This window comes from Allobosea sp. Root483D1 (assembly GCF_001429505.1).
Taxonomy (GTDB): Bacteria; Pseudomonadota; Alphaproteobacteria; order Rhizobiales; family Beijerinckiaceae; genus Allobosea.
In genome coordinates, this window is record NZ_LMJW01000020.1 from 315,575 (window position 1) to 370,600 (window position 55,026).

General features: G+C 67.6%; 55 protein-coding genes and 1 tRNA gene (2 of these 56 only partly in view). 35 read left to right on the plus strand and 21 right to left on the minus strand.

Annotated elements, in window-relative coordinates:
• Together ASE66_RS20080 and ASE66_RS20085 are read right to left on the minus strand one after the other, a co-directional pair.
• Positions 1–592 carry the 5' portion of a hypothetical protein gene (locus ASE66_RS20080; protein WP_057191477.1) on the minus strand. It extends 290 nt beyond the left edge of the window, so the window shows 592 of its 882 coding nt (coding positions 1–592); the start codon lies at positions 590–592; the stop codon falls past the left edge of the window.
• 32 nt (positions 593–624) lie between these two features.
• On the minus strand, positions 625–948 hold the full coding sequence (locus ASE66_RS20085) for an NIPSNAP family protein (RefSeq protein ID WP_057191478.1): 324 nt from the start codon (positions 946–948) through the stop codon (positions 625–627).
• Positions 949–1,210: 262 nt separating this feature from the next.
• Between ASE66_RS20085 and ASE66_RS20090 the strand changes: the two genes are divergently transcribed.
• The 3 genes from ASE66_RS20090 to ASE66_RS20100 are packed head-to-tail and all read left to right on the plus strand — an operon-like array spanning position 1,211 to position 4,455.
• The gene (locus ASE66_RS20090; protein WP_057191479.1) at positions 1,211–2,197 is read left to right on the plus strand and encodes a thiamine pyrophosphate-dependent dehydrogenase E1 component subunit alpha; all 987 of its coding nucleotides are present in this window, start codon (positions 1,211–1,213) and stop codon (positions 2,195–2,197) included.
• A 2-nt stretch (positions 2,198–2,199) separates the two neighbouring features.
• On the plus strand, positions 2,200–3,174 hold the full coding sequence (locus tag ASE66_RS20095) for an alpha-ketoacid dehydrogenase subunit beta (protein ID WP_057191480.1): 975 nt from the start codon (positions 2,200–2,202) through the stop codon (positions 3,172–3,174).
• 12 nt (positions 3,175–3,186) lie between these two features.
• Positions 3,187–4,455: an acetoin dehydrogenase dihydrolipoyllysine-residue acetyltransferase subunit gene (locus ASE66_RS20100; RefSeq protein ID WP_057191481.1), complete on the plus strand. Its 1,269-nt coding sequence runs from the start codon at positions 3,187–3,189 to the stop codon at positions 4,453–4,455.
• Between the two features lie 10 nt (positions 4,456–4,465).
• Here the strand turns inward: ASE66_RS20100 and ASE66_RS20105 are convergent, their stop codons facing one another.
• Complete coding sequence (locus ASE66_RS20105) at positions 4,466–5,071, minus strand: helix-turn-helix transcriptional regulator (protein ID WP_057191482.1); 606 nt, start codon at positions 5,069–5,071, stop codon at positions 4,466–4,468.
• Positions 5,072–5,534: 463 nt separating this feature from the next.
• On the opposite strand from ASE66_RS20105, the gene ASE66_RS20110 reads away from it, so the two are divergent.
• From ASE66_RS20110 to ASE66_RS20125, 4 genes are read left to right on the plus strand one after another with little or no spacing between them, the layout of a single operon-like run.
• Positions 5,535–6,851, plus strand: coding sequence for a DUF3137 domain-containing protein (locus tag ASE66_RS20110; RefSeq protein WP_057191483.1), 1,317 nt, complete (start codon positions 5,535–5,537; stop codon positions 6,849–6,851).
• 14 nt (positions 6,852–6,865) lie between these two features.
• Entirely contained in the window at positions 6,866–7,435 is a 570-nt protein-coding gene (locus tag ASE66_RS20115; protein ID WP_057191484.1) for a LemA family protein, read from the plus strand.
• A gap of 9 nt (positions 7,436–7,444) precedes the next feature.
• On the plus strand, positions 7,445–7,786 hold the full coding sequence (locus tag ASE66_RS20120) for a hypothetical protein (RefSeq protein WP_057191485.1): 342 nt from the start codon (positions 7,445–7,447) through the stop codon (positions 7,784–7,786).
• Positions 7,787–7,798: 12 nt separating this feature from the next.
• On the plus strand, positions 7,799–10,273 hold the full coding sequence (locus ASE66_RS20125; RefSeq protein ID WP_057191486.1) for a serine/threonine-protein kinase: 2,475 nt from the start codon (positions 7,799–7,801) through the stop codon (positions 10,271–10,273).
• Here the strand turns inward: ASE66_RS20125 and ASE66_RS20130 are convergent.
• Complete coding sequence (locus tag ASE66_RS20130; RefSeq protein ID WP_057191923.1) at positions 10,264–10,785, minus strand: ECF-type sigma factor; 522 nt, start codon at positions 10,783–10,785, stop codon at positions 10,264–10,266. The two genes, ASE66_RS20125 and ASE66_RS20130, sit on opposite strands and share 10 nt — an antisense overlap.
• A gap of 55 nt (positions 10,786–10,840) precedes the next feature.
• Positions 10,841–11,458, minus strand: coding sequence for a TetR/AcrR family transcriptional regulator (locus tag ASE66_RS20135; RefSeq protein ID WP_057191487.1), 618 nt, complete (start codon positions 11,456–11,458; stop codon positions 10,841–10,843).
• Between the two features lie 106 nt (positions 11,459–11,564).
• On the opposite strand from ASE66_RS20135, the gene ASE66_RS20140 reads away from it, so the two are divergent.
• The 9 genes from ASE66_RS20140 (at position 11,565) to ASE66_RS20180 (ending at position 22,239) form a co-directional block, all read left to right on the plus strand.
• Positions 11,565–12,257, plus strand: coding sequence for a PspA/IM30 family protein (locus ASE66_RS20140; RefSeq protein WP_057191488.1), 693 nt, complete (start codon positions 11,565–11,567; stop codon positions 12,255–12,257).
• 40 nt (positions 12,258–12,297) lie between these two features.
• Positions 12,298–12,576 carry a YiaA/YiaB family inner membrane protein gene (locus ASE66_RS20145; protein WP_057191489.1) on the plus strand — a complete coding sequence of 93 codons (279 nt, stop codon included), beginning with the start codon at positions 12,298–12,300 and terminating at the stop codon, positions 12,574–12,576.
• 115 nt (positions 12,577–12,691) lie between these two features.
• Positions 12,692–16,099 (plus strand): acyl-[ACP]--phospholipid O-acyltransferase, encoded by a 3,408-nt coding sequence (locus tag ASE66_RS20150; RefSeq protein WP_057191490.1) that lies wholly within the window; start codon positions 12,692–12,694, stop codon positions 16,097–16,099.
• Complete coding sequence (locus ASE66_RS20155; protein ID WP_057191491.1) at positions 16,099–17,061, plus strand: hypothetical protein; 963 nt, start codon at positions 16,099–16,101, stop codon at positions 17,059–17,061. The genes ASE66_RS20150 and ASE66_RS20155 overlap by 1 nt, the downstream gene beginning before the upstream one ends.
• Positions 17,058–17,939, plus strand: coding sequence for a ThiF family adenylyltransferase (locus tag ASE66_RS20160; protein ID WP_057191492.1), 882 nt, complete (start codon positions 17,058–17,060; stop codon positions 17,937–17,939). The genes ASE66_RS20155 and ASE66_RS20160 overlap by 4 nt, the downstream gene beginning before the upstream one ends.
• Positions 17,936–19,156 (plus strand): hypothetical protein, encoded by a 1,221-nt coding sequence (locus tag ASE66_RS20165; RefSeq protein ID WP_057191493.1) that lies wholly within the window; start codon positions 17,936–17,938, stop codon positions 19,154–19,156. The genes ASE66_RS20160 and ASE66_RS20165 overlap by 4 nt, the downstream gene beginning before the upstream one ends.
• Complete coding sequence (locus tag ASE66_RS20170) at positions 19,153–20,268, plus strand: hypothetical protein (protein ID WP_057191494.1); 1,116 nt, start codon at positions 19,153–19,155, stop codon at positions 20,266–20,268. Before ASE66_RS20165 ends, ASE66_RS20170 begins: the two co-directional genes overlap by 4 nt.
• 5 nt (positions 20,269–20,273) lie before the next feature.
• Positions 20,274–21,266, plus strand: coding sequence for a hypothetical protein (locus ASE66_RS20175; RefSeq protein WP_057191495.1), 993 nt, complete (start codon positions 20,274–20,276; stop codon positions 21,264–21,266).
• 76 nt (positions 21,267–21,342) lie between these two features.
• Positions 21,343–22,239, plus strand: a complete 897-nt coding sequence (locus tag ASE66_RS20180; RefSeq protein WP_244494996.1) for a polyphosphate kinase 2 family protein — start codon at positions 21,343–21,345, stop codon at positions 22,237–22,239.
• A 62-nt stretch (positions 22,240–22,301) separates the two neighbouring features.
• Here ASE66_RS20180 and ASE66_RS20185 read toward each other — a convergent pair whose 3' ends face one another.
• From ASE66_RS20185 to ASE66_RS20230, 10 genes are read right to left on the minus strand one after another with little or no spacing between them, the layout of a single operon-like run.
• Complete coding sequence (locus tag ASE66_RS20185; RefSeq protein WP_057191497.1) at positions 22,302–22,847, minus strand: TIGR02444 family protein; 546 nt, start codon at positions 22,845–22,847, stop codon at positions 22,302–22,304.
• A gap of 1 nt (position 22,848) precedes the next feature.
• On the minus strand, positions 22,849–24,264 hold the full coding sequence (locus ASE66_RS20190; RefSeq protein ID WP_057191498.1) for an NAD(P)/FAD-dependent oxidoreductase: 1,416 nt from the start codon (positions 24,262–24,264) through the stop codon (positions 22,849–22,851).
• Positions 24,261–24,557 carry a (2Fe-2S)-binding protein gene (locus tag ASE66_RS20195; protein WP_057191499.1) on the minus strand — a complete coding sequence of 99 codons (297 nt, stop codon included), beginning with the start codon at positions 24,555–24,557 and terminating at the stop codon, positions 24,261–24,263. Before ASE66_RS20195 ends, ASE66_RS20190 begins: the two co-directional genes overlap by 4 nt.
• Positions 24,541–25,653, minus strand: coding sequence for an NAD(P)/FAD-dependent oxidoreductase (locus tag ASE66_RS20200; RefSeq protein ID WP_057191500.1), 1,113 nt, complete (start codon positions 25,651–25,653; stop codon positions 24,541–24,543). Before ASE66_RS20200 ends, ASE66_RS20195 begins: the two co-directional genes overlap by 17 nt.
• Positions 25,650–26,399 carry an aspartate/glutamate racemase family protein gene (locus ASE66_RS20205; protein WP_057191501.1) on the minus strand — a complete coding sequence of 250 codons (750 nt, stop codon included), beginning with the start codon at positions 26,397–26,399 and terminating at the stop codon, positions 25,650–25,652. The genes ASE66_RS20200 and ASE66_RS20205 overlap by 4 nt, the downstream gene beginning before the upstream one ends.
• 16 nt (positions 26,400–26,415) lie before the next feature.
• Positions 26,416–27,027, minus strand: a complete 612-nt coding sequence (locus tag ASE66_RS20210; protein ID WP_057191502.1) for a UbiX family flavin prenyltransferase — start codon at positions 27,025–27,027, stop codon at positions 26,416–26,418.
• 12 nt (positions 27,028–27,039) lie between these two features.
• The gene (locus tag ASE66_RS20215; protein ID WP_057191503.1) at positions 27,040–28,362 is read right to left on the minus strand and encodes a UbiD family decarboxylase; all 1,323 of its coding nucleotides are present in this window, start codon (positions 28,360–28,362) and stop codon (positions 27,040–27,042) included.
• 37 nt (positions 28,363–28,399) lie between these two features.
• Complete coding sequence (locus tag ASE66_RS20220; RefSeq protein WP_057191504.1) at positions 28,400–29,167, minus strand: ABC transporter permease; 768 nt, start codon at positions 29,165–29,167, stop codon at positions 28,400–28,402.
• A 2-nt stretch (positions 29,168–29,169) separates the two neighbouring features.
• Positions 29,170–29,928 carry an ABC transporter ATP-binding protein gene (locus tag ASE66_RS20225; protein WP_057191505.1) on the minus strand — a complete coding sequence of 253 codons (759 nt, stop codon included), beginning with the start codon at positions 29,926–29,928 and terminating at the stop codon, positions 29,170–29,172.
• A gap of 50 nt (positions 29,929–29,978) precedes the next feature.
• Positions 29,979–30,980 (minus strand): ABC transporter substrate-binding protein, encoded by a 1,002-nt coding sequence (locus tag ASE66_RS20230; RefSeq protein WP_057191506.1) that lies wholly within the window; start codon positions 30,978–30,980, stop codon positions 29,979–29,981.
• Positions 30,981–31,230: 250 nt separating this feature from the next.
• Here ASE66_RS20230 and ASE66_RS20235 point away from each other — a divergent pair, with 250 nt between their 5' ends.
• Positions 31,231–32,013, plus strand: a complete 783-nt coding sequence (locus ASE66_RS20235; RefSeq protein WP_162262513.1) for an IclR family transcriptional regulator — start codon at positions 31,231–31,233, stop codon at positions 32,011–32,013.
• Positions 32,014–32,040: 27 nt separating this feature from the next.
• Here the strand turns inward: ASE66_RS20235 and hutC are convergent, their stop codons facing one another.
• Positions 32,041–32,823: a histidine utilization repressor gene (gene hutC / locus ASE66_RS20240; protein WP_057191508.1), complete on the minus strand. Its 783-nt coding sequence runs from the start codon at positions 32,821–32,823 to the stop codon at positions 32,041–32,043.
• A gap of 235 nt (positions 32,824–33,058) precedes the next feature.
• On the opposite strand from hutC, the gene ASE66_RS20245 reads away from it, so the two are divergent.
• The 6 genes from ASE66_RS20245 to ASE66_RS20270 all read left to right on the plus strand — a co-directional run bounded on the left by ASE66_RS20245 (position 33,059) and on the right by ASE66_RS20270 (position 40,317).
• Complete coding sequence (locus ASE66_RS20245; protein ID WP_057191509.1) at positions 33,059–34,555, plus strand: aldehyde dehydrogenase; 1,497 nt, start codon at positions 33,059–33,061, stop codon at positions 34,553–34,555.
• A 51-nt stretch (positions 34,556–34,606) separates the two neighbouring features.
• Positions 34,607–36,298 carry a thiamine pyrophosphate-binding protein gene (locus tag ASE66_RS20250; RefSeq protein WP_244494997.1) on the plus strand — a complete coding sequence of 564 codons (1,692 nt, stop codon included), beginning with the start codon at positions 34,607–34,609 and terminating at the stop codon, positions 36,296–36,298.
• 122 nt (positions 36,299–36,420) lie between these two features.
• A complete protein-coding gene (locus tag ASE66_RS20255; protein WP_057191510.1) occupies positions 36,421–37,446 on the plus strand; it encodes an extracellular solute-binding protein in 1,026 nt (341 codons plus the stop codon).
• Between the two features lie 122 nt (positions 37,447–37,568).
• On the plus strand, positions 37,569–38,666 hold the full coding sequence (locus ASE66_RS20260; RefSeq protein WP_057191511.1) for an ABC transporter ATP-binding protein: 1,098 nt from the start codon (positions 37,569–37,571) through the stop codon (positions 38,664–38,666).
• An 8-nt stretch (positions 38,667–38,674) separates the two neighbouring features.
• The gene (locus ASE66_RS20265; protein WP_057191512.1) at positions 38,675–39,529 is read left to right on the plus strand and encodes an ABC transporter permease; all 855 of its coding nucleotides are present in this window, start codon (positions 38,675–38,677) and stop codon (positions 39,527–39,529) included.
• Positions 39,526–40,317 carry an ABC transporter permease gene (locus tag ASE66_RS20270; protein ID WP_057191513.1) on the plus strand — a complete coding sequence of 264 codons (792 nt, stop codon included), beginning with the start codon at positions 39,526–39,528 and terminating at the stop codon, positions 40,315–40,317. The genes ASE66_RS20265 and ASE66_RS20270 overlap by 4 nt, the downstream gene beginning before the upstream one ends.
• Positions 40,318–40,583: 266 nt before the next feature.
• Here the strand turns inward: ASE66_RS20270 and ASE66_RS20275 are convergent.
• Positions 40,584–40,658: transfer RNA gene (locus tag ASE66_RS20275), tRNA-Gly, on the minus strand.
• 350 nt (positions 40,659–41,008) lie between these two features.
• Between ASE66_RS20275 and ASE66_RS20280 the strand changes: the two genes are divergently transcribed.
• The 5 genes from ASE66_RS20280 (at position 41,009) to ASE66_RS20300 (ending at position 45,173) form a co-directional block, all read left to right on the plus strand.
• A complete protein-coding gene (locus ASE66_RS20280) occupies positions 41,009–41,536 on the plus strand; it encodes a prolyl-tRNA synthetase associated domain-containing protein (RefSeq protein WP_057191925.1) in 528 nt (175 codons plus the stop codon).
• Positions 41,537–41,615: 79 nt separating this feature from the next.
• On the plus strand, positions 41,616–42,515 hold the full coding sequence (gene trxA, locus ASE66_RS20285; protein ID WP_057191514.1) for a thioredoxin: 900 nt from the start codon (positions 41,616–41,618) through the stop codon (positions 42,513–42,515).
• A gap of 20 nt (positions 42,516–42,535) precedes the next feature.
• The gene (locus tag ASE66_RS20290; protein ID WP_057191515.1) at positions 42,536–43,207 is read left to right on the plus strand and encodes an LON peptidase substrate-binding domain-containing protein; all 672 of its coding nucleotides are present in this window, start codon (positions 42,536–42,538) and stop codon (positions 43,205–43,207) included.
• Entirely contained in the window at positions 43,204–44,601 is a 1,398-nt protein-coding gene (locus ASE66_RS20295; RefSeq protein ID WP_057191516.1) for an MFS transporter, read from the plus strand. The genes ASE66_RS20290 and ASE66_RS20295 overlap by 4 nt, the downstream gene beginning before the upstream one ends.
• Before the next feature lie 110 nt (positions 44,602–44,711).
• The gene (locus tag ASE66_RS20300) at positions 44,712–45,173 is read left to right on the plus strand and encodes a hypothetical protein (protein WP_057191517.1); all 462 of its coding nucleotides are present in this window, start codon (positions 44,712–44,714) and stop codon (positions 45,171–45,173) included.
• 46 nt (positions 45,174–45,219) lie between these two features.
• On the opposite strand, the gene ASE66_RS20305 is transcribed toward ASE66_RS20300, so the two are convergent.
• Positions 45,220–47,613, minus strand: coding sequence for a transketolase-like TK C-terminal-containing protein (locus tag ASE66_RS20305; protein ID WP_057191518.1), 2,394 nt, complete (start codon positions 47,611–47,613; stop codon positions 45,220–45,222).
• Between the two features lie 121 nt (positions 47,614–47,734).
• Between ASE66_RS20305 and ASE66_RS20310 the strand changes: the two genes are divergently transcribed.
• Together ASE66_RS20310 and ASE66_RS20315 are read left to right on the plus strand one after the other, a co-directional pair.
• Positions 47,735–48,217, plus strand: a complete 483-nt coding sequence (locus tag ASE66_RS20310; RefSeq protein ID WP_057191519.1) for an Lrp/AsnC family transcriptional regulator — start codon at positions 47,735–47,737, stop codon at positions 48,215–48,217.
• An 89-nt stretch (positions 48,218–48,306) separates the two neighbouring features.
• Positions 48,307–48,618: a DUF1272 domain-containing protein gene (locus ASE66_RS20315; protein ID WP_057191520.1), complete on the plus strand. Its 312-nt coding sequence runs from the start codon at positions 48,307–48,309 to the stop codon at positions 48,616–48,618.
• Between the two features lie 3 nt (positions 48,619–48,621).
• On the opposite strand, the gene ASE66_RS20320 is transcribed toward ASE66_RS20315, so the two are convergent.
• Positions 48,622–49,785, minus strand: a complete 1,164-nt coding sequence (locus ASE66_RS20320) for a patatin-like phospholipase family protein (RefSeq protein ID WP_057191521.1) — start codon at positions 49,783–49,785, stop codon at positions 48,622–48,624.
• 221 nt (positions 49,786–50,006) lie between these two features.
• On the opposite strand from ASE66_RS20320, the gene ASE66_RS20325 reads away from it, so the two are divergent.
• The 5 genes from ASE66_RS20325 (at position 50,007) to ASE66_RS20345 (ending at position 53,334) form a co-directional block, all read left to right on the plus strand.
• A complete protein-coding gene (locus ASE66_RS20325) occupies positions 50,007–50,789 on the plus strand; it encodes a 3-hydroxybutyrate dehydrogenase (protein WP_057191522.1) in 783 nt (260 codons plus the stop codon).
• Between the two features lie 10 nt (positions 50,790–50,799).
• Positions 50,800–51,546 (plus strand): acetoacetate decarboxylase, encoded by a 747-nt coding sequence (locus tag ASE66_RS20330; RefSeq protein WP_057191926.1) that lies wholly within the window; start codon positions 50,800–50,802, stop codon positions 51,544–51,546.
• A 72-nt stretch (positions 51,547–51,618) separates the two neighbouring features.
• Positions 51,619–52,215, plus strand: a complete 597-nt coding sequence (locus ASE66_RS20335) for a hypothetical protein (RefSeq protein ID WP_057191523.1) — start codon at positions 51,619–51,621, stop codon at positions 52,213–52,215.
• Positions 52,212–52,778, plus strand: a complete 567-nt coding sequence (locus tag ASE66_RS20340; protein WP_057191524.1) for a hypothetical protein — start codon at positions 52,212–52,214, stop codon at positions 52,776–52,778. Before ASE66_RS20335 ends, ASE66_RS20340 begins: the two co-directional genes overlap by 4 nt.
• Before the next feature lie 28 nt (positions 52,779–52,806).
• Positions 52,807–53,334, plus strand: a complete 528-nt coding sequence (locus ASE66_RS20345; RefSeq protein WP_057191525.1) for a hypothetical protein — start codon at positions 52,807–52,809, stop codon at positions 53,332–53,334.
• Here ASE66_RS20345 and ASE66_RS20350 read toward each other — a convergent pair.
• Both ASE66_RS20350 and ASE66_RS20355 read right to left on the minus strand, forming a co-directional pair.
• A complete protein-coding gene (locus ASE66_RS20350; RefSeq protein WP_057191526.1) occupies positions 53,282–54,583 on the minus strand; it encodes a hypothetical protein in 1,302 nt (433 codons plus the stop codon). The genes ASE66_RS20345 and ASE66_RS20350 overlap by 53 nt on opposite strands.
• Before the next feature lie 51 nt (positions 54,584–54,634).
• Positions 54,635–55,026 carry the 3' portion of an amino acid ABC transporter permease gene (locus ASE66_RS20355; protein WP_082613599.1) on the minus strand. It continues 649 nt past the right edge of the window, so the window shows 392 of its 1,041 coding nt (coding positions 650–1,041); its start codon lies off the right edge, out of view; its stop codon occupies positions 54,635–54,637.

Consider the following 55,026-nt stretch of genomic DNA (forward strand, 5'->3'; position numbering starts at 1 on the left):
CGCGCACCCACCAGAGCAGCTCATGCAGGATGCGCGCCTCCGATTCCGCCAGGAAGAGCGGCCCGATCGGGTGCATGGTCGCACGCGAGGCCAGCAGGGCCTCGATATCGGCAGGCGAGGCGTTCCAGAGCCTTTGCCTGATAGCGGCGAGTTCGGCCGGGACCTGCGATGGCGCCGGCTCCGGTGCCTGCACGCCTTCGACCGGCAGCAAATTGCCGGCGAAGAGCCTGCGCCCGTGCTGCTCGCGCAGGTGGGCACCCAGCGCCTGGAGTTCCGGTAGCCCGCCCTCGATATGGCCGAGCAGCGTGACCTCGGCCGTTTCGGCCTGGAGCGGCGCGAAGATCAGCTCGAGGAATTGCCGCGCCGGCCAGTACAGGAACGCGCCGGGGCGCGCCTCCATGACGTCGACGCCGCCCTCCGCATCCTCGACGAAGGGCGCATGCCAATAGATGTGCTGGCCGGCGATCTTCGGGGTGTGGAGCTGGAGTGCGGCGGGCAGCGTCGCGGCGAGCGTGGCAAGCGTGCGGGGCGCCCGCGTCGTGTCGCAGGCGATCCGCCATCTGTCACTGCCGACGATCAGGTCGAGTTTCATGGGCTGGGTGTCCGGCGCGGTGCTTATCCGTCTCAGGCTTTGGGCTTGAAGAAGGAAACGGGCTTGAGGATCTGGTTGCGCATGTCGAGCAGCGGGTCGGCTTCGACGACCTGCCGGCGATAGCCCTGCCAGGCCGGATCGGCCTCCATCGCGTCGCGGCGTTCCTCGCGGTCGGCGAGGCTGTCATACTGCCAGAGATGCACGACGCGGCTGAGCTCGCCGATATGGGTCTGGAAGAAGCCGAAGGGCTCGCCGAGATACTGCCGCTGCATCGGCAAACCGACATCCTCGTACAACTTCAGGAAGTCGTTCAGGCGGTTCGGCCGGGCCGTGTAGACGCGGTGGTCGAAGATCATCGTGCTTCTCCTCTGGTTCCGGCGCAATGCCGTCCGTCCCTCCGGTGACACCTTCGATCGCGGTCGTGCTTCGAGGGTGCGTTCGCCGTCGTGCGGCCGGTCCTGTCGCTTCACTGCAAGACTGCATTATCTTGTGTAGACACTTATAGCGCCACGTCGCGGACTGCGCTAGGGTCGATCGCAGCGAAAGGCGCTGATGTCTCGATCCCTTGTTCAAAACCAGGGAATCCGAGGCGCCCAGCGCAGGGAGAAAGCGGCGGCGATGAGGAATTCACCGACGGTGGACGAGCAGCTCGGCATGCTCGGGCGGATGGTGGCGGTGCGCCATCTCGAGGAGCGGCTCGGCGAACTGCACAAGGCTGGCAAGACGCGCGGGCCGATCCATCGCTGCGACGGCCAGGAAGCGATCGGCATCGGCGCGACCGCGATGCTGGATGACGAGGATCTGCTGACCAGCACCCATCGCGGCCATGCGCACTATGTCGGCAAGGGCGTGGCCTTGCACCCGATCGTCGCCGAGATCCTCGGCCGCGCCACCGGCGCCTGCGGCGGGCGGGCCGGGCACATGCTGATCGCCGATGTGAAGAAGGGCTTGCTTGGCGGCAACGCCATCGTCGGCGGCGGCATTCCGGCGGCGACGGGATTCGCGGTTTCGCTGCAGATGAAGAACCGCGCCGATGGCGGCCAGCGCGTCGCCATGTGCATCTTCGGCGACGGCGCGGCGCAGACCGGCATCTGCCACGAATCGATGAACATCGCGGCGCTGTGGACGCTGCCCGTCGTCTTCGTGCTCGAGCACAACCAGTATGGGCTGACCGCGCATCATTCGACGCAGTCCTCGGTGCCGGACCTGTCGGTCCGGGCCGCGGGCTACGGCATGCCGAGCGAGATCGTCGACGGCAACGACATCATCGCCGTCCACCGCGCCGTCGGCGCCGCGGTCGAGCGGGCTCGGCGCGGCGAGGGCCCGTCCCTGGTCGAGGCCAAGACCTATCGCATGGTCGGCTTCTCGACGAGCGATGTCGGCGGCTACCAGAAGGACGAGGACCTCGCCCTCTGGCGCGAGCGCGACCCGATCGTGCTCGCCCGCGCCCTGCTGGCCGACAGCGTCTCCGCCGAGCGGCTCGACGCCGTCATGGCAGCGGCGCGTGCCGAGGTCGACGCGGCCGTCGAGCAGGCGCTCAGCGATCCGCTGCCGAGCTTCGCCGACCATGCGCCGAGCGCGCCCTATACCGTTGCGGGAGCCTGACCATGGCGATGATGCGTTATGCCGAGGCGCTGCGGTCAGCGCTGCGCGAGGAGATGCAGCGCGACCCATCGGTCTGGCTGATGGGCGAGGACATCGCCGTCTATGGCGGCGTGTTCAAGGTTTCCAAGGACCTGATGGCGGAGTTCGGACCGGAGCGGGTGCGCGATACGCCGATCTCGGAGCAGACCCTGACCGCGATGGCGGTGACCGCGGCGATGGCCGGCACCCGTCCGGTGCTCGAGATCATGTATGCCGACTTCCTGCCGCTCAGCGTCGATGCGCTGATGAACCAGGCCTCGATCTACAACTATATCTGGAACGGGCAGGTCTCGATGCCGTTCGTGCTGCGCACGCAAGGTGGTGGCGGGGCGGGCGCCGGCGCGCAGCATTCCAAGAGCCTCGATGCCCTCGTCGCCCATATCCCCGGCCTCAAGGTGGTCGCTCCGGCGACGGCGGCGGACGCCAAGGGCCTGCTCAAGGCGGCGATCCGCGACGACCATCCGGTGATCTTCCTGGAGCACAAGCTGCTCTACAACACGCGCGACGAGGTCCCGGACGGCGATCATCTCGTCGAGATCGGCAAGGCGCGCATCGCGCGTGAGGGACGCGACATCTCGATCATCGCTTCCTCGAAGATGGTGGTCGATGCGCTGAAGGCGGCCGACGAGCTGGCCAAGGAAGGCATCTCGGCGGAGGTCGTCGACCTGCGCACGCTGCGCCCGCTCGACCGCGAGACGATCCGGGCCTCGATCGCCCGAACGCACCACGCCGTGGTGGTCAACGAGGGCTGGCGCTTCTGCGGGTATGCGGCCGAACTCAGCGCGACGATCATGGAGACCTGTTTCGACGAGCTCGACGCGCCGGTCGAGCGCGTCGCGACCCACGACATCCCGATCCCCTACAGCGAGCCGCTGGAAAGCACCGTCCTGCCCGACGCCGCCAAGATCGCGGCGGCGGCGCGCCGGGCCCTGGCCTGAAGGGAGCGCGGCATGAGCTATGAAATCACGCTCGCCGGCGGCGCCGGCGAATACATGGAGAGCGCGACCGTCGTCTCCTGGTCGGCCAAGGTCGGCGACCGGGTCAAGGCTGATGATGTCGTCGTCGTGGTCGAGACCGCCAAGGCCGCGACCGAAATCGAGGCCGGACGCGACGGCGTCCTCGCCGCGATCCTCGCGCCTGAGGGTGCGGAGGTCGGCATCGGCGCCGTGCTCGGGCGCATCGCCGATAGCCTTGCCGCGGAAGAGCCAGCTGTTGCCGCAGCGGAGCCGGCTGTAGCGGCGCTGGAGATCGCAGCTCCGAAAGCAGCGATGCAAGTAATCGACGCCAGCTGCCGCATCAGCATCTCGCCCCTGGCGAGGCGGTTGGCGCGTCAGGCCGGTCTGGATCCCTCCGGCATCGCCGGCACAGGTCCGGGCGGGCGGATCAAGAGCCGCGATATCGAGCGAGCCTTGCGGGAGCGGACCGACGCCGTACTGCCGGCGGCTCCGGCTGCGGCGATGCCATCGCCTGCCGTGGCGAGAACCGGTTCAGCCGTTCCATTGGTGCTGCTCCACGGCTTTGGCGCCAATGCCGCCGCCTGGAACATGGTGCGGCCGCATCTCGACGGACGCCCGGTGCTGGCGCCGGAGCTGCCGGGCCATGGCCGGGAAGCTGCGTTGGATATGCCCTCGCTGGAAGCGCTCGCCGAAGCCGTGCTCGGGCAGATCGAGGCGAGCGGCTCCAGCGACTGCGATCTCGTCGGGCATTCGCTCGGCGGGGCCGTCGCGGCGGTGCTGACGGCGAACCAGTCGGTGCGGGTGCGCTCGCTGACGCTGATCGCGCCGGCAGGCCTGGGGCCGGAGATCGACGGTGCCTTCCTCAGCGGCTTCCTCTCGGCGCGGACGGCGGAGAGTCTGACGCCATGGCTGGAGCGGCTCGCTGCCGCTCCTAGCCGGTTGCCACGCGGCTATGCGCAGGCGGTGCTGCGCGAGCGTGAGCGTTTCGGCGTCGGTGCGGCGCAGGCCGCGATCGCGCAAAGGCTCTTTCCGGACGGGACGCAGGCGATCGGGATCGCCGCGGACCTCGAACGCTTCGCGGGCCCGCTAAAGGTGATCTGGGGCAGGGGCGATCGTATCATCCCGCCATCGCATCAAGGCGAGCTGCCCGGCCATGTCGCTTGCCACCGGCTCGGCGGCACCGGGCACATGCCCCATATCGAAGCTCCGGCCCTCGTGGCGCAACTGATCTTGCAGAACGTGCGAAGCGCCGAGGCGAGCTGATGCGCGAAGCTCAGTTGCCGTAGCGCGCGACGAGGCAAGCGAACTCGCTCTGCCGGTGCGTATCGGTCTTGGCGAGGATGCGCTGCAGATGCGTGCGCACCGTCGTCGGCGCGACCCCGAGCTTGTGCGCCGCCTGGATCGTGTTCTCTCCCAGGAGAAGGCGCTCGGCCACGCGCGTTTCGGCGGTGGTCAGGCCGTGGTCGCGGGCGACATGGGCGAGCTTGCGGTCGATCGCGCCGGCCTGCTCCTGCATCACGACGACGAAGCGGGCGGGTTCGGCCGCATCGTTGCAATCCTCCGCCAGCGAGATGGCGAGCGTGAAGCTGCTGCCGGCGTCGCGATAGGACAGGCGCAACTCGGCCTCCGGCGTCGCGAGCCGGGCCCAGCGCTGCAGGCGGCCGTTCAGCTCGCGGTCACGGGTCGCAAAGCGCAGCGCTGAGATCACGCCGGCCCGGGTCAGGGCCAGCGCCGCCGCGTTCATCCGCTCGACGCGCAGTTCGGCATCGAGCGTGAAGACGCAGATCGCATCGGCAGCCGGTGCGGCCCGCTCCTGCCTCTGCGGCATCCGGTAGGCGGGGTGGGGCGTGCTGCTGCTGCAAGTCTCGGCGATCGACATGGAAATCTGCTCCGGCGCTGATGGTCTCAGCGACGGAGACGGAAGCGCGCGGCGAAACCGGACATGCGGCGCCGCGATATTTTTCGCGCTCCCACGCGGGCTCCTCGATTTGAAGGACGCGGCGGCCTTCTCGCCCCGGTAATCAATGGGGCGAGGCCGAATCCCGGTCCCTCCAGGCGCGCGCGCCGTTAACGCCGCCAGCCGGCGACACGCGCCGGGCATCCGGCCTCCTTCATACGAAGGACGCCGGATGCCTGCGGGCGGTTTTTCCTGGGCGATGGAACGGATTTCGCCGTGGTGAGAGGCGACGGAGCGAGTTTCCGGCGGTTGACGCTACAGGGCCGAACGGGACCTTGCCGATTGAGGGAGCTGACGACCATGCCTGGCATGCCCGCCGCGATCCATCCGCCTGTCCGCGGCGGCCCGGCTTTGCCGGCGCGCGGTGAACTCGGTTGAGCCCGCCATGAGTGACCCCGCCTCAGCGACCAAGCAGAAGGCCGAGCCGCGGCGCTATACGGCCGTCGAAATGCGGCAGGCGCAGCGAAAGGTCGGTCGCTATGGCGGCTGCCTGATGATGGCGCTGTTCGGCATTCCGCTCATGGTCGTCGCGATCGTGGTGTTGTCGGCTTTCCTCGGCCCGGTCGCGGCGGCGCTGCTGTTCATGGTCGCCGTGGTTTTCGGCTTCCTCTACAACCTGCTCCAGGGCGCGCTGGTGCTGCTGATCCCGAGCGCCATCCTCGCCGCGCTGACCTACGCCATCTACCGGCATTATCATCTGCCGGTGATCACGGCATCGCCCGGCGCCGGCGCGCGCTTCGCCACCGAGATCGCGCGGCTGAACGCGCTGCGGCTGGATGCCGCCAGGGATACCCGCCGCAGGGTGATGCTCTATGTGCCGATGGGCCTTGCGCTGGCCATCAGCGTCCTGGTCATGCCCGGCCGGGGCAGCGGCAAGTCCGGCATGCTCGCGCAATGGCTGTTCGCCCCGTTCCTGCTCGGCTTCGCCGCCGCCGTGCCCTGGCTGATCGCGCTCAGCATTCCCGCGGGCCGCTATGCGAAGACGTTCAAGCGCGAACTGATGCCGTTGCTGCTCAGGCGCCATGGCGAGCTGCGCTATGTCGAGGGTGCTGCCCCGGCGGTCGGCGATCTCGCCGCCAAGGGCCTGCTGCCGCGGCACGACCAGGCGGCGATCGACGACGCCATCGTCGGCCGCTATGCCGGCTATGAACTGCGCCTCAGCGAGATCGAGCTCGAGCGCAAGGCCGGGAAGAACAACAGCACGGTGTTCAACGGCCTCCTGCTCGTGCTCGCGGTCGACACGCCCTTCCTCGGCACGACCATGGTGCTCGACCAGAGCCGCCCGGCCCCTTCTGGGCTGATGCCGGTCAGGCTGGAAGACCCGCGCTTCGCCTCGATCTACGACGTCTACGGTAATGACCAGGTCGAGGCACGCGCCGTGCTGACGCCGGCGGTGATGGAGCGGCTGCTGTCGATGGCCGATGGCGGCGACTTCTTCCCGCCCTCCTGCCTGGTCGAGCACGACAGCATCACCTTCGCCGTCGCCCAGACCGGCACGCGCCAGCTCTTCGAACCGCCGAGCCTGCAGGCACATGACGCGGCTGCGCAATTGCAGCATCTCGAAGACGAGCTCGCCCTCGTGTTCCGACTGGTCGACGCGATGATCGCCATGCATGTCGCGGTCAAGCCGGGCGGCGTCATGCCTCCCGGCACATCCTTCTCCGAGCGGCCGGCTGTGCCGCCGGAGGATGCCTCGCACTGAAAGGGCCCGAAGCAGTGACCGCTTTCCTGATCCTCCTGCTCGGCCTCGGCGCCGTGCTGTACTTTTGGTACGCGGCGATCGTGAGACGCCGGAACGCGGTGGGCGAGGCGCTCGGCTCGATCGACGCACAGCTCCAGCAGCGCCACGACCTGATCCCCAACGTGCTCGCGATCGCCCGCCGCTTCCTGGAGCATGAGCGCGGCCTGCTCGACGAGATCACGCAATTGCGCAGCCGCGCCATGCCGCAGCTCGGCGCCCGCGACGTCTCCGGCGTCGCCGAGAAGTTCCGGACGGAAGAGGCGATCTCCGCCGACATGACGCGGCTTTTTGCCGTCGCGGAGAATTATCCGGAGCTGACCTCCTCGGCGCCGATGATCGAAGCCCAGCGCAGCTATGACGAGGTCGAGGCCAACATCGCGGCCGCCCGCCGCTTCTACAACAGCGCCGTCGGCGATCTGCGCAATGCGGTGCAGGTCTTTCCCGGCTCGCTGGTCGCGGGACTTGCCGGCGTGCGCGATTTGCCGCCTTTCTTCGAAACGACCGAGGCCGCGCGCCAGCCGGTCAAGGCGAGCGATCATCTCTAGGGGGATGCCATGCCGATATCCGGGATCATCGCCGCGGTCCTCGTCGCCGCCCTGTCGGCTGCGAGCGCCGCCGGGGCGGTCGAAGCGCTGCCGAAGCTCGCCGGCCAGGATTACGGCAAGGCGCGCGCGGCCTTGCTGCGGCAGGATTGGCCGCCGGTCGCGCTGCCCGATGCCGACAGCTGCATGGCTGGCGACAAGCGCTGTGCCGGGCGGCCGGAAATGTATGTCTGCGCCGGCACGGGCCTCGGCCAATGCGTCTTCGTCTGGCGCCGCAAGGCGACGGTGATCGACGTGATGACCGAGGGCGAAGAGCGCCCGGTCGTGCGCTTCATCCGCCTGCGGAAGGATTGAACGGACGGTCCCGTGAACCAGCGTGTCGATCTCGACCGGGAGCAATGGGCCGCGATCCGCGGCCTGTTCGATGCGCTCGCCGAGGCCTCGCCGGCCGAGCGCGAGCGCATCCTGGCGCAGAGCCGGCAGCCGGCCTCCGTGATCGCCGAAGCGAAAGCCCTGCTCGCGGCCGCCGACGGGGCCGGCGCGTTCATGGAGATCGATGCGGGCCGGCTCGCGGGCGCGCCGGATGCGGAGGTATCATATCAGTCGCTGGCGACGGGGACGCGGATCGGCGTCTTCTCGATCGTGGCGCTGATCGGCCGGGGCGGCCAGGGCGAGGTCTACCAGGCCGAGCGCTGGAGCGGCGGCTTCGAGCAGAGCGTTGCGCTGAAGTTGCTGCGCCCTGAGGCGGCCGAGCAGTTCGCCCGCTTCGAATATGAGCGCCAAGTTCTCGCCGGCTTCGAGCATCCCGGCATTGCCCGCCTGGTCGATGGCGGCAAGGCGCCGGACGGGCGGCCCTATCTCGCCATGGAGTTCGTCGCCGGTACCGCGATCACGCGTCATTGCGCCGAGGCCGGCCTGCCGCTCGCGGCGCGGCTCGACCTGTTCGAGCAGGTCTGCGAGGCCGTCGCCTACGCCCATCGCAACCTGGTCGTCCATCGCGACCTCAAGCCGTCGAACGTGCTGGTCACGCCGGAGGGGCAGGTGAAGCTGCTCGATTTCGGCGTCGCCCATGCGCTGGAAGCGCCTGGCCAGACGCTGATGACGCAGATCGTGTTCACGCCCGACTATGCCGCGCCGGAACAATTCGAGGGGCGCAATCCCACGACCGCGACCGATGTCTATGCGCTCGGCGCGATCCTGTTCGAACTGCTCACCGGCCGGCCGCCCTGGCAGCTGGCGAACTCGGCCTTCGCCGGGGCGATGCGCGTGATGCAGGACCAGCCGCCGCTGCCGAGCCCTGCTGCGGCTGAGCGCGCGGACGCACCGGTTCCGCCGGAGCGGCTGCGCGGCGATCTCGACGTCATCGTGCAGAAGGCGATGCGCTACGAGGCGGGCGAGCGCTATCAGGGTGTCGCGGAGCTGGCCGAGGATCTCCGGCGCTTTCGCCGGCTGGAGCCGATCGCGGCGCGACGCGGTGAGCGGCTCTATCGCATCCGCCGCTTCCTGCGTCGCAACCGGATTCCGCTGATCGCGGCCGGGCTGCTGCTGGCGGCGCTCGGCGCCGGCGCGGCCGGCGTCCTCGTGCAGATGCGCCGGACCGAGATCGCCAGGCTCAACGGTGCCGCCGAGAACGAGCGCGTCACGGCATTGCGCGACGGCTTCATGCTGATGCTGCGCGCGGCCTCCCAGAGCGGCGGGCCGGGGTTTGCCTCGGCGCGCCAGGTGCTCGACGCCGCCGCGGTGCAATTGCAGCGCGAGGGCGACGCCAATGTGCCGCTGCTGCTGCGGACCCTGGCCGAGCTCTATGGCGAGATCGGCGATCCGCGCACGGCCATCAGGCTGATGGAGCGCTATGCCGAGCAGGCGCGAGGCAGCGGCAGCGCCGGCCGGCTGGCCGAAGCCGAGCTGGCGCTCGCCGGCTACCGCTTCCAGCTTGGCGAGCGCGACAAGGCGCAGGCCGCATTGTCGGAAGCGAAGCGCTTCTTCCAAAGCGAGCCGGCGCGCCATCCCAAGCAATTGGCGGAACTCGCCGGGGTCGAAGCCGGGCTGCTACGCGAATCCGGCCGGCGGCCGGAGGCGATGGCGCGACTGCGTACCGCGATCGCCGAGCTCACCGCCCTGTTCGGCCGCGACAATGGCGAGATCGCGACGCTGCAGCACAATCTCGCGCTGCACGCGCTGGAGGCCGGGCAGATCGAGGCGGCGGCGCAGGCGCTCGACGAGACCGAGCGCGTGCTGGCGGCATCGGGACGCGGCCGCTCGGTAATCGCGATCGGCACGCTCAACCTGCGCGCCGCGCTGGCGCTGCGCCAGGGCGACGCGGCCGGCGCCGAGCGGCTATGGCGCCAGGCGGTCGAGCGGCAGCGGCGCGACTATGGGCCCTCGCTTGCTTTGGCGGCGATCGAGCTCAATCTCGGCCGGCTGATCATGGCCGGCAGCCGTTTCGCCGAGGCGATGCCGATCCTCGAAGGAGCGCTCGGCATTGCCGCTCCGCTCGCCGGCGAGAGCAGTGCGGTCACCATCATGCTGCGCCAGAGCCGCGCCACCGGGCTGATGGTGCAGAGCCGGCTCTCCGATGCGCAAGGCGAGATCGACCAGGCCTTGCGCGCCGCGCGGGCCGCCTTCGGCGAGCGTCATCCTTATGTCGGGCTCGGGCTCGGGGTCCGCTCGCAGATCCTGCTGGCGCAGGGTGGTGCTGGTGCGGCCCTGCAGGCGCTCGAACAGGCGGAAGCCATCCTGCGCGCAGCTGGCGCCGTCGGCGCGCCTCATCTCGCCGAGCTCGGCCCGACGCGCGCGCTGATCGAGGAGGCGCTAGCTGGGAAGGCCCCGCGTCAGCCCTGAAGCTCGCGATAGAGCCAGGCCCGGGCCTGGAGCCAGTCGCGCCTGACGGTCCGGTCGCTGATGCCAAGGACGCGCCCGGTCTCCTCCTCGCTGTAACCGGCGAAGAAGCGGCATTCGACGACCTTGACGAGGCGTGGGTCGATCGCTTCGAGCGCGGCGAGCGCGTCGCTGATCCGGACGACCTCGTCGTCGCCCGCGGCGGGGAGATCATGCCGGTCGTCGAGGGGCAGGGGGCGCTGGCCTTCGCCGCGCTTCTGGCTGAGCCGGGCACGGGCGGCATCGACGAGGGCATGCCGCATGGCGGTCGCGGCGCTTGCCAGGAAATGCGCCTCGCTGGTCCAGCCCGCGCTCTGGCGCAGCTTGAGATAGCTCTCGCTGACCAGCGCCGTGGTCTGCAGCGTCAAGGGCCGGCCGGCGCGGAGACGCTCGCGATGCGCGATCTTGCGGAGCTCCTGATAGAGCGCATCGGTCAAGGCATCGAGCGAGAGGCTGGAGTCGGCGGCCGTCATCATGGCGACGATAGCGATCGGGGCCGGGTGCCGCAACGCGATGGTGGCGATAGGCGGATCAGGCTGGAACAGCCAGTCCCCTGCAGACGAGACGAACCAGGCCCTCGATCTGGCGGTCGAGATCACGGCGCGGCACGGCGATCAGCTTCTCCTCCAGGCCGATCGCGACGACGCCGTGGACGGCGGAGAACAAGGTCCGGCTCATCAGCATGCGCTCAGGCTCAGCTCGATCCGGCACCAGCACGCTGAGCGGCTCCAGGATGTGGCGGAACATCGTCATCTGCTCGCTCACCGCCCAGTCTGGCACGATCGCACCTTCCGTCATGCGGTGCTCGAACAGGACGCGCCAGAGCTGGAGGTTGTCGCGGGCGAAGGCGCAATAAGCGAGGGCGACCGCGACCAGCCTGTCGGCGGCCTCGCCGGCGGAGGCCGGCGCGTCCTTGCCCTCGGCCGCGCTCAGCGCCGCGTCGAGCCGCGTCAGCGTGCGCGAGCCGACGCGCAGGACGAGCTCGTCCATGTCCGCGACGAGATTGTAGATCGCGCCGAGCGCGCAGCCGATCTCCTGCGCCAGCTCACGCGCCTTCAGGCCGGCCAGGCCCCTCTCGGCGATGGCTCGCTCGGCCGCATCGATCAGCTGGATGCGCTGCCGCTCGCGGCGCGCCGCGGTCGTGGTCATGCGGTCGCTTTCATTTTTATGAACGTTGTTCAAAATTATCCTTGAACGTCGTTCAAAGCTGGGGTATATCCGTTTCGTGAACATCGTTCATAGCAGGGAAAAGCCAATGCTCAAGATGTTTCTCACCTTCGTCCGCGGCGGCGCCGCCCTCGCCGAAGAGCGCTTCGCCGACCGCAACGCGCTCGTCATCCTCGACCAGCAGATGCGCGACGCCACCGGGGCTTTCGAGCGCGCCAAGAAGGCGCTCGCTGTCGCGATCGCGCAGGATCGGCAGGAAAGCGAGCGGCTCGCCGTCGGCAAGGCCCGCATCGCCGATCTGGAGAACCGGGTCTCGGCTGCACTCGCCGCCGGAGACGACAGCCTCGCCCGCGAGGGCGCCGAAGCGATTGCCGTCTTGGAGGCCGATCGCGACGCGGCGGCGGGTGCGCAGGCGCTGTTCGCCGCCGAGATCGTCCGCCTGCGCCGCCATGTCGGCCAGGCCCAGGCGCGCATTGCCGAATTGGGTCGCGGGCGGCGTCTCGCCCGCGCCGCCGAGGCGGTGCGCCAGATGCGGCAGGGCCGGATCGAGGCCGGTCCGGCGCATGAATCGAGCCTGACCGAGGCCGAGCAGACGCTGAAGCGCCTGCGCGAGCGTCAGGTCGAGGCCGAAGCGGCGGAAACCGCGCTCGACGAGCTCGACGGCGCGGCCGCCGCCTCGGTCACCGAGAAGCTTGCCGCCAAGGGCTTCGGCCCAAGGCTGCGGACGACGGCCGACGACGTGCTGGACCGGCTGCGCAGCCGGCAGCTGCAGGCGAATTGACCTCTCTACTCTCCAAACGCACCCGACGGGAGACAAGACAATGAACCAGAATGTACAACCTCATAGCGGCGCCTGGGTCAGCTTCACCTACGCCTCTTTCTTCGCCGCCGCGGCCATGGTCGGCGCCGGCGTCCTGTTCCTGCCGCTCGACTGGTGGGCGAAGGGCTATCTCGCCATGGGCTGCGTGATGCTCGTCCAGTCCTGCATCACCATGACCAAGACGGTGCGCGACATGCACGAGGCTTCCAAGCTGGTGAACCGGATCGAGGACGCCCGCACCGAGCGCCTGCTGATGGATGTCGGGAAGCCGGCTCTGTGAGCTTTGACGCGCCGCCGGCAAGTCCAGCTTAACCGCAAACCGAGATCGGCCGGCGCAGGCAAGAGTTGCTTAGCCCGGCCGATGCAACCTCATTGTCCCTTCCCGTGAGATCACCATGATCGACACATTGATGCTGAAGCGGCGCCTCGCCCCGCTGTTCTGGGCGCAGTTCTTTTCCGCCTTCAACGACAATTTCCTCAAGAACGCGCTGGTCTTCATCATCCTCTACAAGCTCGCCGGTTCGCATGGCGAAGCGCTGGTGACGCTGGCGGGCGGGCTCTTCATCGCGCCCTTCTTCCTGCTCTCGGGGATCGGCGGCCAGATGGCCGACCGGTTCGACAAGGCGATGATGGCGCAGCGGCTGAAGCTCGCCGAGATCGGCGCGGCGGCGGTCGCGGTCCTCGGCTTCACCTTGCATTCCGTGCCGGTGCTGTTCGCCGCGCTTTTCCTGTTCGGCGTGATCGCGGCGCTGTTCGGGCCGATCAAATACGGCATCCTGCCCGACCATCTGAAGCGCGAGGAATTGCCGGCCGGCAACGCCCTGATCGAGGGCGCGACCTTCATCGCCATCCTGCTCGGCACCATCGCCGGCGGCCTGACCGCGCGTGAAGGCGGCGATGCCGCCCAGCTCAGCCTGCTGATCATGGTCTTCGCCTTTGCCTGCTGGGCCGCGACCCTGTTCATCCCGAAGACCGGGCCGGCCGCGCCGGACCTTGCCATCGACCGCAACATCCTGCGCTCGACCCGCGACCTGCTGATCGATCTGTGGGGCGACGCCCGGCTGTGGCGCACCGGCGTCATGGTCTCGATCTTCTGGCTGATCGGCGCCGTGGTGATGTCGCTGCTGCCCTCGCTGGTAAAGAACGGCATGGGCGGCACGGAGATGGTCGTCTCGGCCTATCTCGCCGTCTTCGCCATCGCCATCGCGGTCGGCTCCGGCATCGGTTCCTTCCTGTCGAGCGGGCGCATCGTGCTGCTGCCGGTGCCGGTCGCCGGCGTGGTGATGGGCCTGTTCGCGCTCGATCTCGGCTGGGCGGTCTCGGGCATCGTCGCGCATCAGCCGGCGCAGGATATCGGCGCCTTCTTCGCCAGCCCGTCCGCCTGGCGCGTCGGCATCGACCTTGCCGGCCTCGCCATCGCCGGCGGCGTCTTCGTGGTGCCGTCCTTCGCAGCGACACAGGCCTGGGCACCGGCTGACAAGCGCGCCCGCATCGTCGCGGCGGTCAATGTGCTCTCGGCCGCCTTCATGGTCGCCGGCGCGGTCGTGGTCGCGCTGCTGCAGGCAGCCGGCCTGACGCTCAGCCATCTCTTCCTGCTGATCGGGGTCCTCACCATCGCCGCCTCGGTCTGGGTCCTGCGGACGCTGCCGACCAATCCGCTGAGCGACTTCCTCTCAATCCTGTTCCGCGCCTTCTACCGGGTCGAGGTCAGCGGCCGCGAGAACATCGCCAAGGCCGGCGACAACGCCATCATCGCGCTGAACCACGTCTCCTTCCTCGATGCGGCGCTGGCGCTCTCGATCCTCGACAAGGAGCCGGTCTTCGCCATCGACCACGGCATCGCCCAGCGCTGGTGGGTGAAGCCCTTCCTGAAGCTGACACGCGCCATGCCGCTCGATCCGTCGCGGCCGCTGGCGACGCGCTCGCTGATCAACGCCGTGAAGAACGGCGAGAGCCTGGTGATCTTCCCGGAAGGGCGCCTGACCGTCACCGGCAGCCTGATGAAGGTCTATGACGGCGTCGGCATGATCGCCGAGAAGTCCGGAGCGAAGGTCGTGCCGGTGCGGATCGAGGGGCTGGAGGCGACGATCTTCTCGCGATTGACCCGCGAGCAGGTGCGCCGGCGCTGGTTCCCCAAGGTGCGCGTCACCGTGCTGGAGCCGGTCACGCTGACGGTAGCCGAGGAGCTGAAGGGCAAGCCGCGGCGCCAGGCGGCGGGGGCGGCGCTCTACCAGATCATGTCCGACCTGATCTTCAAGACCACGGATATCGACCGCAGCGTCTTCGAGGCGGTCGCCGAGGCGGCGAAGCTCAATGGCAAGGGCCGCGTCGCGGTCGAGGATCCGATCACGGGCACGCTGAGCTACAAGCGCCTGCTGATCGGCGCCGAGGTGCTCGGCCGCAAGCTGATGCCGCTCGCCGGCAAGGGCGAGGCGATCGGCGTGATGCTGCCCAACGCCAATGGCGCGGCGGTGACCTTGCTCGGCCTGATGTCGGCAGCGCGCGTGCCGGCGATGATCAACTTCACCGCCGGCGCGAGCAATATCGCCGCCGCCTGCAAGGCGGCACAGGTGAAGACGATCGTCACCTCCCGCGCCTTCGTCGAGAAGGGCCGGATGGGGCCGCTGATCGAGGCGCTCTCCGGCGAGGTCGCGATCGTCTATCTCGAGGACGTCCGTGCCACCGTCTCGACCGGCGACAAGCTCAAGGCACTCTGGCACCACGGCAGGCCGATCGAGCAGGCCAAAGGCTCGGACCGCGCCGCGATCCTGTTCACCTCGGGTTCGGAGGGGGCGCCCAAGGGCGTGGTGCTCTCGCATCGGAACATGCTGGCGAATGCGGCGCAGGCCGCGGCGCGGATCGATTTCGGCCGGCGCGACAAGGTCTTCAACGTGCTGCCGGTGTTCCACTCCTTCGGCCTGACGGCGGGTCTCGTCCTGCCGCTGGTCTCGGGTGTGCCGGTCTATCTCTACCCGTCCCCGCTGCACTACCGGATGGTGCCAGAGCTGGTCTATGGCTGCAACGCCACCATCCTGTTCGGCACCGACACCTTCCTCACCGGCTATGCCCGCGCCGCGCACCCCTACGACCTGCGCTCGCTGCGCTACATCGTGGCCGGCGCCGAGCCGGTGAAGGATACGACGAGGCGGATCTATGCCGAGAAGTTCGGCCTGCGCATCCTTGAAGGCTATGGCGTGACCGAGACCGCGCCGGTGCTGGCGCTGAACACGCCGATGTTCAACCGCTTCGGTACGGTCGGCCGGATCATGCCCGGCATGGAAGCCAGGCTCGAGCCGATGCCGGGCGTCGAGGAGGGCGGACGGCTGCATGTGAGCGGCCCCAACATCATGCTGGGCTACCTCAAGTCCGAGAAGCCCGGCGTGCTCGAGCCGCCGCCCGAGGGCTGGCACGACACCGGCGACATCGTCGTGATCGACAAGGACGGCTTCGTCACCATCAAGGGTCGGGCCAAGCGCTTCGCCAAGATCGCCGGCGAGATGGTCTCGCTCGCCGCGGTCGAGGCGCTCGCCGCCGAATGCTGGCCGGGCGTGCTCTCCGGCGTCGCCAGCCTGCCCGATGCCCGCAAGGGTGAGCGGCTGGTGTTGGTTACGCAGCAGAAGGACGCGACGCGCGCCGCCTTCCAAACCTTTGCCAAGGGCAAGGGCGCGGCGGACCTGATGATCCCGGCCGAGGTGATGGTGGTCCAGGCCGTGCCGGTGCTCGGCTCCGGCAAGCTCGACTTCGCCGGCATTGCGAGGCTGGTGAAGGAGCGCAGCCAGGCTCCTGCCGCGGTGGTGGCCTGATGCTCGGCTTCTGGCTGAAGGCGCTGCGGCGGCCGACGCTCGATCTTTCGCTCGCGACCGCGCCTGGTCTGACGACGCGGATCATCGAGCGGCCGGGCGCGGTGCTTGACGATGCCGAGCTCGCGGCGTTGGTCGAGCAGCTGCGGACCGTGGCGGGGCGGACGCTGGCGCAGGGCGCGCTGACCTATGGTGTCTTCTCCGGCGAGCGCGAGCGCCTGAGCCAAAGCATCGTCACCCTGATCAGCGAGACGGCGACCGGGCGGCCAGTTGCCTTCAACGCCCTGGCGCAGATGCAGCTCTCGCTGAATGGCGAGCCGGAGCAGGTCACGCATCTCGGCCTCGTCATGGTCGATCCCGAGGTGCGCGGGCGCGGGCTGTCCTGGGTGCTCTACGGGCTGACCGTGCTGGTGCTGTTCGTACGCGGGGGCCTGCGGCCACGCTGGATCTCGAATGTGACGCAGGTTCCGAGCGTGGTCGGCATGGTCTGCGAGACCTTCTCCGACGTCTATCCTTCGCCAGATGCGGGCAGCCGCCAGAGCTTCGCGCATCTTACGCTCGCCCGGCAGATCATGCGCGGGCAGCGCCATGTCTTCGGCGTCGGGCCCGAGGCCGGTCTCGAGGAGGCGGGCTCGGTCATCACCGACGCCTATACCGGCGGCTCGGACGACCTGAAAAAGGGCTTCGACCAGGCGGCGCAGCATCGCGAAGCCCGCTACAACGAGTTCTGCCGGGAGACGCTGGACTATCAGCGAGGCGACGACGTGCTCCAGCTCGGCCGCATGGATCTGGCGGCGGCGCGGCGCTATCTGCTCGGCCAGGTGCCGCGCGCGTCTTTGCCTGGCCTCATCGGTGCCTCGGCTTTTCTGCTGCTGCAAAGGCTGGTGCTGCCCTTGGCTCACTGGCTCGACGACACCCGGCGTTTCGGCACATTGCGTCCGCGCGCCGCGAGGACGAAGCCATGATTCCCGGATTCAGCTACGAGCTCTTCACCACCCGCAATATCGGCTTTGTCACGGAAGCCGAGCAGGCACGGCTGCGGCAGGCGATGGTCTTCGTCTGCGGTGTCGGCGGCATGGGCGGGGCTGCGTTCATGGCGCTGGCCCGGGCCGGGATCGGCCGTTTCGTCATCGCCGATATCGACGTCTTCGAGGTCTCGAACCTGAACCGGCAGGTCTTCGCCAATGCCGGCACGGTCGGCCAGCCCAAGGCGGAGGCCGCCGCCGAGGCGGCGCGCGCGATCAATCCGGAGATCGAGATCGAGGTGCTCGGCGCCGAATGGGTCGAGCGGTTGCCGGAGATCGCAGGGCGCTGCAAGGTGATCGTCAACGGCATGGACGACATTGCGGCCGGCCTGCACCTCTACCGCACGGCGAAAGCGGCCGGCGCCAGCGTGATCGACGCCTATATGTCGCCGCTGCCTTCGGTGATCGTGGTCCGGCCGGAGGACCCGCGCCCGGAAGAGCGGCTCGGCTTCCCGACCCTCGGCAAGGACTGGCGGGCGCTCAGCGAGGACGACAAGCGCGCGGCGATGCTCTGCGAAGTGACGCATGTCATGCTGCATTCGCGCTCGCGCCATCATGTCGACCTTGCGATCGCCGGCGAGGTCGCGGCCGGCCGGCGCAGCCGCATGTCCTTCGCGCCGATGGTGATCACCACGGGCATGATGATGGCCTATGAGGCGATCGCGCTGACGCTCGGCAAGCGCACCGGCACCGATTGCCGTGGCTGGTTCTTCAACCCCTACCGGCCGGCCGTCGAGCGGCCCCTGCCGGCGCCGGTTGCGGCGCTGCTCAAACCGTTCGTGGCGCGGGCGCTCGCCAAGATGGTGGCCGGGCCATGAATGGCGGCTTCGCCAATCCGGCACTGGTCGCCGACTCGATCGTCGACATCTGTGGCGCGCTCGGGCTCGGCGTCGCCATGCTGACCTTGCGCCGGCGTGATCCGCGCGGGGCGCTCACGACGCGTTTCCTCGTGGCGATGGGGCTGGTGGCCGCGCTCTTCCTGCTGCGTGGCCTGGGCTGGTGGAGCGGGAGCGTCCTGCTCGAGCGGCTGGCCCTGTCCTGCGCCGCGCTGTTTCCGCTGGGTGCACTGATCGTCACCGAGGGCATGCTGCGCCGGCATGCGCCGCGCGCTGGGAAGATCGCTGTGCTCACCGGCTCGGCACTGCTCGTGCTCGGCGGCCTCGTCGGCCTTGCCGATCATCCATGGGCCTATGATCTGGCATTGGCCGGCTTCCAATTAGTCACGATAGCCTTCTGCGGGCTGCTGCTGTTCCGGCGCGATCCGGCTTCGCTGACCGAAGCCGAAAATACCGGCGTCTGGCGGCTCGGGCTCTGCGCCTTCCTGATCCTGCCTTTCGCGCTCAGCGATTTCCGCGGGCTGATGCCCGACATGCCGGTCCGGCTCGGCGGCGTCGGCGCGCTATTGTTGGTTTCGATCGTGCTGGTGACCGGCGGAGCGGCGCCGACGCGGCGGCAAGGCTTCGTCCTGCTCGGCCTGCGCGTCGCCGCGGCATTGCTGCTCGGCGCTGCCGCGGCGCATGTCACGCCTGGCGCCGATCTCGCCCATGGTGTCAGGCTCTGCGCCGTGGCGCTCGCCGGCGTGCTCGCGATCGCTCTTTCGGTCGATGCGCTGTCGAGCTCGTTCGATGCGGCAGCGCCGGGTGTCCTCGGTTCGCTCGCCCGCTCGCGCGCCGAGACACGCGAGGCGCTGATCGCCCAGCTCGCGGGACATCCGCTGTTCAGCAATGCCCGTCGGCTCGGCGAAGCGGAGCTCGGCGACTACGATCCGGCCATCCTGAAGCCGGCACTGCGCGAGGTCGGCGTGCTCCATGCCTCCGGGCGAAGCTGGCCCTGGCCGCCGGCCGACCCGGTGGCGGAGCGGCTCGCAGCGTTGATGGCGGCCCATTCGGCCAGCCATCTGCTCGTGCTCGGCGAGGAGCCGCTGGACCTGCTGCTGGTCACCGTGCCGGTGGTCTCGGCCGATCCCGCCACCGAAACGGCATTGGTGCTGGTGCGCCGATTGCTGGCGACCGCACCGAGCAAGGCCCCGGCATGATCGAGATTACCAGCAACAACCGCAAGGCCGCCTTCGCCGTCACGGCGCAGGTCTATCCGGCCGGCAGCCCCTATGTGCCGCCGATGTGGTCCGATTTCGACCGCATGCTCGATCCCGCGCGCAATCCGCTGGCCAAGGACGGTCATGGTCGGCTCGAATTGTTCACCGCGCTGCGAGACGGGCGGCCGCTCGGACGCATCGTCGCCGCGATCCACGACGCCTCGAATGCGCGCCATGGCACGGCCCGCGCCCAGTTCGGCTATTTCGACTGCGCCGATGATGCCGAGGTGGCATCAGCCCTGCTCGGCGCTGCCGAGAACTGGGCGCGCGAGCGCGGCATGGCGGAGCTCGTCGGCAACTTCAACCTGACGGCGATGCAGCAGGCCGGCGTCGTCACGGGCGGCTTCGAGAACGCGCCCTTCACCGACATGATCTTCAGCCCGCCGCATATTGCGCGGCTGCTCGAAGCGAACGGCTATACCCCGACCTTCCCGATGACGACCTTCCGGATCGCGCTGGCGCAGGTCGATCCCTCAGGGCTGCTCGGCGACAAGCAGCGGGCGATCCTCGCCGATCCCGATTATCGCTGGATGCCGATCGACCGCCGGCATTTCACCGAGCGGCTAGAGGAATCGCGGCTCATCCTCAATGATGGCTTCGACGCCAATCCGATGTTCGTGCCACCCACGGCTGAGGAATACCGCTTCCAGGCCGGCGACATGATGTGGGTGATCGACAAGCGCATCTCGACCGTGGTGCATCACAAGGGCGAGCCGGTCGGTGCGATCATCTCGATTCCCGATCTCAACCCGCTGGTGAAGGCGACCGGCGGGCGGATCGGCCCGAGCTTCCCCTTGCGCTTCCTCTGGCATCGCTGGACCAATCGGCGCGCCGTCATCGTCTACCAGTCGGTCAGCCGCGCCTTCCATAATCGCGGGCTCAACGGCGCCATGCTCTACAAGGTGACGAGCGCGCTGAAGGCGGCGGGCTATGACGAGCTCGGCGGCACCTGGATCGCCGACGTCAACGGGCCGAGCTTGCGCCAGGCCGAGAAGGCGGGAGCGAAGCCGCTGCACCGGCTGCACCTCTTCGCCAAGAGCCTGCGGGGCTGACGACCATGCTCGACCGCGCCCTGCTCGAAGCGCTGCTCGCCGAGGTTCGCCTCGCGCCGAGCGTCCACAATATCCAGCCGACGCGCTGGCGGCTCATCGGCAATGACACGCTGCTCCTCCTGGAGGACGTCACCCGGCGCCTGCCGGCGGCCGATCCATCGGGGCATGATGTCCGGCTCTCGCATGGCGCGGCGATCGAGGGATTGTCGCTGGCGCTCGGCCGGCGTGGGCTGGGGATCGCGGACATCCAGCCCATGGCCGAGCCAACGGTTTCCGGAAGCCTGCAGCCGGTCGCGCACATCGCGGTCGCGGCGGGCGGCGCGCTCGATGGGTTGGCCGATTTCGTCTCCGCCCGGACGAGCTGGCGCGGCGGCTTCCGGCCATTCGATGCCGCAGGCGAGGCGGCGCTCGACATGGTTTCCGCCATGACCAGCGATGCGCAGCTGCTTCGCGGCGTGCAAACCATCGACGAGATCGCGCGGCTCGCCGATGAGGCCGGCTTCCATTTCCTCTGCGATGACGCGCATCGCTCCGAATTGCTGCGCTGGATGCGGTTGTCGCGCACCGATCCCACCTATCAACGCGACGGGCTCAGCGCCGAGGCTATGGCGATGCCGGGCCTCGTCGCGTTCGGGACAGGGCTGGTGCTCGGGCCGCTGTTTCCACTTCTGCGCCGCCTCGGGCTTGCCGCGACGTTGGCGAGCGAGCGGGGCAAGTTCGCCAACAGTGCCGTCGCGCTCTTTCACCGGCCGGACGGCGAGGACCCGCTCGCGAGCGGGCGCGCCTTCTACCGTACCTGGCTGATGCTGGCCGCGCAGGGGCTTGCGGCCTGCCCGGTCTCGGTGCTGGCCGACTGGCCGGCGAGCAGCAGGCAACTCGCCGAGCACTATGGCGTTCCGGCCGGCCGGCGCCTGGTCAACGTCTTCAGGCTCGGCCTGCCGGATGGTTCGCCGCCTGGAAGCCGGGCACGGTTACCAGTGACGGAGCTGATCGTCTGACTTCTGCCGGAAAGCTGGACAATCCGCGGCAGGGCGACACAGTGGAGCACAGTCTTTCTGCGAAGGGATGCCAGGCATGCTGCCGGACGAGATGGTCAAGCGCTTCAGGGTCACCGATGGCGACGACTTCAAGCTGAAGCGTTTCGACCCCAGCGAGACCTACGGCCTCGAGATCGACAAGGACGAGGCGCATGAACTGTTGCAGACCGGCGTCAAGCGGCTGCGCGACCTGCAGGAGCGGCTCTTCGCCGAACGACGCTGGTCCGTCTTGATCGTGCTGCAGGCGATCGACACGGCCGGCAAGGACGGGACGATCGAGCACGTCATGTCCGGGATCAATCCGCAAGGCTGCGAGGTCACCTCCTTCAAGGCGCCGAGCTCGCTGGAGCTGCGCCATGACTTCCTCTGGCGCACCACCTGCGCGCTGCCCGAGCGGGGCGAGATCGGCATCTTCAATCGCTCCTATTACGAGGAGGTGCTGGTCGTCCGCGTCCATGAAGACTTGCTGCGCAAGCAGGGCCTGCCGCCCAAGCTCATCGGCAAGAATGTCTGGCACAATCGCTTCGAAAGCATCCGCGATTTCGAGAAGCACCTGGCGCGTAACGGCACCGTGGTCCTGAAGTTCTTCCTGAACCTGTCGAAGGACGAGCAGCGCCGGCGCCTCCTGGCGCGGATCGACGAGCCCGACAAGCACTGGAAGTTCGATCCGGGCGACCTGGCCGAACGCAGGCACTGGGACGATTATCAGGCGGCCTATCAGGACGCGATCGCCGAGACGGCCACCAAGCAGGCCCCCTGGCACGTCGTGCCGGCCGACAACAAATGGTTCACCCGGCTGATCGTTGCGGCCACGATCGTCGACCGGCTCGAACGGCTCGATCCGCAGTTCCCCACGGTCGACGACGCGGCCCGCAAGGTCATGGCGAAGGCACGAAAGGAGCTGCTGGCCGAGGATGGCGGACGCAAGCGCTGAAGCGAAGCCCGGAGGATTGTCGCGCGACGCGAATATCGGTTCGTGTTCGCGTGCCGGGACGATCACAGGTCGTCGCGGTTTCCTGTATTGCCGCGGCGAATGACGGTTTCCATTGCGGTTTCCAATGTCGAGAGCGCGATGCCGAGTGCCCGCTCGTTCCTCGGCTGCCCGGCGGCGTCATCCTTCAGGAGCAGGCCGAGCACCTCCCGCGCCGGAAGCCCTGGCTTCGGCTCGCGCCGATCCAGCCATTGCTCGACCATTGCGAGCTGGATCTGCTCGGCGAGCAGCTCGGCAGCCTTGACCTTCTCCCGCAACAGGTGCCGCTCTTCGGGAAAGCCATCCCGCGGTGGCTTGAGGAAGCGGCGAATCTCGCGCAGCGGCAGAACCGTCGCGACCCGCCATTCGGCCGTTAGCCGGCCGAGGTCCGCGACATCATCCGACGACAGCGGCTGCTGCAAAATCAGGTCGGCATAGATTGCGGCCAGCAGCTGGATCACATCGAGCTGGGCTTCGTCCTGCAAGGTCAGGCAGGCTTCGGCGACGCTGGGCAGCGCGTAGAATGTCAGCGCGAAACGCCAGAGGGGGCCATCGAGATCGAGCCTGTTCATCTCAGTCTCCGCGATGCGAGGCGCTTGGTTGCGAGGCTCTTGCCAATTCTCCGACGGTGACGGGCTTGATCGGGTCGCGGATGCGATAGTAGCCCGTTTCGGCCTCGCTCCGGTCCGTCTCCCGCGCGATCAGGCCGGTCACGCTCGGTCCGCAGAGCCGGCCCTGGCACGGGCCCATGCCGACGCGCAGGAAAGCCTTCGCCTGGCTGGGGCCGAGCGCCCCGCGCGCGACCGCCCGGCGCAATGAGCCGGCGCCGACCGCCTCGCAGCGGCAGATCGTGACGTGATCCGGCGGGGCGATGAGGCCGGGGCCCGGCCGGTACAGACGGTCGAGAAACGGCCGTGCCGTAAGATGGGCGTCGCGCGCCTGTCGGACACGGCGCAGCCGGGCGTCGCGTGCGGCCGGGGTGATGCGGCCCAACTCGGCCAGAATCGCGAGCGCGGCCGCCTCGCCTTCGTGGAGACTGGCCTGCGCACCGACGATGCCGCCGGCGTCGCCGGCGATGAAGACGCCGGGCAGCGTGCTGGCGCCCCATGGATCGCGCCGCGGCTGGAAGCAGGACTGGCCCTCGTTCCAGTCGAAGATGCAGCCAAGCGCGCGCGGGAGCTGCTGCTGGGGGATCACGCCCTCGTGCAGGCCGATAAGATCGCAACCCAGCCTGTGCGAGGCTCGGCCGGTACGGAACCGAATCGCGGTGGCGCGCTCCTCGCCCTCGATCGCGATCTCGCTGACGCCGCGCAGGAGTTTGACCCGCCCGAGCGACAGGGCCGCGAGCAGGCCGGCGCCCTTGGCGAGATAGCGCCAGCCCTGGCCGGTGAAAGCGCGCGGCAGATGCGGCAGTGCTGCAGGAATGTTCCCGGATTGGGCGGTGTCGAGCAAGGTCAGGTGCTCGACACCGGCATCGAGGCATTGCCGCGCGAAGAGATAGAAGAGCGGTCCGGTGCCGGCGAGGACGAGCCTCCCGCTCGGCACGAGGCCGCCCGTCTTAAGCAGGATCTGCAGGGCGCCGACCGTCATCACGCCCGGCAGGGTCCAGCCGGCCAGCGGCACGGGGCGCTCCATCGCGCCCGTCGCGATCACCAAGGCCCTGGCCCGGTCGAGCGTAGCCATACCGTTCGTGCGCGACCAGACCGCGGCCCCCGGTTCGACACGCCAGACGCTGCTGGAGAAACGCAGGCAAGCTCCAGAGGCGCGCAAGCGTTCGACCAGCGCCGCCCCGCGCCGATAATCGGGCCCGAGGATCGCCGAAAGCCGGGCATTGCTCCGGTTCCGCTCGATGGCGCGGTAGATCTGGCCGCCGGGCTCGGCCTGTTCGTCCAGCAGCAAGGCTCGCGCGCCGCCTTCGGCCAAGGTCGCCGCCGCAGCCATGCCGGCGGGGCCTGCGCCGATCACGATCGCATCCCAGCCCTGGCTCATGGCAATTGCCTCGCGCCGATCTGGCGGCGCACCACCATGCCGTCATGCGCCGGCGTCAGGCAGGCCTGCTGGTTCTGGCGGCCGTCGATCTCGACGAGGCATTCAAAGCAGACGCCCATCATGCAGTAGGGCGCGCGCGGCGAGGCGTCGACCGGGCTCTGGCGAAGCGCCCCGATGCCGGCAGCCAGCAAGGCTGCAGCCAGGCTGTCGCCGGGATAAAAGACGATCTCGCGCCCTTCGAAGGTGAGTGCCGGGCCGCCCTCGGGAGCGCTCGGCTCAATCCGCCTGAACATCGAACCGTCCGCTTCCGAAACTGGCGACCGCCGCGGGGAGGGTGCCGGCGGCCACGGCCGGGCCGATGTCGAAGGCATGCACGCTGGCGAGCGTCACCCCGCTATGGCAGGTCGCGGCGAAGGCGCCGGGATAGCGGCTGGATTCCTCGTAGATCGGCAGACCGTCCGGCGTCATCACCCGCAGCGAGCCCCAGAAGCGCACTACCCCGGCCGAGTCGAGGCCGGGCAGGACGCGCAGCGCCGTGGCGCAGAGATCGGCGGCCGTCGCCACCTGCGTACCCTCGTCGAAGCCGACCTCCTCATGGCTGCTGCCGAACAGGAAGGAGCCCTCGGCTGTCTGGCGCAGGCAGTTGGCGGCGTAGGGGAAGCAGGGGCGGACGCGCTCCGTCACCACGATCTGGCCGCGCTCGGGCTCCACCGGCATCGACAGGCCGAGCTGCGGCGCAAGCCGGGCGGAGCCGAGCCCCGCGGCGAGGACGATGCGGCGGCCACGGACCGGTCCGGCCGGCGTCGCGACGGCAAAGCCACTGGCTTCGGGGCGGATGTCGGTGACGGTGGTGCCCGGCCGATAGCTGCCGCCGCCATCCTGCAAGGCCCGTTGCAGAGCGCGCAGCAGATAAAGCGGGCTGACATGCGAATCCTCCGGCGAGAAGGAGGCTCCCGCGACATCGGGGCCGATCCCGGGCACGAGGTCGCGCAGCGCCGTGCGGTCGAGGAACTGCATCGAGATCTCGCCGCCATCTGCATGGGTGCGGGCGAGGATGTCGCGGCGCTTTTCGAGCTCGGCTTCGGAAAAGCAGAAGTGCAGCCCGCCCGCCGGCCGCCAGCCGATATCGAGGCCGGTGGCGGCACCGAGCTCCTCGGCCAGGTTCTTCCAGAGGCGGCCGGCTCGCAACGACCAATGCATGTAGGCCGGCTTGCCGACGCCTTTGCCCTGCAGCCAGATCAAGCCGAAATTGCCGCGCGAAGCCCGGTGCGCGACATCGCCTTCGTCGAGCAGCGCGACGCTCGCGCCAGCCCGGCTCGCGCCCCAGGCGATCGCGGCGCCGATCAGCCCGCCGCCGACCACGACGAGGTCGTAACCGCTGCCGGTCATCTGTGGAGTCTCGGGCCGTCGCCGTAAGCCCGCGGCCGGATCGCTGAATGGAGCCAGTCTACCAAAGTGACGATATCGAAGACCGGCAGACCGAATGCGCGCTGGATCGCCGCCGAATGCGGCGGCAGGTTGGCGCATTCGCTGACGATGGCGCCGATCGCGGGAGTCGCCGCGAGCATGCGCTCGACGACCGCGAGCACCTCGTGCTCCTGGGCGGCATGATCGGCGAGCGGCCGGTTCTCGCGCATATGCGAGCGGATGACGCCGTCCTCCGGCAATTCGCCGAGCGGCAGGCCGGTGGGGGCGCCGACATTGCGGAAATGCCGGTCCTGCAGCGCCTTGCGGTCCGAGACGATCACCCCGACGGTCCGGTCCTCGGGCAGCAGGCTGAGCGCGAGGGGAATCTGCATCAGGCTGGAGGTCGCGATCGGAACCGGGGAGTAGCGGCGCAGCTCCGGGTGGACCGCCGCGAGGAAGCCGCAACTCGTGGTGATGCCGGCGGCGCCGATCGCCACCAGATCGTCGATCGCCTCGCGGAACGGCCCGAGCGCCTGCTCTGGATCGCCCTCGATCACGTCCTTCGGCCTGACGCCGCGCACGACGCGGAACTGCACCGGGAAATCCCAGGTCTCGGCGTTGGCGACGTCGCCGGGCAAACGGTCGAAGCCGGTGTCGAGCACGATGACGCCGATCATCGCGCCGTGCACCGGGCGGCGTCTGGGTTGGCTATGCGGTGACGGCATCATGATCAGGCTCGTGCGATCAGCGAGGTTCGGGAGCCGCCTTGCGGGCCGCCGGCATGCCGGCCCAGCGCCGGACCGCGCCGCAATCGACCCCGAACAGGTCGAGCGCGCGGCCGACGCTGTGGTCGACCATGTCGGCGATCGTCTCCGGCAAAGCGTAGAAGGCCGGCACGGGCGGCATGATGATCGCGCCCATCTCGGCGAGGCTGGTCATCGTCCGCAGATGGCCGAGATGCAGCGGCGTCTCCCGCACCATCAACACCAGCTTGCGGCGCTCCTTGAGCACGACGTCGGCCGCCCGGCTGATCAGGGTCGAGGTCACGCCGGTCGCGATCTCCGACATGGTGCGCACCGAGCAGGGGGCGATCAGCATGCCGAGCGTGCGGAACGAGCCGCTGGAGATCGTCGCGCCGATATCCTGGATGTTGTGCACGACGCTCGCCTTCTCGGCGAGCGCCGCCGGGCTCATGCCGAGCTCCTGCGACAGAGTCAGATGCGCCGAGCGGGTGACGACGAGATGAGTCTCGACGCCGACCGCCGCCAGCAATTCGAGCGCCCGCACGCCGTAGACGGCGCCGGAGGCGCCGCTGATGCCGATGATGATGCGTGCGGGCGTGTCGTGATCGGTCATGGGAACCTGCCGTCAGGCGTTGTCGAACCAGTCGGAGAGGTCGATCTGGTCGGCGAGGCGGATCTTCTTGCGCTCGAATTCCGGCTTGCGGTGGAACGGCTTGGTCGCGTCGATCAGCAGGCGGCCCCAATGGTCCTTCTGCTCGTCGCGATAGAAGGACGGCGTCTCCGGAATGATCAGCATGTCCTTGTCGGGCCGACAGCGCGTCAGCGTCGCCCACATCACGTCGTCCATGTCGTAGATGTTCACGTCTTCATCGACGACGGTGATGATCTTGGCCCAGATCGGCTCGGCTCCGATCGTGGCGAGCATCACCTGGCGCGCATGGCCCTCGAACTGCGTGTCCATCTTGACGATGGCGTGGTTGACGAAGGGCTGGCAGGTGACGTCGAGGATGCCGGGCAGGGCGGCGCTGAGGCGCTGGTAGATATTGGCCGAGACTGAGAGCTCCAGCGTCAGCACCTCTTCGGCCGAGCCGCACAGGATCGAATGGAAGACGGCGTCCTTGCGGACGGTGACGCCCAGCACCTCGAACACCGCGTTCGGGCCTTCGGGGACGTAGTAGCCCATGAACTCGCCGAACGGCCCCTCGGGCCGACGCTCGTTCGGCAGGAAGCGGCCCTCGATGACGATCTCGGTGTCGGCGGGCACTTCGAGGTCGATGTGCTTGCATTTGCGCATCGCGATCGGGCTGCCCTTGAGGCGGGCGGCGACCTCGAGCTCGTCGACATCGTAGGGCAGGGGGGCGGCCGCGGTCAGGAACGAGGTCGAGGGCGCGCCGATCAGCATCGCCGCCTCGAGCGGCTTGCCCATCTTCTCGGCCTTCTCGTGATAGATCGTCAGATGGTGGCGCGGCGCCAGCCGGCAGCGCAGCTCCTGGTCGCTGACGAACATCGAGCGGTGATAGGACAGGTTGCCGACGCCGGTCTCCGGATCCTTGGCGATGAACATCGCCGAGGTGAAATAGGGGGCGGCGTCGCGGTCGGAATAGGTGATCAGCGGCAGCTCGGAGAGCTTGCACTCGATCAGGTCGTCATCCTCGGACTGCACGAACGGCGTGCCACCGGCGCCGCTGCCGAGGTTGGCGAGGTTGCTCCATTGCCGGCAGAAATCGGCGGCGTCGATGCCGATGATCTCGGCCAGCCGCTCGCGCGAGCCGTAGACATTGGTGACGACCGGGAAGCGGGTGCCCTTGACCTTGTTGAACAGGATCGGCTTGCCCCAGCGCTTTTGCGCCAGATGGGTCACGGCGGCGAGTTCGTGGAAGGGATCGACCTCCCTGTCGACGAACAGCAGATCGCCTCTCTCCTTCAGGCGCGCGATATAGTTTCTCATCGGATTGTCCTTGCGGATGTGATGTCGGGCGGGCGCGTCAGCGCCGGCGTTGCGATGGGCGCCAGGTCAGGGCCATGCGCTCGAACAGCGAGACGGCCCCGATGCCGAGCGTGGTGAAGGCGGTGATCGAGACCAGCGCCGCGAAGACGAGCGGGGTATCCATGTTGAACTGGCCGAACAGGATGAGATGGCCGATGCCGTCATTGCCGCCGATGAACTCGCCGACGATCGAGCCGACCAGCGCCAGCGGGAAGGCGACCTTGAGCGCGTCGGTGATGTAGGGGACGGCGTTCATCAGGCGCACCTTGGTGAAGATGCGCCAGCGCGTGCCGCCGGCCAGCGTCGACAGGTCGATGACATCGGCCTCGATCTCGCCGAGGCCGGTCAGCGAATTCACGAAGATCGGGAACAGCGCCAGCAGGAAGGCGAGGATGATCTTGGATTCGACGCCGAGGCCGAACCAGATCACGAACAGCGGTGCCACCGCGATCTTCGGGATCGAGTTGAAGGCGGCGAGCAGCGGCATGACGATCGAGCGCAGCATCGGCACATAGATGACGACCAGCGCCAGCAGGACGCCGAAGACGAGCGCCAAGACGAGGCCGACCAACGTGGTCATCCCGGTCATCGCCAGCCCGTGCAGCTGGATCGAGGCGGTCTCGGCGAAGCGGGCGGCGATCGCCGAGGGCAGCGGCAGGACGTAGCCAGGGATGCCCATCAGCGGCGCGCCGATCTCCCAGGCCAGCAGCAGGACGGCCAGGAAGAGGAGCGGGCGCAGGCGCGCGACGAGGGAGGTCTCGGCCATCGTCAGTACTCCGTCTCGCCGGCCTCGATGCCCTCGCGCACCCGCGCGGCGAAGGCGACGAATCTGGGATCGCGCAAGGTTGCGCTCGTGCGGGAACGCGGCAGATCGATCTCCACGATGTCGTGAATCCGTCCCGGCCGCGGCGACATCACCACGACGATGTCGGAGAGCAGGACGGCTTCGGTGATGCTGTGGGTGACGAAGAGCACGGTGTTGCGGCTCTCCTCCCAGAGCGTCTGGAGGGCAAAACCCATGCGCTCGCGGGTGATAACGTCGAGCGCGCCGAAGGGTTCGTCCATCAGGATCAGCGAGGGCTTGAGCAGCATCGCGCGGCAGATCGCTGCGCGCTGCTGCATGCCGCCCGACAATTCGAACGGGCGGCTCTCCTCGAAGCCGGAGAGGCCGGCGAGCGCCATCAGCTCGCGGGCGCGTCCCTCATAGTCGGAACGGCGCAGCCCGCCCATCTCGGCGACGAACAGGATGTTGTCGAGCGTCGTGCGCCAGGGCAGTAGGACCGGCGACTGGAACACCATGCCGACATCGCGGATCGGGCCGGTGACCTCCTGCCCGCGCAGCTTGATGCGGCCACCGCTGGCGCGCACCAGCCCGGCGGCGATGCGCAGCAAGGTGGACTTGCCGCAGCCGCTGGGGCCGACGATCGAGACGAAGCTGTTCTCGGGGACCGAGAAGGAGGCCTGGTCGATCGCCAGGGTCGAGCCGAACGTCTTCGACAGGTTCTCGACGATGAGGGAGGTAGACATGCAGGATTCCGGACTGGGGTCGTCAGGCTGAGAAGGGCGGCCGGAGCGGCCTATTTGCCCTTGATCGCGAACAGGTCGTCGGGCTTCAGCGTCGCGTCGAGCTTCAGCGCCTTCTTGACCAGGTCGATCGTGCGCTGGATGCGCTTGTCATCAGCGGTCCCGTAGCCGTGCTCGGCTGTGTAGGGCGTCTGTATCGACTTGATCGCCCCGGTCCACTGCGTCAGCACGGTCTCGCGGTTCATGGCCGGATTGGCCTTGACCATGATCTCGGCGGTCTCTTCCGGGTTCTTGATCGCGTATTCGACCGCCTTGCGCGTCGCAGCGGCGAAGCGTCTGGCTTCGTCGAGGTTCTTCTCGAGGGTCGGCGTGCCGGCGACGAGGACATAGCCGAACACGTCGTAACCCCAGTCGACGAAGCTGGAGAACTCGACCGTCTTGCCCTGCGCGGTCGCGACCTTGGTCAAGGCCGGCATGTCGCCGTCGGAGCTGGCGGTGAACAGGTCGGTCCGGTTGCTCAGCAGCAGCGAGAAATAGACGCCGGGGTCGGCGGCCTGCCAGTCCAGCTTGGAGGCGTCGAGCTTCTTCTCGTCGAAGATGATCGGCAGCACGACGCGGGCGCTGTCGGTCTGCGACGCCGCGATCCGCTTGCCGATGATCGAGTCCGGCGTCTTGAACGGGGTCAGCGAGGCGAGGCCGCTGGTCGTGACGTCGGTATAGACCATGAAGGCCTTGAGCTTCGCGCCCTTCGCGATCGCCTGAACGACAGGCCCGACTTCGGCCATGCCAAAATCGGCCTTGCCGCCGTCGACGGCGGCGATGACGAAGCCGCTGCCGGTTGCCGGGGCGATGTCGATGTCGAAGCCGGCTTCCTTGTAGAAGCCCTTGTCGCGGCCGACGAAGAACGGCGCATGACGGCCGTTGTAGACATAGTTGGTGAGGAAGGTGATCTTCTTCATCGTCGGCGCCGGTGTCTGCGCCTGTCCCTCGGTGGTCAGGCCACCGAGACCGAGCATGGCAGCAAGGGATGCTGTCAGAATTCCGAGCTTGTGCATCAAAACCTCCCCGTTTTCCCCGAAACGTTGCCGGGCCTCGCCCGTTCACCGCCCGGATTCGCGTTGCCGCGATCTCCCCTAGCCGGCGTGCCCACCAGCTCGTCCCAGAACTGCCCGGCCCGGCTCGAACTATCCGGGGCGCCGCGCTTCTCTTGGGAAAATCATGTTGCGCTATGCACAACAGTGTTGCACAATACGAGCTTGTCAGCCTTTGCCGGCCTCGTCAAGCGAGATGCAGGAGTGTGCCCTGGTGAAAAAACCCGATGTGCAGCCGGTCGAGGGGAGGGGCGGCACGGTCGGTGCCGTCGAGCACGCGATTGCAATCCTGCACTGCCTGTCGGGATCGCCGGAGCCGCTGGGGATCAACGAGATTGCGCGGCGAATCGGGCTGCACAAGAGCTCGATCTCGCGACTTGTCGCGACCTTGGTGGTGGCGCGGCTGGTCGAGCGCGATGCAGCCTCGGCACGGATCAAGCTCGGGCCGGGCCTGGTCCTGCTCGCTGCGCCCGTGCTGGCCGAGCTGCACATCAAGGATCTGGTCCGCCCGGCGCTCGAGGAACTGGCGGCGAGATCGGGTGAAACCGCGAGCTACAACATGTGGGACGGCAGCGATGCCGTGACGATCGAACAGGTCCCCGGTCCAGGCGCGGTCCGGATCTTCTCCGAGCCGGGCCGCCGCGATCCCGGGCATTGCACGGCCTGCGGCAAGATCCTGCTGGCCCATGAGTCGGCCGAGGCGATCGATGCCTATTGCGGGGCAGCGCTGGAGCGCTTCAACGAGCGGACGATCGTCGATCCCGCGGCGCTGCGGCAGGAGCTGACGACCTCCCACCAGCGCGGCTATGCACTCAATTTCGGCGAACTCGACAGCGAGATCAGCGCGATTTCCGCCGTCACTCACGATGCGCGTGGCAAGGTCGTCGGCAGCATCACGGTGACCGTGCCGAGCTACCGGTTCACGCCGGAGCGGCAGGAGGAGCTGATCGCCATGGTCGTCGATACCGCGCGCCGGGTTTCGCGGAGCCGGGACTAGGTCGCCGCCGTTCGGGATGACCTGACGCTAGCGAATCCGCCTCGGAAATTGCCCGGTGCCGCCCGGCGCCGAGAGTACCGGCTGGGCCGATGTCGCTTCATGCGCGCTGCGCAGGCGGTAGCGGTCCCCCGGATAGAGGAAGCGGCTGCGCGTCACCGGCACGTCACCGCGCCATGTCCGGCGGTCGAGCAGCAGGCAGGGCTGGTTGGCGTCGACCTGCAGCGCCTCGCGGCTTTCGTCATCGGGCCGGATGGCGCGGATCGTGTTGTCGACGAAGGTGACCTCGGTCATCCGCAGCAGATAGGCGTGGGGCGTGATCCGCGTGAAGTCCTGCTCGAGATAGGCGGGGGCCTCGGCCGCGTTGACGAAGCGGTCCTCGATCTGGACCGGCGTGCCGTCCTCCTTGTGGAGCAGGCGCGAATGAAAGACGGTGCTGCCCGCCGGGACCGGCAGCAGGCCGATGAAGGGGCTGTCCGGCGCAAGCGCGCAGAGCGACATCACCTCGCTGGTGTGGACGCCGCCGCTCGCCGAGATCTCTTCCGAGACGTCAGAGAGCTCGAAGATCGCACATTGCATCCGCGGGCCGACGACGAAGGTCCCGCGGCCCTGGACGCGTACCAGCATGCCCTCGGTCTGCAGTTCGCGAAGGGCGCGACGCACGGTCAGTGCCGAGGCGCCGAACTCGGCCGCCAGATCCTCCTCGCGCGGGACCTGGAAGTCCGCCGGCCATTCCGCGGCGCGAATCCGCCTTTCGATCGCGGTCTTGATCTGCCCGTAGAGCGGCTGGGTGACCTGGGTCAGTTCGGTCATGCATGGGTCCTCGGCGTGCGTCGATCTGATATCACAACGCGTTTCAAATGGTATCGGCCTCTGCCGCCTTTAAGAGCACATGGCGCGCATTTTCAACAGATAGGTGCTTGACACCGAAAGATCGATTGGATCAGTATCGCATATTGATATCATATCGACTTTGAAATGATATGATAAAAACAGCCTGGAAGCGCCTCGACCATGATGGCGTCCGGCTGTGACGGGAGAGATTCTGATGACGTCGCATTCACCCGCGCTGCGCACGCTGGACATGTACATCGATGGCCAATGGGTGAAGCCGGCGTCCGGGCAGTATTTCGAGACGGTCGACCCCTTCACCGCGCAGCCTTGGGCGATGGTGGCGCGCGGCGGCGCCCCGGATGCGGATCGCGCCGTGCGCGCGGCCCATCGCGCCTTCAAGGAGGGGCCGTGGGGCAAGATGCACCCCTCCGAGCGTGCCAAGCTCATCCATCGCCTGGGTACGCTGATCGAGGAGAATGCCGACGCGCTCGCCGAGATCGAGGTGCGCGACAACGGCCGGCTCCTGGCCGAGATGCAGCACCAGATCCGCTACATCCCGAAGTGGTATTACTACTATGCCGGCCTGGCCGATAAGATCGAAGGGGTCGTGCACCCCTGCGACAAGCCGGCGCTCAGCTATTCACGTCCCGAGCCGCTCGGCGTCTGCGTCGCGATCGTTCCCTGGAATGCGCCGCTCCTGCTGCTCTCGCTCAAGGCGGCCCCGGCGCTCGCCGCCGGCAACACGCTGGTGCTCAAGCCGGCCGAGCACACCTCGGCAACCGCGCTGAAGCTGATGGAGCTGGTCGAGGCTGCCGGCTTCCCACCCGGCGTCATCAATGTCGTCACCGGCTTCGGCAAGGAGGTCGGCGAGCCGCTCGTCACCCACCCCCTGACCCGTCATGTCGGCTTCACCGGCTCGACCGCGACCGGTGCGCATCTCTATTCGCTGGCGGCCAAGGACGTGAAGCGGGTCAGCCTCGAGCTGGGCGGGAAGTCGCCGAACATCGTCTTCGACGATGCCGATCTGGACAATGCCGTGCGCGGCGTTGTTGGCGGCATCTTCGGCGCGACGGGCCAGACCTGCATTGCCGGCTCGCGCCTGCTGGTCCAGCGCCGTGTCCACGATCAGTTCGTCGAGAAGCTCGCCGCCTTCACCAGGAAGGCCCGCGTCGGCGACCCGCGCGATATCCGCACCCAGGTCGGCCCGATCGCCAACAAGATGCAGTTCGAGAAGGTGCTGGGCTATGTCGACATCGCCCGCCAGGAGGGCGCCGAGCTGCTGATCGGCGGCAAGCGTCCGGACGGCGCCGAATGCGCGCAGGGCTTCTTCGTCGAGCCGACGATCTTCACCGGCGTCAACAACAAGATGCGGATCGCGCGCGAGGAGGTCTTCGGGCCGGTGCTCTCGACCCTGGTCTTCGACGATGCCGACGAAGCCGTCGCGATCGCCAACGACAGCGAGTTCGGCCTCGCGGCCGGCGTCTGGACCCGTGACATGAAGCTTGCGCTGCGCATGTCGGACCGGCTCGAGGCGGGAAGCGTCTGGATCAACACCTATCGCGACATTTCCTACACGACCCCCTTCGGCGGCTACAAGAAGAGCGGCATCGGCCGCGAGAACGGCGTCGAGGGTATCCGCGAATACCTGCAGACCAAGGCGGTCTGGCTGTCGACCGCGGACGAGATCGCCAATCCTTTCGTCATCGGCTGAGGGCGGCGCACAGCATGCCCCTTCGACAATGCCTCAAGTGGAACTGACGTCATGGTGATGAGAAAAGGCAGCGAGATTCTGGCCGACGAGCTCAAGCTCAACGGCGCCGAGATCATCTACCACGTTCCCGGCGAGAGCTTTCTCTGCGCGCTCGATGCGCTCGGCGTCCGCTATCCCGAGATCCGCGCGATCAGCTGCCGGCACGAGAACGGCGCGGCGCAGATGGCCGAGGCCTATGGCAAGCTGACCGGCCGTCCCGGCATCGCCTTCGTCACCCGCAGTCCGGGTGCGACGAATGCCGTCAATGCCGTCCATACCGCCTTCCAGGATTCATCGCCGATGATCCTGATCGTCGGCCAGGTGAAGCGCGCCTTGATGGAGCGCGAAGCCTTCATGGCCTATGACTTCCGCACCATGTTCGCGCCGATGACGAAATGGGTCGCCCAGATCGACGATCCCAGGCGCATCCCCGAATTCGTGCAGCGCGCCTACCACACCGCGATGACCGGCCGGATGGGGCCGGTCGTGCTGGTGGTGCCGGAAGACGTCTTCGAGGAGGAGTGCGAGGTCGCGCCGGGCAAGCCGAGCGTGCCGGCCTCGGCCGGCGAGCCTTCGCGCGAGGCGGTCGAGCAGATCTTCGCCATGCTGTCGGCCTCGGAGCGCCCGCTGCTGATCGTCGGTGGCTCCGGCTGGACGGAAAGTGCGCGCGACGACATCCAGGCCTTCGCGAGCGCCAACAACGTTCCGGTCGTCACCACCTTCCGGCGGCGCGACATCATCGACCATCGGCTGCCCTGCTATGTCGGCGAGATCGGCATCGGCTCGAACCCGGCCCTGCTGGCGCATGTCAAGGACACCGACTTCGTCATCATGTGCAACGACGCACTCAGCGACGTGAACACGATCGGTGCCGGCTACATGGAAGGGTTCACGCTCTTCGACATCCCGGTTCCCAAGCAGAAATTCGTCCACGTCACCCGCAGTTTCGACGAGCTCAACAGGGTGTTCCAGGTCGACCTCGCCCTGCTCGCGGACAACGACGCCTTCGCCCGCCAGCTCGCCGGGCATGCGCCGGTGGAGCATGCGGCGCGCGGCGACTGGACGGCGGCCCTGCGTGAGACCTTCGAGATCGAGACCACGCCCAGGCCCTGCCCGGGAGAGATCGACCTGCCGCAGCTGATGAAATGGCTGCGCCAGCGCCTGCCCGAGGATGCCATCGTCACCAACGGCGTCGGCGCCTACGCGACCTGGAGCCAGCGCTATTTCGCGCATTACCGGCTGCACACGCAGCTCGGGCCGATCAGCGGCTCGATGGGCTACAGCCTGCCGGCGGCGATCTCGGCCAAGCTGCTCCATCCCGACCGGGTGGTCGTCGATTTCGTCGGCGACGGTTGCTACCAGATGAGCTCGGAGGAACTGGCGACCGCCGTGCAATACGGGGCGGCGGTGATCGTCGTGCTGTTCAACAACAACATGTACGGCACCATCCGCATCCACGAGGAAAATCGCCTCGAGGGGCGCGTCAACGGCACCCAGCTCGTCAATCCCGACTTCCACGCGCTGGCGCTGGCCTATGGCGCCCATGCCGAGCGCGTCACCCGGACCGAGGAGTTCGCGCCGGCCTTCGAGCGCTGCCTGGCGGCCGGCAAGCCGGCGGTGATCGAGATGTGCGTCGACCAGGAAGCGATCCACTCGCGCTATTCGCTGACCGATCTCAGGAACCGTCGCAAGGCGAAGCGCTGACTGCCCCTGCCGCCTCGGGCGGCAGCTCTTCCGGTGCCGCCAGGCGGCATCGGCCATTCGAGCCCTCCGACAGAAGAGGGGCGCTGCGGATCTGACTGCAACCAACAATCGGGGATTCCAAGATGAACAGGACAATTTCAGCTTTGCTGCTCGCCGGGACGCTCGGTGCGTTGGCCTCTCCCGCGCTGGCCCAGGAGTGCAAGCTCAGGGTCACCACCTGGGGCGGCAGCTATCAGAAGACTTATGAATCGGTCGCTGCGGGGTTCGAGAAGGCCCACAACTGCAAGATCGAGTGGGTCGTCGGCGCGAGCCCCGACCATCTCGTCAAGGCACGGCTGGGCCAGGTCGACGTCGCCACCAACACGCTGCTGAACTCGATCGCGGGCGAGAAGGAAGGCCTGTGGATGGCCCTGGACAAGGCCAAGATCCCGAACATGGCTAACCTGTACCCGAACGCGGTCCACTCGCCCTACACGGTCTTCGTCAATGTCGGCGACTACGTGCTCGCCTACAACTCGGACAAGGTGAAGGCGGCGCCGACGAGCTGGGACGAGCTCTGGAAGCCGGACTACAAGAACCATGTGGTCATCTACGGCTTCGAGCATATCCCGACGCTCAGCCTGACCGTGCTGCAGGCGGAGCGGAACGGCGGTGGCATCGACAACATCCAGCCGGGCCTCGACAAGATGGCGGCGCTGATCAAGAGCGGCAACCTGATCGGCTCGCTCGACGTCGAAAGCCAGATGGTCTCGCTGTTCCAGACGCAGGATGCCTGGCTCGGCATGCTGGCGACCGGGCGGATGAAGGAGCTGCTCGAGAAGGGGGCGAAGAACGTCAAGTTCGCCCGCCCGGCCGAGGGCACCTTCCCGCTGATCAGCACGATCAACATCACCAAGGCGGCCAAGGATCCGGCCAAGGCGCAGGCCTTCGTCGATTATGTGCTGAGCCCCGAGGTCCAGATCGCCTTCGCGACGCGCAATCTCTACGCCCCGACCGTGCAGAACGCGCCGATCCCCGCCGACTTCCAGTTCCGCGATCTTTTGGTCCAGAACGAGCAGTTCAAGCGGCTGTTCCTGCCCGATCAGGAGAAGATCACGGCCAACAAGGCCAAGTGGCAGAACCAGCTCAACCAGATGACGAGCAAGTGAGCGATCTCGCAAGCGCCTGCCGGACGAGCGGGCAGGCGCCACACTCTTCGCAAGGCGTCGCCCGCTCGTCGGGCGCGCCGGTCAAAGCCTCGCCTTCGCCTCGATCCTGCAAAGCACACGATATGAACGCATCACAGGACAAAGCCATCCAGGTCGCCTCCATCTGCAGGCGCTATGGCGACGTCATGGCGGTCGACGACGTCTCCTTCGACGTCGGCCATGGCGAGTTCGTGTCCCTGCTCGGCCCCAGCGGCTGCGGCAAGACCACGACCCTGCGGATGATCGCCGGCTTCATCATGGCGAGCGACGGCACGATCCGGGTCAACGGCCGGGACGTCACCCATCTTCCGCCGGAGAAACGCGAGGTCGGCTTCGTCTTCCAGAACTATGCGCTCTGGCCGCATATGACGGTGGCGGAGAACGTCGCCTTCGGCCTGAAGCTGCGCAAGCGCGACAAGGCCTTCATCAGCCGCAAGATCGAGGAATCGCTCGGGGTTACCGGCCTGTCCGGCTATGAGGACCGGCTGCCGCGCCAATTGTCCGGCGGCCAGCAACAGCGCGTCGCCCTGGCCCGCGCGCTCGCGCTCGAGCCGCAGCTCCTCTTGATGGACGAGCCCCTCAGCAATCTCGACCGCGCTTTGCGGGTCGCGATGCGGCGCGAGCTGAAGCAGCTGCAATCGCGCCTGAAGATGACGACGCTCTACGTCACGCATGATCAGGAAGAGGCGCTGTCGATGTCCGACAGGGTGGTGATCATGAACCGCGGCAAGATCGCGCGCGTCGCCCGCCCGTCGGAGGTCTATGACGATCCGCAGTCGGAGTTCGTCGCCGATTTCGTCGGCACCACGAACTTCTTCGACGGGACCGTCACCGCGGCGTCCGGTGGGGTCCTGACCGTGCGTACCCGCGGGAACCTCGACCTGCAATTGACGGTGCCGACTTCCGCCGATGTCGGCGAGCCGGTGCGCGTGCTCCTGCGCCCGGAGCGCATCCGCATCTACCCGCCCGGCCAGGACGGGCCCAACGTCTTTCCCGGCAGGATCAGCTTCGTCGAATATTACGGCCCGACGATCCGCTACACCGTCCAGCTCGACGGCGGCGAGAGCGTCTATGTCGAGACGCATAATGCGAGCGGCGCCGCCACGATTGGAGACGCGGTCCGCATCGGCATCGAGCCCGGCGATTTCAGGCTGATCCGCAGCGAGGGAGGCAGGCCGTGAGGAGGAGGATGGCCGCTCCGCTCCTGCTCGCCCCGGCACTCGTGGCGCTCCTGATCTTCGTGGTCATGCCGCTGCTCTGGGTGGCGCGCACCAGTTTCAACCAGGGGGTCGACGGCGCCTACATGGTGTCGGCCATGACGATGGACAATTATGTCCGCTTCCTCGGCAGCTCCTGGTACCTGATCAACACGCTCTGGTTCTCGATCCGCATCGCCATCGTCGCGACAGTGATCTCGGTGCTGCTCGGCTATCCTGTCGCGCTCTTCATCGCCCAGACCCGCGGGCTGCAGAAGAGCATCCTGATGACGATGGTGCTGGCGCCGCTGCTGATCGGCCTCGTCACCCTGGTCTATGGCTGGATCGTGATCTTCCGCGGTGGCGGCCTGTTGAACTCGCTGATGATCGCGATCGGCGTCTATGACGAGCCGGTCCGCTATATGTGGGACCTCAAGGGCGTGGTCATCCTGCTGGTCTATATCGGCATGCCCTACATCGTTCTCTCGCTGCTGGACTCGATCGAGCGCATCAACCCGTCCTTTGTCGAGGCGGCCCGCAATGTCGGCGCCAATCGCTGGCGCGCCTTCTGGAGCATCACCTTCCCGCTGACGCTGCCCGGTCTCTATGCCGGGCTGGTGATCGTCTTCACCTTGAACTTCTCGGCTTTCGCCGTGCCGCTGATGGTCGGCGCCAACGACACGCAGATGATCGGCCTCGTCATCTACCGCGAGGCGCTCCTGAACAACGACCTTCCCTTCGCGTCGAGCCTGTCGGTGATCATGATCCTGGCCAATGCGACGATCCTGACCGGCATGGCCTTCCTGTTCGGCAAGCTGATCCTCAACCGGCTGGAGGCGAAGCGATGATGCGGCTCGACCTGGGCGCGCTGGCGCTGCGGCTCGTCACCTATCTGGCGATGGGCTTCCTGTTCTTCCCGATCCTGATCACGATCATGGTCTCGGTGAACCCGCAGGAGTTCATCCTGCCGCCCTCCGGCTTCACGCTGGAATGGTTCCGCCAGGCCTGGACCTCCGACACCTTCGTGCGGGCGATGGGAGTGAGCCTGTGGCTGGGCGTGGCGGCGACCCTGATCGCCAATGCGCTGGCCTTCATGGTCGTGCTGGCAATGGTCCGCTACGACTTCCGCGGCAAGGCGCTGATCAACCTCTTGATCATGTCGCCGCTCTTGATCCCGACGACGATCTTCAGCCTCGCGCTCTATGTCTTCTTCGCGCGGCTCGGCTTCGGCTCCGGCATTCCGGCGTTGGTCATCGGGCACTCGATCCACGTCCTGCCCTTCGCCGTCCGTATCCTGACGGCGAGCATGCAGAACTTCGACCTGTCGCTCGAGGAAGCCGCGCGCAATGTCGGGGCGGGACCGGTCCGGACCATGTTCTCGATCACCCTGCCGGTGATCAGGACCGGCCTCATCTCCAGCCTGGTGCTCTGCTTCGTGCTGTCCTGGAACGATTTCCCGATTTCGGTCTTCCTGGCGCCTGCGGGCTGGACGCCGCTGCCGGTCGAGCTCTTCTCCTATATCAAGTTCCAATACGACGCCGTCGGGGCGGCGCTGGCCAGCTCCCTGATCCTGATCTCGATCGTCGTGATGGTCGTCATCGATCGGCTCGCCGGCCTGCGCCGCGTGTTGCGTTGAGCTGCTACGCCCCGGCTCGCGGAATTCCGTGAGCCGGACCTCTACGAAGCGCAAGAACAGATCCCTGCGCGCGTTCGCGGCGTCACCGCCGCGCGGCCAGCGGAAGCGCGGCTGAAGGCCTGTGCGGCTTCGGAGCGAACTCGTAACCCGCAGGTAACCACGGGCTTTCCGAGCCTTCGGAAACAGACCCGAATCCTCCAAACCCAAAAAGCAAAAAAGCGCCGGGAAACCCGACGCTTACGTGCCTCTCAAACCTTGAGATTGTCTGGAGCGGGCGAAGGGATTCGAACCCTCGACCCCAACCTTGGCAAGGTTGTGCTCTACCCCTGAGCTACACCCGCATCCGAGACAGTCGCGCCGTGTTGGCGGCGCGGCCGGGTTATTGCCCCAAAGCGGCGGGAAGCGCAAGCGCCTTGTTGCAATTTTCTGATCGTCGCGTGACAGCCCGGCAAGACAGCTGGGAAAATGGCGCTGTTTCAGGGGACGTTCCAGCTGAGCCACCAGCCATGCCGCGCTGGCGGACGATGCTACAGGCGAGAAGCCCCGCTTGCGGAGCCGGCTCGGGGCGGCCCGCAGGGTATGCATCGCGTGCGGAGCGCGCAGCGGGCGCGCATCTTTCATGCCCCGCTTCGCTTGCCTGCGCCGGCCTGCGGCCTTAGGCATCGGCACGTCCTTTCCTTATTGGCCGCCCATGCCCACGCCGCTCTCTCCCGACGATCTCATCGCCAGGCTCGACGACCTTCGTATCGCGACGACGCGCATCGACCATGTCGCGGTCTTCACCGTCGCCGAATCGAAGGAACTGCGCGGCAAGGTCGCCGGCCACCACACCAAGAACCTGTTCCTGAAGGACAAGAAGGGGCGGCTCTTCCTGGTCTCGGCGCTGGAAAGCACGCGGATCGACCTGAAGCGGCTGCACGCGACGCTTGGCGCCAGCGGACGATTCTCCTTCGGTTCGGCCGATCTGCTGATGGAGAAGCTCGGCGTCACGCCGGGCTCGGTCACGGCCTTCGCCGTTGCCAACGACCGGGCGGGCGACGTCACCATGGTGCTCGATGCCGCCCTGATGGATGGCGAGCGCATGAACTTCCATCCTCTGGTCAACACGGCGACGCTTGGCATTGCGCGCGACGACATGCTCGCCTTCCTGCGCGCCACGGGGCACGAGCCGATGATCGTTGAACTTCCGGTGCCGCCGGACGATGGACAGAACGGCTGAAGCCACCCATCTATGGGTTGGCCCGCCGCGGCGGGCCTCCGGTTTCAGGACAGACAGATTGCTAAGCGAAGGACGAGCCATGCTGGTCAATGGCGATGCGGCCCCGGACAAGGGGTTGATCAAGGACACGACGACGCAGGGCTTCCGTCAGGATGTCGTGGCGGAATCGATGAACCAGCCGGTGCTGGTCGATTTCTGGGCGCCGTGGTGCGGGCCCTGCAAGCAGCTGACCCCGGTGATCGAGAAGGTGGTCAACGAGGCCGGCGGCAAGGTCAAGCTGGTCAAGATGAACATCGACGAGCATCCGGCGATCCCCGGCCAGCTCGGCATCCAGTCGATCCCCGCGGTGATCGCCTTCCAGCGCGGCCAGCCGGTCGACGGCTTCATGGGCGCGCAGCCGGAGAGCCAGGTGAAGGCCTTCATCGAGAAGCTCGTGGGGCCGATGGGCCCCGGGCCGGTCGAGGAGGTGCTGGCGGCTGCTGCGGAGGCTCTGGAGGCAGGCGATGCCGCCGGCGCGAGCGAGCTCTATGCCGAGGTTCTCGCGGCCGAGCCGGAGAACGCCCTGGCGATCGCCGGGCTGGCGCGCCTGCATCTCGACGCCGGCGACATCGAGGGCGCCAAGGGCTTTCTGGCCATGGTGCCGGAGGCCAAGATACAGGATCCGGCGGTGGTGGCTGTCAGGGCCGCGGTCGAACTCGCCGAGCAGGCGGCTTCGCTCGGTGATACCGCGGAGCTCGAGGCGAAGCTCGCAGCCAATCCGAAAGACCATCAGGCGCGGTTCGACCTCGCGCTGGCGCTGAACGCCCGCGACAGGCGCGAGGAGGCGGTCGATCATCTGGTTGCGATCATCAAGGCCGACCGCAAATGGAACGACGACGGCGCCCGCAAGCAGCTGCTGCAGTTCTTCGAGGCCTGGGGGCCGATGGACGAGCACAGCGTCGCCGGGCGGCGCAAGCTGTCGGTCCTGCTGTTTTCGTGAGGAGAGAGGAGCGCACGCCGATGGGCATGAACGCGGTCTATTCCGGGCCGGATGACTGCCCGGCGGTGATCCCGCTCTTCCCGCTGGCCGGCGCGCTGCTGCTGCCGCGCGGGCAGATGCCGCTCAACATCTTCGAGCCGCGCTATCTTGCCATGATCGATGATGCGCTGCGCACGCACCGCGTCATCGGCATGATCCAGCCCGAGCCGGAGAACGGGCGCCAGGCGCAGGTGCCGGGGCTGCTCCAGGTCGGCTGCATCGGCCGGCTCACCCAGTTCGCCGAGACGGGCGACGACCGCTACATCATCACGCTGACGGGCATCTCGCGCTTCCGGCTGGAGGAAGAGCTCTCCGTCACCACGCCCTACCGCCAGGGCCGCATCTCCTATGGCGATTTCGTCGTCGATTTCGAGGCGCGCGCCGGCGAGGGGGAGGTCGATCGCGCCGGCCTGCTCAAGGCGCTTCGCAGCTTCGCCAAGGCGAACGAGCTCAAGATCGACTGGAAGGGCGTCAACGAGGCGCCGAACGAGGCGCTGGTCAACGCGCTCTCGATGATGTGTCCCTTCGGCCCGCGCGAGAAGCAGGCGCTGCTGGAGGCTCCGAGCCTGAAGAGCCGGGCCGAGGTGCTGGTCGCGATCACCGAGATCGAGCTGGCGCGAGGCGGCTCTGACCCGGACACGACGCTGCAGTGAGCACTGCTTCCGCGCCTGCCTCCGGCGAACGGCCGGCGACCTATCCGCCGCGGCGCTCGGTCGTCGCCTGGATCTTCTTCGACTGGTCGGCGCAGCCCTTCTTCACCCTCGTCACCACCTTCGTCTTCGCGCCCTTCTTCGCATCGGCGCTAGCGAGCGATCCGGCTGAGGGCCAAGCGCTCTGGGGCTATGCGACGGGCCTCGCCGGGCTCACCATCGCTCTGCTCTCGCCTCTGCTTGGCGGCATCGCCGACAAGACCGGGCCGCGCAAGCCGTGGATCGCGGTATTCGGCGCGATGCTGGTCCTGGGCTCGGCGATGCTCTGGTACGCTAGGCCGGGATCGCCCTGGGCGGTGTCGATCGCGCTCTGCGGCTTCGTCATCGGCACGATCGGCGCCGAATTCGCGACGACCTTCAACAATGCGATGATGACGCGGCTGGTGCCGCCGGAGAAGCTCGGGCGGCTCTCGGGCACCGGCTGGGCGGTCGGCTATCTCGGCGGGCTGGTCTCGCTGGCGCTGACGCTCGGCCTTCTCGCCGCCGATCCGCAGACCGGCAAGACCCTGGCGGGATTGTCGCCGCTGTTCGGGCTCGACGCGGCCGCCCGTGAGGGCGACCGTTTCTCCGGGCCGCTCACCGCGCTCTGGTTCGTGATCTTCGTCACCCCGATGTTCCTGCTGACGCCGGATTCGCCGCGCACCGGCATTCCGCTCAAGGAGGCGGCTGCCGGCGGCTTCTCGCGTCTCAAGGCGACGATCGCAGAGCTGCCCTCGCTGCCGGGGCTCGGCCGCTTCCTCCTCGCCAACATGATCTATCAGGACGGGCTGGTCGCGCTGTTCGCCTTCGGTGGCATCTATGGCGCGGGCGTGTTCGGCTGGCAGACGATCGAGCTCGGCGTGTTCGGCATCCTGCTCACAGTCACCGGCACGCTCGGCGCCTTCCTCGGTGGCAAGCTCGATGATGCCGTCGGGGGCAAACCCGTGATCCTCGGCGCCATCGCCTGCCTGCTCTTCGCCTGCATCGGCATCCTCTCGCTCGGGCCGGGACAGGTCGCCTTCGTGATCGAGGCGGCCCCGGCAACGCCCGGCGACGGGCTCTTCGCCTCGCTGCCGGAGAAGGTCTATCTTGGCCTGGGGCTGCTGATCGGCCTCGTTGCCGGGCCCCTGCAGGCCTCCTCGCGCAGCCTGCTCGCCCGGATCGCGCCGCCGGCAAGGATCGGCGAGTTCTTCGGCCTGTTCGCGCTGGCCGGCAAGGTGACGTCGTTCCTCGGGCCGACACTGGTCGCGCTGGCGACGACGATCTTCGCGAGCCAGCGTGCGGGCCTCGCCGTGCTGGTCGGGTTTTTCCTGACGGGGGCGTGGCTGATCGCAGGCGTGAAGGTAAAGCGGCCCTAGCGATCGCTCGATGCTGCTGCCGACTCCGGCTGGCAGCAGGCGGGCTATCGTGCCTTGCAGGCGAATTCAAAGCCTGACAAGGCGGGAGGATCGCGGTGCGGATCGTGGAGATGGATGCGCCCGCAGGGCAGGGCGCCCAGCCGAAGCAGGTGGTGGCTGGCGACAATCTCGTCGCGCCGCAGGCCGTGCTGAAATGGTACGAGATCGCGGAAGCCCGCATCGACGCCTCGACCATTGTGCTGGCGCGAGAGACGGCGGCAGAGTTTGCAGCTGGCCGGCAAGACGAAGTCGGCTTCGCCATCCTGCATCGCTGCGGCGAGCATTTCCATTTCCTGCTGCTCTGCACCTGGCGGGGCACCAACGAGCTCTGGGAAACCGTGCAGTTCATCGATGAGGGCATGGCGTCCTTCGCGCCGTTCGACGCGCCCAATGCTCATCGCGGGACGTTCTGCATCTGGGAGATGACCGCGGTCTCGCACGAGACCGCGGCGTGGCGAAAGTTCCTGCTCTCGCCGCGCAGCGAAGCCGATCTCGAAGCCTATCTGCGCAGCCGCTATACCGGCGAGGCGTGACTGGTTTTCGAGATGCTCGGGTCAAGCCCGAGCATGACGGCCTGCATCATGGCAGTGCCTTCAGGTACCTCACCGGCCGGCCCGGCGCGGCGGCGTTGGCCGCGTGCACGATCGCGTTCGCGTCGATGCCGAAATGGCGGTAGAGGTCGGCGACCGTGCCGGTCTGGCCGAAATGCTCGACGCCAAGCGCCTTCTGCTTGTGGCCATGGACGCTGCCGAGCCAGGCGAGCGTCGCCGGGTGGCCATCGAGCACCGAGACGATGCCGCAATCACGTGAGAGCTCGCCAAGCAGGCGCTCGACATGACTGGTGGCGGCATGGTTGCCGCGCTGGCGCGCCCGCTCGGCCGCCTGCCAGCCGGCATTAAGCCGGTCGGCCGAGGTGATCGCGAGCAGGCCGACATCGCGGCGGTCTTCCGACAGCAGCCCGACGGCTTCTATCGCCTCGGGCGCGACGGCGCCGGTATAGGCAATGACGACCGAGGCGTTCGGCCCGGGCTTACGCAGCCAATAGGCGCCGTCGATGATCTCGCGTTCCAGCTCCGGCGTCATGGCGCGCTTGGGCTGCTCGACCTGGCGGGTGGAGAGGCGGAGGTAAACCGAGCCGCCGGTCTCGTCGCGCAGCCAGGTGCGCTCGTCCGGATCGCCCTCGCCATCCTTCTGCAGGTATTCGAACGACCAGCGCATCATCACGGCGAGCTCATCGACGAAGGCCGGCTCGAAGGCGCAGAGCCCGTCCTGGCTCATGCCGATCAATGGCGTCGCGATCGACTGGTGCGCGCCGCCCTCGGGCGCCAGCGTGACGCCGGCGGGCGTCGCGACGACCATGAAGCGGGCGTCCTGGTAGCAGGCATAGTTCAGCGCGTCCAAGCCGCGCGAGATGAAGGGGTCGTAGAGCGTGCCGATCGGGATCAATCGCTCGCCGAAGATCGAGTGCGACAGCCCCAGCGCCGAGAGGTTGATGAACAGGTTCATCTCGGCGATGCCGAGTTCGATATGCTGGCCCTTGGGAGAGAACTCCCATTTCTGCATCGAGGGGATGCGCTCGTCCTTGAAGGTGTCGGCCATCGACGCCCGCGCGAACAGGCCGCGCCGGTTGACCCAGGGTCCGAGATTGGTCGAGACGGTGACGTCGGGCGCGGTGGTGACGATGCGGTCGGCGAGCGGCCCGCCGAGCTTCGCCAACTCGTCGAGCACCTTGCCGAAGCCCATCTGCGTCGACATCGTCGCCTGGATGCCGGCTTCGAGCTTGGCCGGAACCGGCAAGGCAGGGGCCGAATGGCGCCGGCGACCCCTCGCGAAGAAGGGCACCTTGTCGAGGAAGGCACGGATGTCCTTCTCCGGCGTCGTCAGCCCCTCGAACAGATCCCATTCATGGCCGGGCCGGACCTGGTTGGCGGTCTTGAAACCCTCCATCTGCTCCTTGGTCATCAGGCCGGAATGGTTGTCCTTGTGCCCGGCCAGCGGCAGGCCGAAGCCCTTGACCGTATAGGCGAGGAAGCAGACCGGCCGGTCGTGATCGACAGCCTCGAAGGCCTCCAGGATCGAGGGCAGGTCGTGCCCGCCGAGATTGCACATCAGCTTCGAGAGTTCGGCGTCGGAGCGCTTCTCGATCAGCCTGGTCACCGGGCCCTGATCGCCGAGATCGTCCATCAGGCGCTTGCGCCAGGCTGCGCCGCCCTGGAAGGTCAGGGCCGAATAGAGCTGGTTCGGGCAGGAATCGATCCAGGCCTTCAGCCGCTCGCCGCCTTTTTCCTTGAACGCCGCCTGTTGCAGCGAGCCGTATTTCAGCGTGACGACATCCCAGCCGAAATTCTTGAACATCTGCTCGAAGCGGTCATAGAGCCCCTCGCGGATGACCGCGTCGAGCGACTGGCGATTATAGTCGATCACCCACCAGGTGTTGCGCAGGCCATGCTTCCAGCCCTCCATCAGGGCCTCGAAGATGTTGCCCTCGTCGAGCTCGGCATCGCCGATCAGCGCGACCATGCGGCCTTCGGGCGCGTCCTTGGCCCAGCCATGGGCCTTCACATAGTCCTGGACCAGCGAGGAGAAGAGCGTCTGCGCGACGCCGAGGCCGACCGAGCCGGTCGAGAAATCGACGTCGTCGATGTCCTTGGTGCGCGAGGGATAGCTCTGCGCGCCCTTGTAGCCGCGGAAGTTCTCGAGCTTCTCCTGCGTCTGCAGGCCCATCAGGTAGTTGATGGCGTGGAAGATCGGCGAGGCGTGCGGCTTCACCGCGACCCGGTCCTGCGGCTTCAGCGCGGCCATGTAGAGCGCCGTCATGATCGTCGCCAGCGAGGCCGAGGACGCCTGATGCCCACCGACCTTCATGCCGTCGCCATTGTCGCGCAGGTGATTGGCATTGTGGATCGTCCACGAGGCCAGCCAGAGGATCTTCTTCTCCAGCTCGGCGAGGATGGGCAGACGGGGATCGGACATCGGGATGCTCCTTGGACCCGAGCATCATGCACAATTGCCTTGGGGAAGGCAGCTAAAGACCATCTCGCTAGCTTCCAGAGTTGGCGGTTTCCGCTAAGCTTGGTCGACTGGGCGAGGGAAAATGCCAGAGTTCAAGCTCGACGATATCGATCGCCGCATCGTCCAGGCTTTGCAGGCGGATGGGCGCATCAGCGTGCAGGAGCTCGCAGGCAAGGTCGGGCTGTCGCCCAGCCCCTGCGCCAGGCGGGTGCGCCTGCTGGAGGAGGCCGGGATCATCGAAGGCTATGTCGCCATCGTGAACCAGGAGAAGCTCGGCCTTCCCGTTTCGGTCTTCGCCTCGATCAAGCTGGAGCGGCAGCGCGAGGAGGAGCTTGACCGCTTCGCCGCGGCGGTGTCGCGCTGGCCCGAGGTCGCCGACTGCTATCTGATGACCGGTCAGCGCGACTATCTGCTGCGCATCATCGTCAGCGACCTCGCCGCCTATGAGCGCTTCCTCAAGGACAAGCTGACGCGGCTCGACAATGTCGCCTCGATCGAATCGAGCTTCGCGCTCGGGCGGGTGAAGCGCTCCTATTCGGTGCCGGTGGAGTTGGGGCGGGGCTAGCCGGTTCGCGCGTTCCCGAACCGAATCCGGTACTCGCCCGGCATGGCCGGACCGTGGCATCCAGTCCCCGTCACGAGAGGAAAGACGTCATGCTGCAACTTCGGCCGAACTGCGAACTCTGCGACTGCGACCTGCCGCCGGCCTCGCTCCAGGCGCGCATTTGCAGCTATGAATGCACCTACTGCGCCGATTGCGCCGAGAAGACGCTGGAGAACGTCTGCCCGAGCTGTGGCGGCGGCTTCGTGCCGCGGCCGATCCGGCCTGTCGGCGATTGGGGCGGGCTCGGTCTCGGCCTGGCGAACCGCCCCGCCGGTACGAAGCGCCATCATTCGCAGTGGACGGAAGCGCAGCGGCGCGAGCGGACCGAACTGCTGCGAAACGTGCGGCCGCAGGACCGTTGAAATTCAGCGTCGCTCGAAGTCGCGATGGACATCGTGGGTGACGATCCCCGCGCCGTCCGGCGGGATCGTCAGCCAGTCCTTGCGGGTCAGCGTCTGCTTGGTGTCCTCACAGCCGGAATGCCAGTGGTCGCTCATCGAGGTCCGCGAGAACTCGTGGTCCTTGGCATGGCTCTCATAGCTTTTCTGCTGGTAGATCAGCTGCAGGATGGTGTGCTCGGGGATCAAGGCGAGCTCGTCGCGGAGCTTGCGGTCTTCCTCGCTCAAGGCGTCCTCAGGGATGTGGCTGAGGGCGTCATGGGTCTTCTTCTTCCAGCCCTGCAGGGTCTGGAACAGGTCGGTGACCATGCGGGTGCGCGAGGAGTACATGATGTCCTTGTGGCGTCCCATCACGTCCTGCATCGTGCGCGGCATCGGGCCACGCGACGAGAACAGGTCGACCTGGAAGATCAGCGAGTTCAGCGTGTCGTCCTGGGCGAGCAGATGCGACAGCGGCGTGTTCGAGACGATGCCGCCATCCCAGTAATGCTCGGTGCCGATCTGCACGGTCGGGAAGGCCGGCGGCAGCGCGCCCGAGGCCATGACATGCTCGGGCGTGATCTCTTCCTGCATGTTGTCGAAGTAGACGAAGTTGCCGGAGAGCGCGTTGACGGCGCCGACCGAGAAATGCGTGCGCTTCGCATTGATCAGGTCGAAATCGACCAGTTCCAGCAGGGTCTCGCGCAAGGGCGATGTGTCGTAGAAGCTGGTCGCGTCAGTGGCGCCGGCTGGCGCGAGCCAGGCGCTGGTGCGACGCGGCTCGAAGAAGCCGGGCTGGCCGAGCACCGTGGTCATGAACGACGAGGTCGCGTTGCGGGCCTGGCGGAAGATGTCGCCCTCGGGCGTGAACCACCAGACCTTGCGGTCGGTGATACGGTTCCAGAAGGTCTCCAGCCGTTCGAGCCGGCGCTCGCGCGGATTGCCGGCGATCAGCGCGGCATTGATCGCGCCGATCGAGACGCCCGAAACCCAGTCCGGCTCGATGTCGGCCTCGTGAAGCGCTTGGTAAACCCCGGCCTGATAGGCGCCGAGTGCGCCGCCGCCCTGGAGCACGAGCGCGACACGGTCGCAGCGCTCGGGGCGCCAGCCGAGATAGCGTTCGCTGGAGGACGGCGCAAAGGGGGCGTTCATGGCGCGGTTTCCGTTCGCTCGGTCTTTGGGGGGAGAGCTGGATTTGCCCCATGTCTGAGGGGTGGGCGGTGACAGGCATGTGACGTGGGCGGAACCAGATATCGGTGTCATTGCGCCGTCAGACAAGCTTCATCGCCCCGTCAGCTTACTCTTCCACCTCAGCGGCACGGACCTTGCGACGCTGCAGCGCGTCGCGTTTCTCGCGGCTGGGAGATCAGCGCATGCTCAAGGGCAAGACCGCCGTCGTCACCGGCTCGACCTCCGGCATCGGCCTTTCCATCGCCCGCGCTTATGCGGCCGAGGGCGCCAACATCGTCATCAACGGCTTCGGCGCGCCGGAGGCGATCGAGCAGGAGCGCGCTGGCATCGAGGCCGATTTCGGGGTCAAGGCGCGCTACTCGCCGGCCGACATGGCCCATGGCGGGGCGATCGCTGCGATGATCTCCGAGGCGGAGGCGCAGTTCGGCGGCGTCGACATCCTGGTCAACAATGCCGGCATCCAATTCGTCTCGCCGGTCGAGGAGTTCCCGGTCGAGAAATGGGACGCGATCATCGCGATCAACCTCTCGGCCGCCTTCCATGCCATCCGTGCGGCGCTGCCGGGGATGAAGCAACGCAGATGGGGCCGGATCATCAATACGGCCTCGGCCCATGCGCTGGTCGCCTCGCCGTTCAAGTCGGCCTATGTCGCGGCCAAGCACGGCATCGCCGGCCTGACCAAGACGGTTGCGCTGGAGGCTGCAACCTTCGGCATCACCGCCAACGCGATCTGCCCCGGCTATGTCTGGACGCCTCTGGTCGAAAAGCAGATCCCCGAGACCATGGCGGCGCGCGGCCTGACCAAGGATGAGGTCATCAACGACGTGCTCCTGCACGCCCAGCCGACCAAGCAATTCGTCACCAGCGAGGAGGTGGCGGCGCTTGCTGTCTTCCTGGCTTCCGATGCGGCAAAGTCGATCACCGGCGTCATCCTGCCGGTCGATGGCGGCTGGACCGCGCAGTGAGGGCATCGCCATGAACCGCAAAGACATCCTCGACCTGCCCTCGATGCCGCTTGCCGGGCCGAGCTATCCGGCCGGGCCGTACCGCTTCATCGATCGCGAATACATGGTGATCAGCTACGAGACCGATCCGGAGCTGATCCGCCATCACCTGCCCGAGCCGCTGATGCCGATCGCACAGCCGATCGTGAGCTACGAATGGATCAAGATGCCGGATTCCTCCGGCTTCGGCACCTATACCGAGACGGGGATCGTCATCCCCTGCCTGTTTGGCGAGGAGGAGGTCAGCTTCGTCTCGCAGATGTATCTCGACATCGAGCCGCCGATCTCGGCCGGCCGCGAGATCTGGGGCTTCCCGAAGAAATACGCTCATCCCAAGCTCGAAGTGATCAAGGACACGTTGACCGGCACGCTCGAATATGCCGGCCAGCAGGTCGCGATGGGCACGATGGGCTACAAGCATGAGAGCCTCGCCGGCAACGGCGTCAGGACGACCGCGATGCTGACCAAGACGCAGGTCAACCTCAAGATCATCCCCGGTGTCGACGGCGAGCCGGAGATCTGCCAGCTCGTCGCGCTCAACCTGACCGACATCACGGTGAAGGGCTCCTGGATCGGCCCGGGCCGGCTGCACCTGATCCCGCATGTCAACGCGCCGGTCGCCGATCTGCCGGTGCGCAAGGTGCTGGGCGCGCATCACTTCATCGCTGACCTGACTTTGCCCTTCGGCCGCAAGATCCACGACTACATGAAGGGCTGACGCGGCGGGTTGCGCTCTCGGCTGCGCCGATTATCTTGCCGCGCCGGGGGCGCGAGGGATTTCAGGGCGCGCATGATTGTCTCCTGGCTGGCGGGCTTGCGCCAGGCGGTGAGTTCGAAGCTCACCATCGGCATCGGCGGATTGCTGGCGCTTGCCATCACCAGCGGCCAGAGTCTGCTTGAGGCGCTGGAGCCGCCGACGCTGCCGGTGCTCGCCGCCGGCGCGTCGCTCGATGCCGGCCGCTGGCGCATCGCGCTGCACGAAGCCAGCCTGACGACGCAGTCGCGGCCGGATGGGCCGCCAGCGCCCGATGGCACGCAGTTCCTGGCGCTCGATCTCGACATCGTCAATCGCAGCTCGGAAACCGACAACACCTTCGCGCGCATCTTCATCGTCGACCCGTCGATCGACGCCCTGCAGCCCAACCCGATCTTCTGGCTGATGCGCGACAAGGCGATACTGAGCGCGCTGCAGCCAGGCTTGCGCGAGCGCGTGCGCGTGATCTGGCGGCTGGCACCGGGCGCGAAGGTACCGGAGCGATTGCGCCTCGTCGTCAACGGCGAAACCTTCAAGCCGCGTGACAATCTCTTCGCTGCACCGGGCTGGTTCAATCGCAAGCCGATCGCAGCCGCGAGCTTGCCGGTCGCTGCCGCGGAGATGCGGCCATGAGCGGCGTTTTTGCCAAGCTCGGAGCGCCCCTGATCGCTGCGCTGCTGCTCGCCGGCATGCAGCGCTTTACGCCGGGCTATGCCGAGATCACCGGGCCGATCCCGCTCAAAGGCGATCTCGGCGAGACGCTGACCGGCCGTGGCTTCACGGTGCGGGCCGACAAGGTGCTGCTCGCCGAGAAACTGCGCTTCAAGGCCTATGGCCGCGAGGTCGAGCGTGACACCGGCGGCGTCTTCGCGCTGGTGATCGCGCGGCTCGATGCGCAACCCGTCTCGACCACTGTCAGCGGCGCAATCTGGCGCAGCGCGCAGGGCGCCCGTTTCGTTGCGAGCCCGCGCTTTCAGGGAGCGCCACGGCTGCTCGGAACGGACCGGCTCGAACCCGGCCTGCCGCAGCGCGGCGTCTTCATCTTCGAAGTGCCGCGTGAGGCGGTCGCAGGTGCGACATTGCTCGTCGCCGCCTCGCGCTGGCCACGGCTGGATACGCAAGCCGAGATCGCGCTGCCAGCGACGCTCGGCACGCCGGCGTCGCTGCTCGACCTGAACGAGCTCGCCTATGAGTGAGGTTGCCGTATCCCATGGCGCAGCGCGAATGCGTCGCCTCAGCCTGTGGACGCTGCCGGTGGTGCTGGCGCTCGGCCTCTTCCTGCAATCCTACGAGAATGCCTGGGAGTGGTGGCGGTCGCGCGAATTGTTCGCGCGGGAGGTTCCGGCCAGTGCCGCGGCGAGCCTCGGCGGTGCTGAATGGAAACTGACAGGCCTGCGCCGCGTTGCCGAGCGCTCGGACGGCCGGGCTGTGATGCTGCTCGACATGGAAGCGGTGGTGCGTGATCCCGAAGCCTTCGCCCTGCTGCCGTGCCGGCTGGTGCTGGAGGCACCGGACGGGAGGCGATGGTCGCCGCAATTCCTGACTCCGAGCGAGGTCAACCGGTTGCCGGAGCGCCGTGGCCTGACGATCCCGACCTGTACCCAGGCGCTGGCGAGCAAGCCGGCGGCGGGTGCCACGCTCAGGATCGGCGAAGGCTTTGTGCTGCCGGCCGGGACGGCCGGAGAGGTCAGGCCGGTGCTCAGCCTGCCGGCCGAGCGGCCGCGTTATCTGCGCTTCCAGGTTCCGGGCTAGAACCCTTTACCACCTGCGCCGCGACGGCGGTCTCCATCACCGCCGCCAGCAGGCAGATGCGCAGGCTCTCGACAAGGATACCGCCGCGGATCTCGCTGGGGCCACCGAGCAGGAATGCGATTACGTTGGCGATTACCTGCCAGCTGTCGAGATCGAGCGGGCCGATCAGGCGGGTGAGGCCGATCCAGAGCCAGGCGGCGGCAAAGCCGATCAGGCGGTAGCCGACGACCAGCGCGATCAGCACCGAGAGGCTCGCGCCGAAGGCGAGGCGGACGCTGTTGACAACAGGCAGATAGCGCGAGCGGTAGCTGCCGATGAAGTGCTCGGCAAAGTCTCGTACGGCCTTCGGGGCTGCTTGCCAGCGCGCCAGCGCCGCTGCGGCGCGCCGGTCGCGCGCCAGGGCAGTGGGATCCTTGGCGTCGTAGCCATAGATCGTCGCGGTCATCAGCAGCCAGACCAGCGGTAGCAGCGTGTAGAGGAAGAGGCTCTGCAGGCTAGTGCTCAGCGCCGGTTCGGCGAGGTCGACCGCTTCCGGCATCGCTGCCTGCGCCTTGCCGACCAGCGCGAGCGTCCAGTCGTGCATGAGCCTGAGATAGGGCAGCGCGACGGTCTTGAGCCAGGTCCAGCCGGTGTCTTTCCAGCGCGACAATGCGTAGAGGCCGACGAAGATCCAGTTGGCATCGCAGGCGATCACCAGGAGTTGCCAGAAGGGCGAGGGCCGGCGCCCCTGAGCGGCCTTGGCGAGGTTGCGCACCAGCCAGGCGAGGCCGATGGCGAGCACGAGCCAGAGCGACAGCGGCACGTCGAGCACATTGACTCGCTCGCCGAGACCGGCGGCGGCGAGCGCCCTGACCGAATAGTCGCGGACGGTGTCGCCCAGAAAGCCCCAGGCGGCGTAGTAGGCGAAGAACGGCACGAGGGCGAGCGAGACCAGGCTGATTACGGCGCGTGCTCCGGCCGGCTGGGGCGCGTCGGATTGCGGGCCGGAGCCAGCGACCTGCAGGGCCGCCACGGCCGGCAGATAGGGCCGCAAGGCCACAAACATCAGCACGGTGACGACGAGCTTGGCGAGGACCAGCAGCGCGAGCACGGCAAAGCCGGCGAGGCTGTTGAGATAGCCGAGCTTGACCGCCAGCGGCAGCAAAAGCTCGTTGGCGATCGAGCCGAATGTCGCGAGCAGCAGCAGGACGGGCCAGGCCTGGCGCCACAGCTGGAAGAAAAGGCGAGCGAGGCTGGCGATCTCTTGCATGAGAGGCGTTTTACAGCGTCGAGCCCGGAGGGAGAACCCTCCGGAACAGCCTTATCGCTGCCGTTCCATACTCCGGCTCCAGCGCGAGAGCGCAAAGCAGATCAGCCAGTAGAGGCCGCCGGAGAAGACATAGGCCTCCATGTTCATGCCGACCCAGTTGGGGTCGGCGAGCGAGGCCTGGGCGATGCCGAGCAGATCGAGGATCGAGACGACGAGGACGAGCGTGGTGTTCTTGACCAGCGCGATGAACTCGTTGGTGATCGCCGGCAGCGAGATGCGCAGCGCCTGCGGCAGGATGATGAACCAGGTCGCCTTCCAGTAGGAGAGGCCGAGCGCGGTCGCGGCCTCGCGCTGGCCCTTCGGCAGCGCCTGCAGGCCGCCGCGCACGGCCTCCGCCATATAGGCGGCGATGCAGAAGCCGAGACCGATCACGGCGCGCGCCA

Bases quoted from the DNA above. Each gene is read 5' to 3' on its own strand.
- ASE66_RS20085 (WP_057191478.1), bottom strand. From the start codon at position 948: ATGATCTTCGACCACCGCGTCTACACGGCCCGGCCGAACCGCCTGAAC.
- ASE66_RS20090 (WP_057191479.1), top strand. From the start codon at position 1,211: ATGAGGAATTCACCGACGGTGGACGAGCAGCTCGGCATGCTCGGGCGG.
- ASE66_RS20095 (WP_057191480.1), top strand. From the start codon at position 2,200: ATGGCGATGATGCGTTATGCCGAGGCGCTGCGGTCAGCGCTGCGCGAG.
- ASE66_RS20100 (WP_057191481.1), top strand. From the start codon at position 3,187: ATGAGCTATGAAATCACGCTCGCCGGCGGCGCCGGCGAATACATGGAG.
- ASE66_RS20105 (WP_057191482.1), bottom strand. From the start codon at position 5,071: ATGTCGATCGCCGAGACTTGCAGCAGCAGCACGCCCCACCCCGCCTAC.
- ASE66_RS20110 (WP_057191483.1), top strand. From the start codon at position 5,535: ATGAGTGACCCCGCCTCAGCGACCAAGCAGAAGGCCGAGCCGCGGCGC.
- ASE66_RS20120 (WP_057191485.1), top strand. From the start codon at position 7,445: ATGCCGATATCCGGGATCATCGCCGCGGTCCTCGTCGCCGCCCTGTCG.
- ASE66_RS20130 (WP_057191923.1), bottom strand. From the start codon at position 10,785: ATGATGACGGCCGCCGACTCCAGCCTCTCGCTCGATGCCTTGACCGAT.
- ASE66_RS20135 (WP_057191487.1), bottom strand. From the start codon at position 11,458: ATGACCACGACCGCGGCGCGCCGCGAGCGGCAGCGCATCCAGCTGATC.
- ASE66_RS20140 (WP_057191488.1), top strand. From the start codon at position 11,565: ATGCTCAAGATGTTTCTCACCTTCGTCCGCGGCGGCGCCGCCCTCGCC.
- ASE66_RS20145 (WP_057191489.1), top strand. From the start codon at position 12,298: ATGAACCAGAATGTACAACCTCATAGCGGCGCCTGGGTCAGCTTCACC.
- ASE66_RS20150 (WP_057191490.1), top strand. From the start codon at position 12,692: ATGATCGACACATTGATGCTGAAGCGGCGCCTCGCCCCGCTGTTCTGG.
- ASE66_RS20155 (WP_057191491.1), top strand. From the start codon at position 16,099: ATGCTCGGCTTCTGGCTGAAGGCGCTGCGGCGGCCGACGCTCGATCTT.
- ASE66_RS20160 (WP_057191492.1), top strand. From the start codon at position 17,058: ATGATTCCCGGATTCAGCTACGAGCTCTTCACCACCCGCAATATCGGC.
- ASE66_RS20165 (WP_057191493.1), top strand. From the start codon at position 17,936: ATGAATGGCGGCTTCGCCAATCCGGCACTGGTCGCCGACTCGATCGTC.
- ASE66_RS20170 (WP_057191494.1), top strand. From the start codon at position 19,153: ATGATCGAGATTACCAGCAACAACCGCAAGGCCGCCTTCGCCGTCACG.
- ASE66_RS20175 (WP_057191495.1), top strand. From the start codon at position 20,274: ATGCTCGACCGCGCCCTGCTCGAAGCGCTGCTCGCCGAGGTTCGCCTC.
- ASE66_RS20180 (WP_244494996.1), top strand. From the start codon at position 21,343: ATGCTGCCGGACGAGATGGTCAAGCGCTTCAGGGTCACCGATGGCGAC.
- ASE66_RS20185 (WP_057191497.1), bottom strand. From the start codon at position 22,847: ATGAACAGGCTCGATCTCGATGGCCCCCTCTGGCGTTTCGCGCTGACA.
- ASE66_RS20190 (WP_057191498.1), bottom strand. From the start codon at position 24,264: ATGAGCCAGGGCTGGGATGCGATCGTGATCGGCGCAGGCCCCGCCGGC.
- ASE66_RS20195 (WP_057191499.1), bottom strand. From the start codon at position 24,557: ATGTTCAGGCGGATTGAGCCGAGCGCTCCCGAGGGCGGCCCGGCACTC.
- ASE66_RS20200 (WP_057191500.1), bottom strand. From the start codon at position 25,653: ATGACCGGCAGCGGTTACGACCTCGTCGTGGTCGGCGGCGGGCTGATC.
- ASE66_RS20205 (WP_057191501.1), bottom strand. From the start codon at position 26,399: ATGATGCCGTCACCGCATAGCCAACCCAGACGCCGCCCGGTGCACGGC.
- ASE66_RS20210 (WP_057191502.1), bottom strand. From the start codon at position 27,027: ATGACCGATCACGACACGCCCGCACGCATCATCATCGGCATCAGCGGC.
- ASE66_RS20215 (WP_057191503.1), bottom strand. From the start codon at position 28,362: ATGAGAAACTATATCGCGCGCCTGAAGGAGAGAGGCGATCTGCTGTTC.
- ASE66_RS20220 (WP_057191504.1), bottom strand. From the start codon at position 29,167: ATGGCCGAGACCTCCCTCGTCGCGCGCCTGCGCCCGCTCCTCTTCCTG.
- ASE66_RS20225 (WP_057191505.1), bottom strand. From the start codon at position 29,928: ATGTCTACCTCCCTCATCGTCGAGAACCTGTCGAAGACGTTCGGCTCG.
- ASE66_RS20230 (WP_057191506.1), bottom strand. From the start codon at position 30,980: ATGCACAAGCTCGGAATTCTGACAGCATCCCTTGCTGCCATGCTCGGT.
- hutC (WP_057191508.1), bottom strand. From the start codon at position 32,823: ATGACCGAACTGACCCAGGTCACCCAGCCGCTCTACGGGCAGATCAAG.
- ASE66_RS20245 (WP_057191509.1), top strand. From the start codon at position 33,059: ATGACGTCGCATTCACCCGCGCTGCGCACGCTGGACATGTACATCGAT.
- ASE66_RS20250 (WP_244494997.1), top strand. From the start codon at position 34,607: ATGGTGATGAGAAAAGGCAGCGAGATTCTGGCCGACGAGCTCAAGCTC.
- ASE66_RS20255 (WP_057191510.1), top strand. From the start codon at position 36,421: ATGAACAGGACAATTTCAGCTTTGCTGCTCGCCGGGACGCTCGGTGCG.
- ASE66_RS20260 (WP_057191511.1), top strand. From the start codon at position 37,569: ATGAACGCATCACAGGACAAAGCCATCCAGGTCGCCTCCATCTGCAGG.
- ASE66_RS20265 (WP_057191512.1), top strand. From the start codon at position 38,675: ATGGCCGCTCCGCTCCTGCTCGCCCCGGCACTCGTGGCGCTCCTGATC.
- ASE66_RS20270 (WP_057191513.1), top strand. From the start codon at position 39,526: ATGATGCGGCTCGACCTGGGCGCGCTGGCGCTGCGGCTCGTCACCTAT.
- ASE66_RS20280 (WP_057191925.1), top strand. From the start codon at position 41,009: ATGCCCACGCCGCTCTCTCCCGACGATCTCATCGCCAGGCTCGACGAC.
- trxA (WP_057191514.1), top strand. From the start codon at position 41,616: ATGCTGGTCAATGGCGATGCGGCCCCGGACAAGGGGTTGATCAAGGAC.
- ASE66_RS20290 (WP_057191515.1), top strand. From the start codon at position 42,536: ATGGGCATGAACGCGGTCTATTCCGGGCCGGATGACTGCCCGGCGGTG.
- ASE66_RS20300 (WP_057191517.1), top strand. From the start codon at position 44,712: ATGGATGCGCCCGCAGGGCAGGGCGCCCAGCCGAAGCAGGTGGTGGCT.
- ASE66_RS20305 (WP_057191518.1), bottom strand. From the start codon at position 47,613: ATGTCCGATCCCCGTCTGCCCATCCTCGCCGAGCTGGAGAAGAAGATC.
- ASE66_RS20310 (WP_057191519.1), top strand. From the start codon at position 47,735: ATGCCAGAGTTCAAGCTCGACGATATCGATCGCCGCATCGTCCAGGCT.
- ASE66_RS20315 (WP_057191520.1), top strand. From the start codon at position 48,307: ATGCTGCAACTTCGGCCGAACTGCGAACTCTGCGACTGCGACCTGCCG.
- ASE66_RS20320 (WP_057191521.1), bottom strand. From the start codon at position 49,785: ATGAACGCCCCCTTTGCGCCGTCCTCCAGCGAACGCTATCTCGGCTGG.
- ASE66_RS20325 (WP_057191522.1), top strand. From the start codon at position 50,007: ATGCTCAAGGGCAAGACCGCCGTCGTCACCGGCTCGACCTCCGGCATC.
- ASE66_RS20330 (WP_057191926.1), top strand. From the start codon at position 50,800: ATGAACCGCAAAGACATCCTCGACCTGCCCTCGATGCCGCTTGCCGGG.
- ASE66_RS20335 (WP_057191523.1), top strand. From the start codon at position 51,619: ATGATTGTCTCCTGGCTGGCGGGCTTGCGCCAGGCGGTGAGTTCGAAG.
- ASE66_RS20340 (WP_057191524.1), top strand. From the start codon at position 52,212: ATGAGCGGCGTTTTTGCCAAGCTCGGAGCGCCCCTGATCGCTGCGCTG.
- ASE66_RS20345 (WP_057191525.1), top strand. From the start codon at position 52,807: ATGCGTCGCCTCAGCCTGTGGACGCTGCCGGTGGTGCTGGCGCTCGGC.
- ASE66_RS20350 (WP_057191526.1), bottom strand. From the start codon at position 54,583: ATGCAAGAGATCGCCAGCCTCGCTCGCCTTTTCTTCCAGCTGTGGCGC.